Origin of the sequence: Geobacillus sp. 47C-IIb (genome assembly GCF_014679705.1) — a bacterium.
GTDB lineage: Bacteria > Bacillota > Bacilli > Bacillales > Anoxybacillaceae > Geobacillus > Geobacillus thermodenitrificans.
Window position 1 is genome coordinate 2,426,327 of sequence record NZ_CP061473.1, and the last position, 57,671, is coordinate 2,483,997.

Annotated in this window: 59 protein-coding genes and 5 pseudogenes (2 of these 64 running past the window's edge); 56 read left to right on the forward strand and 8 right to left on the reverse strand. The window is 44.4% G+C overall.

What is annotated here, in order from left to right; translation table 11 throughout:
* Nucleotides 1-190 (reverse strand): IS3 family transposase gene (locus IC804_RS12195; RefSeq protein WP_099233002.1) (it extends 1,039 nt beyond the left edge of the window). Within the gene, nt 1-190 belong to an annotated coding region that runs on past the window's edge; the region does not span the whole gene.
* Between the two features lie 290 nt (nt 191-480).
* On the opposite strand from IC804_RS12195, the gene IC804_RS12200 reads away from it, so the two are divergent.
* Both IC804_RS12200 and IC804_RS12205 read left to right on the forward strand, forming a co-directional pair.
* Nucleotides 481-1,206: a flavodoxin family protein gene (locus IC804_RS12200; RefSeq protein WP_087959860.1), complete on the forward strand. Its 726-nt coding sequence runs from the start codon at nt 481-483 to the stop codon at nt 1,204-1,206.
* A 1,123-nt stretch (nt 1,207-2,329) separates the two neighbouring features.
* Nucleotides 2,330-3,400 (forward strand): M50 family metallopeptidase, encoded by a 1,071-nt coding sequence (locus tag IC804_RS12205; RefSeq protein ID WP_087959863.1) that lies wholly within the window; start codon nt 2,330-2,332, stop codon nt 3,398-3,400.
* Between the two features lie 87 nt (nt 3,401-3,487).
* Here IC804_RS12205 and IC804_RS18890 read toward each other — a convergent pair whose 3' ends face one another.
* From IC804_RS18890 to IC804_RS19060, 3 genes and pseudogenes are all read right to left on the reverse strand, one after another.
* Nucleotides 3,488-4,015 carry an IS630 family transposase gene (locus IC804_RS18890; protein ID WP_060476368.1) on the reverse strand — a complete coding sequence of 176 codons (528 nt, stop codon included), beginning with the start codon at nt 4,013-4,015 and terminating at the stop codon, nt 3,488-3,490.
* On the reverse strand, nt 4,015-4,545 hold the full coding sequence (locus IC804_RS18895; RefSeq protein ID WP_014195313.1) for an IS630 family transposase: 531 nt from the start codon (nt 4,543-4,545) through the stop codon (nt 4,015-4,017). Before IC804_RS18895 ends, IC804_RS18890 begins: the two co-directional genes overlap by 1 nt.
* A gap of 203 nt (nt 4,546-4,748) precedes the next feature.
* Nucleotides 4,749-5,234 (reverse strand): annotated as a pseudogene (locus IC804_RS19060) (AAA family ATPase); the annotation flags it as partial.
* Between the two features lie 257 nt (nt 5,235-5,491).
* Here IC804_RS19060 and IC804_RS12220 point away from each other — a divergent pair.
* Nucleotides 5,492-6,004, forward strand: coding sequence for a replication initiation protein (locus IC804_RS12220; protein WP_370543790.1), 513 nt, complete (start codon nt 5,492-5,494; stop codon nt 6,002-6,004).
* A gap of 226 nt (nt 6,005-6,230) precedes the next feature.
* On the opposite strand, the gene IC804_RS12225 is transcribed toward IC804_RS12220, so the two are convergent.
* The gene (locus IC804_RS12225) at nt 6,231-6,536 is read right to left on the reverse strand and encodes a hypothetical protein (RefSeq protein WP_081157653.1); all 306 of its coding nucleotides are present in this window, start codon (nt 6,534-6,536) and stop codon (nt 6,231-6,233) included.
* A gap of 130 nt (nt 6,537-6,666) precedes the next feature.
* Nucleotides 6,667-6,855: a hypothetical protein gene (locus tag IC804_RS12230; RefSeq protein ID WP_190300608.1), complete on the reverse strand. Its 189-nt coding sequence runs from the start codon at nt 6,853-6,855 to the stop codon at nt 6,667-6,669.
* Between the two features lie 571 nt (nt 6,856-7,426).
* Here IC804_RS12230 and IC804_RS12235 point away from each other — a divergent pair.
* The 27 genes and pseudogenes from IC804_RS12235 to IC804_RS12355 all read left to right on the forward strand — a co-directional run bounded on the left by IC804_RS12235 (nt 7,427) and on the right by IC804_RS12355 (nt 32,080).
* A pseudogene (locus IC804_RS12235) lies at nt 7,427-9,093 on the forward strand (IS1634 family transposase).
* Nucleotides 9,094-9,252: 159 nt separating this feature from the next.
* Nucleotides 9,253-9,832 (forward strand): annotated as a pseudogene (locus tag IC804_RS19065) (transposase).
* Between the two features lie 447 nt (nt 9,833-10,279).
* Nucleotides 10,280-10,414, forward strand: coding sequence for a hypothetical protein (locus IC804_RS18900; RefSeq protein ID WP_255350164.1), 135 nt, complete (start codon nt 10,280-10,282; stop codon nt 10,412-10,414).
* A complete protein-coding gene (locus tag IC804_RS19070) occupies nt 10,410-10,625 on the forward strand; it encodes a DUF6792 domain-containing protein (protein ID WP_370543791.1) in 216 nt (71 codons plus the stop codon). The genes IC804_RS18900 and IC804_RS19070 overlap by 5 nt, the downstream gene beginning before the upstream one ends.
* Nucleotides 10,626-10,915: 290 nt before the next feature.
* Entirely contained in the window at nt 10,916-11,515 is a 600-nt protein-coding gene (locus tag IC804_RS12250; RefSeq protein ID WP_099233569.1) for a hypothetical protein, read from the forward strand.
* Nucleotides 11,516-11,526: 11 nt separating this feature from the next.
* Nucleotides 11,527-11,739 (forward strand): DUF6792 domain-containing protein, encoded by a 213-nt coding sequence (locus IC804_RS18655; RefSeq protein ID WP_223812813.1) that lies wholly within the window; start codon nt 11,527-11,529, stop codon nt 11,737-11,739.
* A gap of 327 nt (nt 11,740-12,066) precedes the next feature.
* Nucleotides 12,067-12,765, forward strand: coding sequence for a hypothetical protein (locus tag IC804_RS12260; protein ID WP_223812814.1), 699 nt, complete (start codon nt 12,067-12,069; stop codon nt 12,763-12,765).
* Nucleotides 12,766-12,779: 14 nt separating this feature from the next.
* Nucleotides 12,780-14,708: a DUF6792 domain-containing protein gene (locus IC804_RS12265; RefSeq protein ID WP_081157539.1), complete on the forward strand. Its 1,929-nt coding sequence runs from the start codon at nt 12,780-12,782 to the stop codon at nt 14,706-14,708.
* A gap of 15 nt (nt 14,709-14,723) precedes the next feature.
* Entirely contained in the window at nt 14,724-15,056 is a 333-nt protein-coding gene (locus IC804_RS12270; RefSeq protein ID WP_008881178.1) for a hypothetical protein, read from the forward strand.
* Nucleotides 15,057-15,332: 276 nt separating this feature from the next.
* Nucleotides 15,333-15,626 (forward strand): WXG100 family type VII secretion target, encoded by a 294-nt coding sequence (locus tag IC804_RS12275; protein ID WP_008881177.1) that lies wholly within the window; start codon nt 15,333-15,335, stop codon nt 15,624-15,626.
* Nucleotides 15,627-15,856: 230 nt separating this feature from the next.
* The gene (locus IC804_RS12280; protein ID WP_008881176.1) at nt 15,857-16,096 is read left to right on the forward strand and encodes an ESX secretion system protein YukD; all 240 of its coding nucleotides are present in this window, start codon (nt 15,857-15,859) and stop codon (nt 16,094-16,096) included.
* Between the two features lie 34 nt (nt 16,097-16,130).
* Nucleotides 16,131-17,417, forward strand: a complete 1,287-nt coding sequence (essB, locus tag IC804_RS12285; protein WP_081157540.1) for a type VII secretion protein EssB — start codon at nt 16,131-16,133, stop codon at nt 17,415-17,417.
* A gap of 36 nt (nt 17,418-17,453) precedes the next feature.
* On the forward strand, nt 17,454-21,893 hold the full coding sequence (gene essC / locus IC804_RS12290) for a type VII secretion protein EssC (protein WP_081157541.1): 4,440 nt from the start codon (nt 17,454-17,456) through the stop codon (nt 21,891-21,893).
* A gap of 23 nt (nt 21,894-21,916) precedes the next feature.
* On the forward strand, nt 21,917-24,697 hold the full coding sequence (gene esaA / locus IC804_RS12295; RefSeq protein ID WP_008881173.1) for a type VII secretion protein EsaA: 2,781 nt from the start codon (nt 21,917-21,919) through the stop codon (nt 24,695-24,697).
* Nucleotides 24,687-25,169: a type VII secretion protein EssA gene (essA, locus tag IC804_RS12300; RefSeq protein WP_081157542.1), complete on the forward strand. Its 483-nt coding sequence runs from the start codon at nt 24,687-24,689 to the stop codon at nt 25,167-25,169. The genes esaA and essA overlap by 11 nt, the downstream gene beginning before the upstream one ends.
* An 82-nt stretch (nt 25,170-25,251) precedes the next feature.
* Nucleotides 25,252-25,563, forward strand: coding sequence for a DUF5082 domain-containing protein (locus IC804_RS12305; protein WP_029761876.1), 312 nt, complete (start codon nt 25,252-25,254; stop codon nt 25,561-25,563).
* 6 nt (nt 25,564-25,569) lie between these two features.
* Nucleotides 25,570-26,676 (forward strand): pre-toxin TG domain-containing protein, encoded by a 1,107-nt coding sequence (locus tag IC804_RS18660; protein ID WP_011886774.1) that lies wholly within the window; start codon nt 25,570-25,572, stop codon nt 26,674-26,676.
* A 5-nt stretch (nt 26,677-26,681) separates the two neighbouring features.
* Nucleotides 26,682-27,032 (forward strand): hypothetical protein, encoded by a 351-nt coding sequence (locus IC804_RS12320; protein ID WP_029761977.1) that lies wholly within the window; start codon nt 26,682-26,684, stop codon nt 27,030-27,032.
* A gap of 236 nt (nt 27,033-27,268) precedes the next feature.
* Nucleotides 27,269-27,475, forward strand: a complete 207-nt coding sequence (locus IC804_RS19075) for a pre-toxin TG domain-containing protein (protein ID WP_370543773.1) — start codon at nt 27,269-27,271, stop codon at nt 27,473-27,475.
* Nucleotides 27,453-28,190, forward strand: coding sequence for a hypothetical protein (locus IC804_RS19080; protein WP_370543774.1), 738 nt, complete (start codon nt 27,453-27,455; stop codon nt 28,188-28,190). The genes IC804_RS19075 and IC804_RS19080 overlap by 23 nt, the downstream gene beginning before the upstream one ends.
* 9 nt (nt 28,191-28,199) lie before the next feature.
* Nucleotides 28,200-28,481, forward strand: a complete 282-nt coding sequence (locus tag IC804_RS12335) for a hypothetical protein (RefSeq protein WP_008881167.1) — start codon at nt 28,200-28,202, stop codon at nt 28,479-28,481.
* Between the two features lie 323 nt (nt 28,482-28,804).
* Nucleotides 28,805-29,416, forward strand: coding sequence for a helix-turn-helix domain-containing protein (locus IC804_RS19085; protein WP_223812843.1), 612 nt, complete (start codon nt 28,805-28,807; stop codon nt 29,414-29,416).
* Nucleotides 29,308-30,393, forward strand: a complete 1,086-nt coding sequence (locus IC804_RS12340) for a hypothetical protein (protein ID WP_370543775.1) — start codon at nt 29,308-29,310, stop codon at nt 30,391-30,393. Before IC804_RS19085 ends, IC804_RS12340 begins: the two co-directional genes overlap by 109 nt.
* Nucleotides 30,390-31,155, forward strand: a pseudogene (gene istB, locus IC804_RS12345) (IS21-like element helper ATPase IstB). Before IC804_RS12340 ends, istB begins: the two are co-directional and overlap by 4 nt.
* Before the next feature lie 49 nt (nt 31,156-31,204).
* Nucleotides 31,205-31,378: an AHH domain-containing protein gene (locus IC804_RS19090; RefSeq protein WP_223812951.1), complete on the forward strand. Its 174-nt coding sequence runs from the start codon at nt 31,205-31,207 to the stop codon at nt 31,376-31,378.
* 4 nt (nt 31,379-31,382) lie between these two features.
* On the forward strand, nt 31,383-31,520 hold the full coding sequence (locus tag IC804_RS19095; RefSeq protein WP_370543776.1) for a hypothetical protein: 138 nt from the start codon (nt 31,383-31,385) through the stop codon (nt 31,518-31,520).
* Nucleotides 31,520-32,080, forward strand: a complete 561-nt coding sequence (locus tag IC804_RS12355; protein WP_011886777.1) for an imm11 family protein — start codon at nt 31,520-31,522, stop codon at nt 32,078-32,080. Before IC804_RS19095 ends, IC804_RS12355 begins: the two co-directional genes overlap by 1 nt.
* 75 nt (nt 32,081-32,155) lie before the next feature.
* Here the strand turns inward: IC804_RS12355 and IC804_RS12360 are convergent, their stop codons facing one another.
* A complete protein-coding gene (locus IC804_RS12360) occupies nt 32,156-33,289 on the reverse strand; it encodes an IS4-like element IS5377 family transposase (protein ID WP_015374614.1) in 1,134 nt (377 codons plus the stop codon).
* 445 nt (nt 33,290-33,734) lie between these two features.
* Here IC804_RS12360 and IC804_RS19100 point away from each other — a divergent pair.
* The 8 genes and pseudogenes from IC804_RS19100 to IC804_RS12390 all read left to right on the forward strand — a co-directional run.
* Nucleotides 33,735-33,782, forward strand: a pseudogene (locus tag IC804_RS19100) (hypothetical protein); the annotation flags it as partial.
* Between the two features lie 25 nt (nt 33,783-33,807).
* Entirely contained in the window at nt 33,808-34,215 is a 408-nt protein-coding gene (locus IC804_RS19105) for a hypothetical protein (RefSeq protein ID WP_369802856.1), read from the forward strand.
* Nucleotides 34,216-34,266: 51 nt separating this feature from the next.
* Nucleotides 34,267-34,674 carry an HNH/ENDO VII family nuclease gene (locus tag IC804_RS18675; protein WP_171355695.1) on the forward strand — a complete coding sequence of 136 codons (408 nt, stop codon included), beginning with the start codon at nt 34,267-34,269 and terminating at the stop codon, nt 34,672-34,674.
* Nucleotides 34,675-34,691: 17 nt separating this feature from the next.
* Entirely contained in the window at nt 34,692-35,117 is a 426-nt protein-coding gene (locus tag IC804_RS12370; RefSeq protein WP_011886780.1) for an SMI1/KNR4 family protein, read from the forward strand.
* Nucleotides 35,118-35,432: 315 nt separating this feature from the next.
* Nucleotides 35,433-35,954 carry a hypothetical protein gene (locus tag IC804_RS12375; RefSeq protein WP_370543792.1) on the forward strand — a complete coding sequence of 174 codons (522 nt, stop codon included), beginning with the start codon at nt 35,433-35,435 and terminating at the stop codon, nt 35,952-35,954.
* 10 nt (nt 35,955-35,964) lie between these two features.
* Nucleotides 35,965-36,210: a hypothetical protein gene (locus tag IC804_RS12380; protein WP_011886782.1), complete on the forward strand. Its 246-nt coding sequence runs from the start codon at nt 35,965-35,967 to the stop codon at nt 36,208-36,210.
* A 23-nt stretch (nt 36,211-36,233) separates the two neighbouring features.
* Nucleotides 36,234-36,695 (forward strand): Imm30 family immunity protein, encoded by a 462-nt coding sequence (locus IC804_RS12385; RefSeq protein WP_011886783.1) that lies wholly within the window; start codon nt 36,234-36,236, stop codon nt 36,693-36,695.
* Between the two features lie 410 nt (nt 36,696-37,105).
* Entirely contained in the window at nt 37,106-37,894 is a 789-nt protein-coding gene (locus tag IC804_RS12390) for a recombinase family protein (RefSeq protein WP_011886784.1), read from the forward strand.
* A 192-nt stretch (nt 37,895-38,086) separates the two neighbouring features.
* On the opposite strand, the gene IC804_RS12395 is transcribed toward IC804_RS12390, so the two are convergent.
* A protein-coding gene (locus IC804_RS12395; protein WP_099233567.1) for an IS3 family transposase occupies nt 38,087-39,315 on the reverse strand; the annotation gives its coding sequence in 2 pieces (ribosomal slippage) (nt 38,087-39,027 and nt 39,027-39,315; 1,230 coding nt in all).
* Nucleotides 39,316-39,699: 384 nt separating this feature from the next.
* Between IC804_RS12395 and IC804_RS12400 the strand changes: the two genes are divergently transcribed.
* The 18 genes from IC804_RS12400 to IC804_RS12485 form a co-directional block, all read left to right on the forward strand.
* Nucleotides 39,700-40,107, forward strand: a complete 408-nt coding sequence (locus tag IC804_RS12400; RefSeq protein ID WP_190300609.1) for a VanZ family protein — start codon at nt 39,700-39,702, stop codon at nt 40,105-40,107.
* A gap of 91 nt (nt 40,108-40,198) precedes the next feature.
* The gene (locus tag IC804_RS12405) at nt 40,199-41,332 is read left to right on the forward strand and encodes an IS4-like element IS5377 family transposase (RefSeq protein ID WP_015374614.1); all 1,134 of its coding nucleotides are present in this window, start codon (nt 40,199-40,201) and stop codon (nt 41,330-41,332) included.
* Between the two features lie 771 nt (nt 41,333-42,103).
* Nucleotides 42,104-42,460, forward strand: coding sequence for a lmo0954 family membrane protein (locus IC804_RS12410; RefSeq protein WP_011886788.1), 357 nt, complete (start codon nt 42,104-42,106; stop codon nt 42,458-42,460).
* Nucleotides 42,461-42,490: 30 nt separating this feature from the next.
* Nucleotides 42,491-43,114 carry a PspA/IM30 family protein gene (locus IC804_RS12415; protein ID WP_171355534.1) on the forward strand — a complete coding sequence of 208 codons (624 nt, stop codon included), beginning with the start codon at nt 42,491-42,493 and terminating at the stop codon, nt 43,112-43,114.
* A gap of 64 nt (nt 43,115-43,178) precedes the next feature.
* Nucleotides 43,179-43,910, forward strand: coding sequence for a cell wall-active antibiotics response protein LiaF (gene liaF / locus IC804_RS12420; RefSeq protein WP_008881586.1), 732 nt, complete (start codon nt 43,179-43,181; stop codon nt 43,908-43,910).
* A complete protein-coding gene (locus IC804_RS12425; protein WP_008881585.1) occupies nt 43,907-44,932 on the forward strand; it encodes a sensor histidine kinase in 1,026 nt (341 codons plus the stop codon). The genes liaF and IC804_RS12425 overlap by 4 nt, the downstream gene beginning before the upstream one ends.
* Before the next feature lie 2 nt (nt 44,933-44,934).
* Entirely contained in the window at nt 44,935-45,567 is a 633-nt protein-coding gene (locus tag IC804_RS12430) for a response regulator transcription factor (RefSeq protein ID WP_008881584.1), read from the forward strand.
* 374 nt (nt 45,568-45,941) lie between these two features.
* Nucleotides 45,942-47,399, forward strand: a complete 1,458-nt coding sequence (locus IC804_RS12435) for a protein adenylyltransferase SelO (RefSeq protein ID WP_029761739.1) — start codon at nt 45,942-45,944, stop codon at nt 47,397-47,399.
* 186 nt (nt 47,400-47,585) lie between these two features.
* On the forward strand, nt 47,586-48,371 hold the full coding sequence (locus IC804_RS12440) for a MerR family transcriptional regulator (protein ID WP_008881581.1): 786 nt from the start codon (nt 47,586-47,588) through the stop codon (nt 48,369-48,371).
* Between the two features lie 274 nt (nt 48,372-48,645).
* Entirely contained in the window at nt 48,646-48,768 is a 123-nt protein-coding gene (locus tag IC804_RS19110; RefSeq protein ID WP_190300610.1) for a PAS domain-containing protein, read from the forward strand.
* Between the two features lie 196 nt (nt 48,769-48,964).
* Nucleotides 48,965-49,087 carry a diguanylate cyclase domain-containing protein gene (locus IC804_RS12450; RefSeq protein ID WP_078172604.1) on the forward strand — a complete coding sequence of 41 codons (123 nt, stop codon included), beginning with the start codon at nt 48,965-48,967 and terminating at the stop codon, nt 49,085-49,087.
* A 4-nt stretch (nt 49,088-49,091) separates the two neighbouring features.
* The gene (locus IC804_RS12455; RefSeq protein ID WP_029761740.1) at nt 49,092-49,313 is read left to right on the forward strand and encodes an EAL domain-containing protein; all 222 of its coding nucleotides are present in this window, start codon (nt 49,092-49,094) and stop codon (nt 49,311-49,313) included.
* 30 nt (nt 49,314-49,343) lie between these two features.
* Nucleotides 49,344-51,047: an ABC-ATPase domain-containing protein gene (locus IC804_RS12460; RefSeq protein WP_029761741.1), complete on the forward strand. Its 1,704-nt coding sequence runs from the start codon at nt 49,344-49,346 to the stop codon at nt 51,045-51,047.
* 370 nt (nt 51,048-51,417) lie between these two features.
* Nucleotides 51,418-51,786, forward strand: coding sequence for a Na-translocating system protein MpsC family protein (locus IC804_RS12465; protein ID WP_011886792.1), 369 nt, complete (start codon nt 51,418-51,420; stop codon nt 51,784-51,786).
* Between the two features lie 456 nt (nt 51,787-52,242).
* Nucleotides 52,243-53,745, forward strand: a complete 1,503-nt coding sequence (locus IC804_RS12470) for an NADH dehydrogenase subunit 5 (protein WP_008881578.1) — start codon at nt 52,243-52,245, stop codon at nt 53,743-53,745.
* A complete protein-coding gene (locus IC804_RS12475) occupies nt 53,738-56,380 on the forward strand; it encodes a DUF2309 domain-containing protein (RefSeq protein WP_081157353.1) in 2,643 nt (880 codons plus the stop codon). The genes IC804_RS12470 and IC804_RS12475 overlap by 8 nt, the downstream gene beginning before the upstream one ends.
* A gap of 108 nt (nt 56,381-56,488) precedes the next feature.
* Nucleotides 56,489-57,031, forward strand: coding sequence for an RNA polymerase sigma factor (locus IC804_RS12480; RefSeq protein WP_008881576.1), 543 nt, complete (start codon nt 56,489-56,491; stop codon nt 57,029-57,031).
* Nucleotides 57,024-57,671, forward strand: the 5' portion of a protein-coding gene (locus IC804_RS12485) for a hypothetical protein (protein ID WP_011886795.1). It continues 96 nt past the right edge of the window; the window shows 648 of its 744 coding nt (coding positions 1-648); its start codon is at nt 57,024-57,026; the stop codon falls past the right edge of the window. The genes IC804_RS12480 and IC804_RS12485 overlap by 8 nt, the downstream gene beginning before the upstream one ends.

Here is a 57,671-nt window from a genome sequence, read left to right on the forward strand (position 1 = left end):
TGATTTCAGCTGAAGAGGGAGAGGAAACCATTTCTTGTCCTAGTTTTCCTTCTTCATATGCCTTCACCCATCTTTGTACAAGATTCGGGCTAAGCTCGTATCTTCTAGCTACCAATGCTTTATTTCCGACTTCTAATGCTTCTTTCACCACTTGTAGCTTAAATTCCTTCGAATGTTTTCTTCGTTTCATGTAATATCAAAAGCCCCCTTCATTTGGTCACTTCGATTATAAAAAACACCTTATCGAGTGTCCAAATTCATTAGGGGGCTAATGAGCAATGACCTGCTTCGCATCAAGTGTAATACTGTGCTGGATAGAAAGTGTTGTGCTAAAAGGCAAATCGGATTGCCATCTATGACAAAGGTGGATCTCTTTCATCTTCAATAGGACTTCATTGATCACGCGGATAGAAGGTACCCGTATCACAATTTGGAGAAACAAGGTAAGACAAAACAATCTTCATATGAGAGGGTTTTTATATGAAAAAGAAAATTTTTGCATATGTAGGGACAAGGAATGAAAACTCTCAACTTATCCATTATATTAATAATCTAAAAAAAGACGTACTAAAATATAAAAATGATGATATTGAAATAGAGTTTAATATTTTTACAGCTTATAATACAAACATATATAATTCCCTAGGATGTAAAAACTGTTTCAATAAAGGATTTTGTAATCAGGATAAAATAGAAAACGATGATATGGCTTTATTAAAAGCTAAGATGCTGGAAGCTGATTTTCTAATATTATCAAGTCCTGTATACTCTCATAATGTTTCAGGAGATACAAAAACATTCATTGATAGAATAAGTTATTGGTGTCATCTTCTTAGACTAGCTGGTAAACCAGGTTTAGTTATTGCTTCAGCATCTAGCAATGGAGCACATTTCGTTATTGACTATTTGGAAAAGATTTTTAGATATTTAGGGGTATTAGTAGTTGGAAGAATAAGTATCTTTAGTGTTAAAGAACCTGATATTTATGAACGTGAGAAATGCGCTAAAATTATAAATGAATATCTCACTGGTAATCTTAAAGTAAAAAGTAACGAAGATTTGGAAGCTGTTTTTCAGACAATGAAATATATTATTAGTAACCAATCAGAAAACCATGCAGAATTTTTATATTGGAAAAATAGCGGAATGTATAACTGCAACACTTTCCAAGAATACCTAGATAAATTGGAGTATAATCTTGTATGAGATTTTATAATTGTACTTTAATAATTTTATTTATCCACTAGGAGATTGAATATTCAGTCTCCTAGTGGAAAACACGAACATTTTTTAATAGAGTGATTGAAAAGCTACGCAACTTTCTATAAGAACATCTTTTATTAAAGTTTTGGTTTATCGCTCTTTATATTTAATTACAAAATTTACATAGGCCCCCATAACAGAAAAATTCGTTACCATCGAAAGGATGAAAACGAATCCAGTCGAAGTATCTCCTTGCAACTGTAATCTGTTGGAAAATAAATCTATCGAGATGTTGGTGTCAATACTCAACATATTAAAATGTTTCCAGGACGAAAGACCGGTGTCAAAGATGCGGAATGGATCGTGGACTTATTACGTCAATGGATATTAAGAGGAAGTTGCATTCCCAACCATGCGCATGGGAGTGGCAGGAATGGATCCGCTATCGTCGCAGTTCCATCGAGGAACGGACACGACAACTCCATCGCATTCAAAAAGTACTCGAAGGAGCGAAAATCAAGTTATCCTCAGTGGTGTCAGAAATCAGTGGGGTTTCCGCACAGAAGATGATTCGGGCACTGATTCAAGGCACCGATGATCCAAAAGTGTTGGCTCAATTGGTTAAAAGGCGGCTGAAAAAAAGCGAAGAGCTCCAGAGCGTGTGGAAAGGACTCCTCTCTTCCCATCAGCGAATGATGTTAGCTGAACAACTGCGACAGTGGAATATTTGGATGAAGCGATTGCCTGATTCGATCAAAAGATTGAGGAGTGAATGCGCCCTTTTGATAAAGATCTGGAGCTCATCGATAAGATTCCAGGAGTAAACCGGCAGAGTGCGGGACAAATTCTTGCGGAAATCGACACCGATATGAGTCGTTCTTTTCCGCGGACGATCTCGTTTTATGGGCTGGGCTGGCTTCGGGAAACCATGAAAGTGCAGGAAAATGAATATCGACACGAACGAAAAAGTTGAGGGCTTGTTTGGTTGATTGTGCTCGAGCCATGCACTACAAAAGGACATGTATTTGTCTGCCAAGTATTCATCGCATTGCCGCCTGGAGTGGGAAAAAACGAGCCGCCTTTTCATGAATAACTTGTTAATCAGAATATGTTAGGGAGGATTTCAATGCAAAATATAATTTATAGACCTAGTATTTTACTTCTAATTATATTCTTTATTTCCTTGATAGTTACTAAATTATTTCCATCATTAGCATCGACTATTTTCGATATATGGATTTTGGGCATTTGTTTGATTATTGCTATTTTTTTGCACGAATTAGGACATGTGATATTTGCGTTATTGTGTAGATTTAATTTCCATTTTTTTACTTTTGGTCCCTTTTTAATTGAAAAAGTGCAAGGAAAATTAAGAATACGTGAAAATAAACATTGGATTTATTTCGGTGGAGTTTCTTTTGTAACCCCTACCGTTGCAATTTTTTCTACAATAAAAGCAAAATGGGGATTATTTTTGCTGGGAGGCCCTTTGTTTAGTTTGATAGCATTTCTTGTATTTTTTATGATTGGGAAGATTTATCAGAACGATTTTATGCTATGGTGTTCCATTTTAAACATTATGATATTTATAGCCACCTCATTTCCGATTACAAAAGGGGAAGTAAACGACGGAGGAAATATATTTTTATTATTTAAAGACAGGGAACAAGCGGGTTTACAGATTTTAAAATTTCAAATACTTAGTGAAATGTTTAGTTCAAAAAGACCTATGGAATGGGATAAAGATCTGATTGAAAAGTGTAAGGAAATCATTAAAGAAAAAAATCCGCTAGAAAATCATATGATCTATACATTTCTTTTTTATTATTATTTTGACATTGGTCATGTGGAACAGGTTTTTTCAAGTATACAGCCAATCATAAATGAACCACTTACAAAGGAAAATAAATTTATCAAAGGTAATTTTAACAGTTTATACATACTCTATAAATTTTTATATGAAAACAATGAAAAAAACTTAGAAGAAATAGATAAATTATTTAAAGGAGTATCAAAATTAGATTCATATGCTTATAATCGTTCCCTTGCCATCATTAAGTATTTAAAGGGGGATGTGAAAGGAGCAAAAAGTTTGATAAACAAATTAGAACATGAATTAAGCTATACTAATGGTCAAGGTGTGTATCATGTTGAAAAAGATATCTTACAAAAATTAAGATTAAAAATGATGATATAATTAGCACATTATTTTGGACTACCTTTTTCAAATTATTATTTCAGTTCAAAATCTATATACATGCAACATGAAGAGTTAACTTCTCAGTCATCCTGCACACCCTAAGCGCTGCAGCACTTCCTCCGGACGTTCGTGGATGTAGTTGACAAACCGAGTAATGGCTTGAATGATATCGTTGCGATCCTTGTGAAATACATTGGCAATCACCGTATCTTTCAGCCATTTCCATAAGCGTTCGATCGGGTTCAGCTGTGGCGAATAGGGAGGAAGGTAAATAAAGTGAAAACACTGCCCTTCTTCCCGCAAAAACTCCTTGACCATTTTGGCATGGTGAATGCGGGCGTTATCCAACACCAAGACCATGAGACGGTCCGGATAGCGCTCTTTGAGCATTCTCAAGAAATCCAAGAACGTCGCGGCATTGGCAGCGGTCGTTTGATGAAGCACCGTTTCGCCATCGTGGATGTTGACCGCGCCAAACAGCGATACGTGGGCATGATGGCCGAACGTCGGCACTTGTTTTTGGCGGCCGACTGCCGACCATGTGGACCGCAAGACATGGTAAGAGCGGATATGTGTTTCATCAAGGTACAACAAGACCGAATCAGGATCCATTAAGTTTTTTTTATGAAGTCGATCTGTTTCTCAAAATTCTTTTGTCGATCCGGATCGCCTTTGGCCAATGTGTAGGTCGGCCGTGTCCACGACAGCCCTTTGCGGTGCAGGAGTTTTCGCAACGCTTCGCGGGAAATGCAAACACCGAAGTGCTTTTCGACATAGGATTGCAGGAGTTTGGTGTTCCACGCCGAAGCGACGTCCCAGCCCAGTTCTACGGGAGTGGTGGTCAACACAAGCTGTTTGATCTCTTCCTGCTGTTCTTCGGTGAGAAACGGCTCCCGCCCGGGGGCGAAATCCCGATGAAGCAAGAGCTCCAGACCGCCTTCGTTGAACAGCGACACATAATGGGAAACGGTTTGTCGGCACACGTTGACCATGGAGGCCACCTCTTTGCCCAAATAGCCTTCCATGACCAGGCGAACCGCCATCACCCGTTGGCGAAGAAGGGTGTTTTTGATTTTCCGTTCCTGTTTGCGAAGTGTCCGAGGTGTCCATCCGTGATCGTTGGTGATTTTGAGACGTTTCATGCAGAATTCCGCTCCTTTTCCATGCTTTTCCTTAGGAGCAGTATAACCGGAGTGGGAACCACTTATACGAAGGTTAACTTTTCAATGAGCATATATATAAAAATAGCGCGCAATCTTTGCGAGTTATTTTAGATTTTGCACAGTATCTCGTATGATTTGCACATTCTTTTGAAACGAAAGGAAGCTACTATTCGCCCACTTCCTTAGTAAAAATGTTCTTCTGTTGCTATACGGACAATTTCCTCGTCGATCTGCTGGCAGCTGTACAAAAACATTTTCCGTTCGATATACGCTCCGACTTCCTTTTTGGTTAGTAGCTTCATGTAATACTGTATGATGATTCGCTGGCTCAATGGCCGATGGTGGTTCAGCCCAAGTCTCGTTTGTAAATGGGGGAGTCTGGATAAAATCCAATAACATAGGGATTCGTCGAATCCATTTGAAAATTGAACAAAATCGTGATACCCTACAGGAACAGGAACGCATCTTTGGCCAGATGCATTTCATACAAAATGAAGACGGGAGCAATCCTTCTTTCGCTGTACATGAGCTTAATACCTTATTGAATTTGATAAAATAGGCCGATCTTTCGGTATTTTGGTTCTTTTTCCTAATCCAAGGGCAAGTCCACGATAAAAATCCGTGACTCCCTTAGTGGGTAAAGGAAAATAGAAGACGTGATACATTGAGCGTAAGTTTCTACGTTCACCTCAAAGTCATGAATGTGAATCATGGTCATGTCTCTCCACCGTAACTAAAAAATTTAGAATATTTTTTTGGGTAAGGGGAGAGAGGGATTCCGAAGGAATTTGCAAAAATAAAGTATTTTAATGCAGAAATACAATGATAATTTACATTACATCTGAAAACTTGTCTTGACCCGCGGCTGAAGCCGTATTTGCTTCAGCTGAAAAAAGAATTCACGACATATCGCTTGAAAATTGTGATGGAATTGAAAAGCGGCTATTCGATCCGCATCTATGAAATTTTGAAAAGATGGCAATTTATAAACGACGTGGAAATTCCGCTCGATGATCTGCGGAAAATGGTAGGCGCGACCGACAAGTATCTCGAATACCATAATTTCAAAAAAAGAGTCCTTGCTCCGGCGCAAAAGGAAATCTCGGCGAAGACGGACCTGGCGTTTGCGTATAAAGAAGTGAAAAGCGGCAGGAAAGTCGTGGCGATCCGCTTTTTCATCCGCGAGCGGCGGGTGGGCGGAAAAGGTGTTGTTCCGGAAATTCCGCATGAAACAGGCGGCGTCGATGCGCTATATTCCCAATGTCTTGCCCGCTTTGCGGAGCGCGGCCAGCCGCTGCCGCCAAAGGCATTCGCAAGGATAGCGCTGCTGTCGCAAAAAGTGTTCGGCGAGGACTGGATTGATGAATTAACGAAAATGATCGATGACGTTGTAGAGCGAACCGATATTCGCGAGCCGTTGTTTTTATTATACGAATAAAGGAATCAACGTTTATTTCTTCTTTTCTTCCTAACCATATTCCTCTTCCATTAGCCAAGGAGACTTGGGATTGTCCATGCGAAGCGCGTCCAAGAGACCGTTAGCTGCACTAAAAAACATTTTGTGAAACGCAAAAAGAAAAAAACGGCACTTACAGGCGTTTTTTCTTTTTGGAGAAATTCATGCCCGATCGGTTCAAACGCGTTGACGGGCGAATTTTGAACGCTTATAAACGCTTTTTTATCCGTTGGCTTGGCGTAGAGAAAAAAGTTGGCATATTGATGGAATCATCTTGTATTTGCCACCGCATCCGCTTCTTTTGCTTCGAATCGTGCCCTTCTCTCCGTCTGGAAAATAAATCCGCTTTTTGCTGTTTTTTATGCGATTTCGGCGACTCATCGTTTAACTTTATCGTTAACTCCATTTTTGTCAAAACAGAATTTTCAAGGCTCAAATTTTCGAAAAAAATCATTTTCGACAGCCTAGCCTGATAGGAAAATATTCTCTCTGACAGTTTGATTTCTTCCCGCATGATCATTTTCCTTCACAAACTGACGAATGACACTTTCCAGTTGATTTGCCCAGTCGATATTCGATACACTTTTAGACATAGGTAGGGTTCTCCTTTCTCTGGAATGTTTTTCGTCCAATCAGAGAATACCCTACCTTTTTTCTTTTGTTCTAGGCAAAATGCTTTTACACAAATCCATTTTTTCCAAAGTAACACCTGAAATACGGGGTTTTTTACTATTATCGCCACTGTTGACATACGTATCATGGATCTCCACAAGAGGATACTCTTCCCAACCATTTTTAACAGCATGAAAAGTGCTGTTCTTTTGCACTTTCACATAATAACAGCCAATATTCCTTCATAAAAAAGAATTTCTGCTGCATTGGCATATCCTCATAAGAAAACTCTTCAAATCTGTAAATCGGAGTAGTTAGAGTATAATCTTCGACTGATACAGAGAAAGCCATAAAATTCCTCCTAACAGTCACAGACACTATTAACAATGCAAAGACATCCAATCCAATCATAGCGGTTTAAAGTGACACACCATTTCACAAAAACGTATGTTACTATCATTCCCTTTTTTACTGTTGAACGCGCTTGATTAAAACATCAAGCGAAACGGAAACATATTTCCCTGCAAAGGGGATAAATGGTCACTCATTTTGTTAACGATGGCCTTATGACCGATATTTTTTGGTTCATCACCAAATTTTGTGATTTAGTGACAAAAAAGAGAACCCGAGTTCGACAGTTTTGAGGCCATTTTAGGCAAATGAAAATGGCCAAAATGCTGTTATATCAAAGATTTCGCGATGCGGATCCTAGAAAAAAACACTGAATTTCATAGGCACACGACTTGTTTATTTTAACTTTTAAAACAGCTGAATATCGGTTATAATATAGGCATGTACATGCGGCGAGTAACACGCAAAAACAAAGATGGAACGACCGTGGCGTATCTCCAGCTTGCTCACAACGAATGGGATCCGAAGGCCAAATATGCGAAAGCGAAGGTGATTTATTCGTTTGGGCGCGAAGACGAGGTGGATCGCGCTGTCTTGGAGCGTCTGGCCAAAAGCATTTCGCGATTCCTTTCTCCTGAGCAGGCTTGGGAAATCGAGACGTTGACAGGAGAAGTGTCGGATGACTTTCAGTTTCAATCAAGCAAACGCCTTGGTGGCGCTTGGCTTTTGGATCAGCTCTGGAGACAACTGGGATTGGGAGAGATTCTCCACTCCTTGTTTGCCTCCCGACATCATCAGATTCCGTTGGAACGGCTGATTTTTGCCATGGTGGCGAATCGTGCCCTTCATCCGTCAAGCAAGTTGGCGATGGAGGAGTGGGTGGAGAAAGACGTGCATATCCCTCATCTTCCCCAAGTCGCCAGCCACCAGTTGTACCGGGCGATGGATGAGCTGCTGGCTGTGCAGCCGGAATTGGAACGCCAAGTGTTCCATGCCGTGGCCGATTTATTGAACCTGGAAGTCGATTTGATTTACTTTGATACGACTTCGTCGTACTTCGAAGTGGATCCATCCGAAACACCAGAAGGAGAATCGCTTCGAAAGCAGGGGTTTTCCAAAGATAAGCGTCCCGATTTGGTCCAAATCGTCATTGGACTGGCCGTTACCCGGGAAGGAGTCCCCATTCGCGCTTGGGTATGGCCTGGCAATACGATGGATATGACGGTCATCAAACAGGTGAAACAAGACTTGATTGGCTGGAAGCTTGGGCGTGTGATCAGCGTGATGGACCGCGGATTTTCGTCTGAAGAGAATTTGCGAATCTTGCAACAGGCCGGGGGACACTACATTGTCGGCGAAAAAATGCGGTCCGGCAAAGCCGCCGTCGAAGAGGCCCTAAACCGTCGCGGGCGCTACCAACAAGTTCGCGAGAACTTGCATATCAAAGAAATCATCGTGGGCGACGGAGAAGCGCGTCAGCGCTATGTTCTCGTGTACAATCCCAGCGAAGCCGAACGCCAACGCAAGGAACGGGAAACGCTGCTCGAATCGCTGAAAGAGGAGTTGGAGGGCTTCGCCAACTCCCCAATGAAGCTCATCATAAGGCCACCTGCCGGCTGCGTTCCCATCCGTCCTACGGAAAATACTTGCGTCAATTGAAGGATGGAACGCTTCGCATCGACAAGCAAGCGGTTCGTGAAGCGGAAACGTACGATGGCAAATATCTCATCCGAACCTCCGATGACACCTTGTCTGCCGAGGATGTCGCGCTCGGGTATAAGCAACTGGTGGATATCGAGCAGGCCTTTCGGACGTTGAAATCAACACTCGAGCTGCGCCCCATGTATCATCGCTTGGAAGACCGTATCCGGGCGCATGTGCTGCTCAGTTGGCTGGCTCTCTTGCTGGTTCGGATCGTGGAGATCCGAACTCATGAATCGTGGCCGAAAGTAAGAGACGAATGCGAGCGTCTCATGCTTGGACATTTTTCTTCAAAAAACGGCGACCTTTATCAACGAACCGAACTGACGGCCAAACAAGCGCTATTCCTTGCGGCTCTAGGGCTGGAACCTCCTCCAAAGATTCTAGGCATCCACCCTCGCACCTAGATACACGCCCGAAGTGTGCCCAAATGCCTCCGATCCCTTTTGTATCAAGGGGCGAGAGGCATTTTGTTTGCCTAGTGACTGTCGAACTCGGGGAGAAAGCACTAACGAGATCCTGGCAATAATGTTAGTGGTGAAATAAACATTAAGGAGGTCTCGTAAGTGCTTTCTATATCACTAGGATTGCCAGAATTTAAAGTGATTAAACAAGAACTTCTTTCCTATGGTTATGCGATTCATGTAGAGAAAACAGAGACACAGGAACGTTGCCCTCATTGTGGGTTTGCCACTTCCTCTGTCCACGACAGACGGACAAGAAAAGTACGGGATTTGGCGATTTTCCATCAACCGGTGAACTTGTTCGTAAAGGTAAAGCGCTATCGGTGCTGGAATGGTTCCCAAGTGTTTTCCGCCTCTTTGGAATCGATTTCACCCAATCAACACTACACCAATCGATTTTGTGAGTACTTGTATGAACTTTGCGAAGGTTCCACCATTCAAGAGGTTAGCCGAACAGAGCCCTTTTGCTTCTTTTCAGGAAGCAGCCAACACGCTTGAAAGGTGGAAGGAGCCTATTCTTTCCTACTTTTTGTGCCCATATACGAATGCCCGAATTGAGGGGACGAATCACAAGATCAAAAACATCAAACGCCGGGCATATGGCTATCGAAATCTAGAACGGTTTCGTTTGCGTGTATTTCTGGAGTGTACAGGGAACACTACAGGCAGTCAGGCTGCTTAAGCGCTCCCTTCTTCCGCTATCGGTATGATAGTTGATAGAATGGAACCCGTCAAGGAAAGCACTTGACTGTTTCCATTCTACCAACTTCGTGGTCTGTATGCGGAAGAAGGATCCTGACTGATGAACCTATTTCATCCAGCTAACATGTCTCTAGGATTGAGTAGAAATCACAGAAAATGGTGAAGACCCAAAAAATGAAAGGAGATAAGGTGACGATTTATTTCGCTAAAAACGAACAGCATACATCGATCGATGGGAAACAGGACGTTGTCTACAAGTTTTTTGCCTCTATTAAATCGAATCATAGTCATCAAGCAGTGCAATTTATATATTCGATTACTTGTGAGGATATAAATAAGAAATGTCACATCGACGTGGCCAAAGAAGAAGAACGAGCGAAAATGTTAATGCACTCTATTAAATTTCAAGATTGAGGGAGAGAGCATCATGCCGCAAAACTTAGTGTTGGATACCGATCTGTTACGCGCGAGAATCATGGCGTTAGAATATGATCATTTGACGGAAGCGGAAATTCGCCGTATTTATATGGAAGAAGCGGGAAAGGCCCCTCGCCTACATTAAAGTCTATCATTCAGACGATTTTAAAGAGGGGCAGGATTTTGGCTTTGACGACACGATTATTCATTTTTACGATGAGAAACAAGGGATTAATCAAAAATATACAATCACTCGTGGAAGTGAAATGTCGGAACATGATACGTGGAAGTCACTTGATCGGGGGCAACAAAGTGATGATAGAGAGCTTTTAGAGTTTGGTGCTAAAGCCATATAAACAATAAATGGGGACTTGCATACCAAGTCGGGTTTTCTTTTTTCTCCCTCGCTTATTCTCGCTTTTTATTCGTCAGCAACGATTGAATTCCCCTGCTGTCCTCAAAAAACGGACAAAATTCCTCGTTCTTTTTATCTAAAAATGGATAAAATAGCACTTTTTATTAAAAAGGGCATTGTTATATGATACGTATGGATAGAATGGAACAGAGTGGAAAGGAATGGGTGGCCTTGAAAAGATATTGGCAAGCGTTATGGTTATCGGCACTTGTATTGATGGGAGGATGTCACATGGAGGAACAGAAAGAACAGCCGAAGGAATGGCCGGACACGGTCGCGTTTCAGGATGAGTATACCCGAAAGTTTCTCGTGTCGCCGAAGGAAGTAAAGGACGGATATTATTTGTTCCGTTCACAAACAGGTGGTTTTACAATGTTGTTTCCAGAAGAAGCGAGAATGGACGAAGGGTTGTATGAAAAGCATGAAAAAGAGTACGAACGTTCATTTATAAGGGGAAGTCGACAAAAGGAAAATGTCGCATATACTATCCATGTCATTTATGAAAATGACGAAATAACGGAAGATATAGATACGAATCTATTTCTATTATCGTCAAGAGCTTATGCGAATTATGATGGAGAATATAAAAAAATGAAAGGAGATAAGGTGACGATTTATTTCGCCAAAAAAGAACGGCATACATCGAACAATGGAAAACAGAACGTTGTCTACAAGTTTTTTGCCTCTATTAAATCGAATCATAGTCATCAAGCAGTGCAATTTATATATACAATTGGTTGTGATGATATAAATAAGAAATGTCACATCGACGTGGCCAAAGAAGAAGAACGAGCGAAAATGTTAATGCACTCTATTAAATTTCAAGATTGAAAGGAGGGGGGATGATGCCGCAAAAATTAGTGTTGGATACCGATCTGTTACGCGCGAGAATCATGGCGTTAGAATATGATCATTTGACGGAAGCGGAAATTCGCCGTATTTATATGGAAGAAACGGGAAAGGAACCTCCCGCCTATATTAAAGTCTATCATTCAGACGATTTTAAAAGGGGAGGGATTTCGGCTTTGATGGAACGATTATTCATTTTACGATGAGAAACAAGGGATTAATCAAAAATATACAATCACTCGTGGAAGTGAAATGTCGGAACATGATACGTGGAAGTCACTTGATCGGGGGCAACAAAGTGATGATAGAGAGCTTTTAGAGTTTGGTGCTAAAGCCATATAAACAATAAATGGGGACTTGCATACCAAGTCGGGTTTTCTTTTTTCTCCCTCGCTTATTCTCGCTTTTTATTCGTCAGCAGCGATTGAATTCCCCTGCTGTCCTCAAAAAACGGACAAAATTCCTCGTTATTTCTATCTAAAAATGGATAAAATAGCACTTTTTATTAAAAAGACCATTGTCATATGATACGTATGGATAGAATGGAACAGAGTGGAAAGGAATGGATGCCGTTGAAAAAATATTGGCAAGCGTTATGGTTATCAGCACTTGTATTGATGGGAGGATGTCACATGGATGAACAGAAAGAACAGCCGAAGAAATGGCCGGACACGGTAGCGTTTCAGGATGAATTTACTCGTGAGTTTATGGCATCAACGAAAGAAGTCAAAGAAGGGTACTATTTGTTTCAATCGAAAACAGATGGGTATACGATGTTATTTCCTAAAGACGCTGTAGTGGCAAAATGGCTGTATGAAAGAGATGGAAAGGATTTCGAATCATTAGCTATCGGATGGGACAATGAGGAGGAAAATTTAGACTATTCTATAGATCTTCAATATGAACAAGGTGAGCACATGGAGGATATTGAAACCAATTTATATTTATTATCCTCTCGGGCTTATGCGGATTATAACGGTTCATATATGAAACAAGAATATAATGACAAAACTATTTATTTTGCCAAAAGCCAAAAAGACATTTCGGTGGATGATAAACATGATACGGAATATTTGTTTTTTAGTTATATTAAATCAAACAATAGCCATCAAGGAGTTTTATTTATATATTCAGTAAATTGCAATGATGCTAGGAAAAGTTGCCAAGTAAAGGTGGAGGAAGAAGAAAAAACAGCCAAAATGTTGATGAGGTCTATTACGTTTTATGATTAAGGAAGGGATACGCTGTGTCGCAAAAACTTGTGTTAGATACGGATCTGTTGCGTGCGAGAATCATGGCGTTAGAATATGATCGTTTGACGGAAGCGGAAATTCGCCGTATTTATATAGAAGAAACGGGAAAGGAACCTCCCGCCTACATTAAAGTCTATCGTTCAGACGATTTTAAAAAGGGGAAGGATTTCGGATTTGACGGCACGATTATTCATTTTTACGATGAGAAACAAGGTATTAATCAAAAATATACAATCACTCGTGGAAGTGAAATGTCGGAACATGATACGTGGAAGCCACTTGATTGGGCCTATAATCTCTTTGGGATCTTTGTGGGGAAAAGTCACAAACAATATAGCCACGCATTTCGTTTCGATAAAATAGTGACCGAAAAAATTAACGAGGAATTAAATCAGAGAGGAGCGACTATAAAACTCCAGGCAATAGGGCTTGGTCATTCGTTAGGTGGCAATCATGCACAAATGTTCCAGCTCATTGAGAAAGTGTTTGATCAAGTCTATGTGATCAATGATGCACCACCAAGTGTTTATCATTTGGCGTATATAGATCGTGGTTTTCGAAAAGAAATAGAGAAAAAATTTGATATTGAGTCTATACAAAATGACAACGCCATCTACTCTCTCCCCCCTGCGGAGTTGAAGGCGTTTGCGGAGGAATATTATAAGAAGCGCGTAGATGAACATTCGATCCATCATTTGACTGCTCAGGAGGATCTGCTGTATGCGGTGAGCGGGGTGCGGGGATTTATTGATATAGGCAGCCGTGACTGGATCGATACGAACAACCAATTTACGAGCCTCAAGGGCTTGATTGAGAAGATCCCTGATCAAGATGTAAAGGCGATTCAACTGTATTTCTCGCAATATGCGGATGTATACAATGAAAAGGGCTTGGACGGGGTCGTCCAAGCGATGACAGGGGTCGATCTCGAGTGGATCGAATCGCTTACACAATATGATGTGGGCGATTATGTATGGAACATGCCTGACATCGTGGAAAAAGTAAGCGATATGTTCAAGGACATGAGAGAGAAAATCCCGGAATTGTTAAAACATATAAAAATATTGCAGCGACATAAAGAGGCGATTCTGCAGGCATTCGTCGACTCCGGTTTTCTCACCATGGAACAAAAAGAAGCGATTTCGCAGGAAGTGAAGCATATTGAGCAAGATGTCAAGAAGCTGGATCAGATATTGAGCGATGTGCGGAACAACGCGGTTTGGTTCATGGCGCTCGGGGGGCTTTCATCGGGGATCGCACTATTTGTCGTGTTCAAACAGATCAAACATTATGTGACGGATATCCTCGCCCGGCTTCAGACGATTAACCGACATATGGCTGATGTGAGAGAAGCTGCGGTTACGAGTGTCGACGCGCATTCGCTGCATAAGGTGATCAACACCCTCGCACGCGCAAAAGGAAGAGAGTATGACAAGCAAGGGAATATGATCTTAGTAGGGTGGATCGAGACGGAAAAGGGGACGAAAAAGATTCGCCTGAACATATCGTCAGCGGTACGTCTATATCAGAAGGGGCTGCGCATTACGGAGGAGAAAGAAGCGGTGTTGCGTCAGATAAAGCGGCTTTATATCCAAGAGTATGTCGAAGATTTTGAGGGGAGAAAGCGACAGCTCATAAGAAAGATCGAAGACATGGAACAAAACCCAAGCGCCTACCAGCACTTGTTGGGCTCGTTTTCGTATGACGCGCAACAAGTGTATGTATTGCGTCGAATTGATGTGCATGAGTCGATTCCTACGATGGATCCGTCCATTCCTGATGCGTTTGAAGGAATGTTTGCGTCCTACGAACAAGAGATTGCCAAAGGGAGGGAGCTCATCGCCAACATCAAACAGGCGTTTGAGCAGTTTTTTGAGAAAGACAAGCAGTTAGCCAATCTTTTTGATTTGCGCTATGAGTAAAGAGGGATGTTACGTATGAGACAATTGAATATGCTTTACCATTTTGATGTGGAGCAAGATTTGATGGACAAGGCAACGGGATTTATTCAACTGTTGCATCGAATGCAGGAATGCGACAGGGATTTAGTGCAAGTGGTCCGTGACGCCATGAAGGACATGCAGGGAAAAATAGCTGATAAAACCAATGAAGCGATCGAGCAATATCAAAAGAGGAACGAATGGCAGTGTGAAATGTATCAAAACAGCATGAAGACAGCTGCCCTGCGCTATACGAATATGATCAACGATATGAGGGGACAGAACATCACTTTGTATTACGATGTAATCGTACGAGAGATGAAGGGATAAAAATTCTCATCGGAGATAAACAGGGGGACAGCCGGAAGAGAACAAGATAAAAAGTGCCTTCGAATGGTCGGAGCCTAGTGACATAGGTCTATATTCACCATTTTTTTTATTTTCAGTCGTTTTTATTAAGGTGGATATGAAAAAAGTAGATACTGAGATTAATAAAATATGGTATAAAATACTTATTTTTATATAAATGTATTTATATTGTTGCTTGATGGTAATTTTCTTGTTTAAAATTGTAGGGGAAAAATCTGGTTAAAGGGGGACTGGAAAATGGCAGGCGTGATTCGTCTCACACCGGAAGAACTGCGTGGTGTTGCCAGACAATATAACGTTGAGAGTTCTAATGTCACCGAACTCATTGCAAGGCTCGATCAAATGAGTCATACGCTTCAAGGGATTTGGGAAGGTGCTTCGAGCGAAGCGTTTATCCAACAGTATCAAGAGTTGCGCCCATCATTTGAAAAAATGGCTGTTCTATTGAACGAAGTGGGGCAACAATTGCACAATTCCGCTACCATTTTGGAAGACACGGATCAACAAATTGCCAGCCAAATTCGCGGATAAAGGGAGACATTCGGAAAAAAGCGCTACAAATCTTACAAAAGATTATGGCGCTTTTTTCTGTATGCATGTTAGATAAAGAGTTCAATGCTGTTCCTCTTGAACACCGTGAGTGTTGCGACCATTCCTTCCAAGCCCATGTAGGTGCCGCCTATCGGATGGGGAGGTCGCCGCAGGCAACAATGAAGCTTCATTTTTCAATGAGCATGTATATAATCGGAGGATTCCCAACCATGTATATTCAGGTCACGATTGACCTTCGCCATTATACGCACGATGTACTAGATCTTCGTTTATCCGATCTGTATTCGATTAAGAAGATGGTGGAGATTGTTTGGCAGTTAAAAAACATATCGACGCCACCGAGGGAAGGCTGCTGGGTGCGGGTTGAAAATAAACAAGCGGTCTTCCCTGGTTGTGCGACATTACAGGCGAGCGGTATTACCAATGGGGACCGCATTGTGATTTTGTAACCATCGAGAATGGGATAAGGAGCATTATTTTATTATGAGTGAAAAAAAGACGTATTTGGAAACGCAACTAGATGCTGTCATGATCAATGATCAGCCATATACGGTCATCTTTCAGCGCGCCAAATTGAAAATGCAGGATCCGTTGGAATTAGAGGTGCTAAAGGAAGTTGACCCTTGCATCGTGCGGGACATCGATGTATCCGAAGATGAGGTAAAAGTGGTGATCAAACCGCCTTCATCGTTTTTGACGTTTGCGGCGATAAGAAAGACCACATTACTTTCTCGCATCAGAGCCGCTCTCCATCTTGTTTCCAAGGTGAAGCATCATTCCGCTCGCCGATTGATTTTCATCGTCTGTCCGGAAAACCTGATGTTTAACCGGGCATTGGAGCCGTTTTTTCTACATGTGGGCGTGAAAGAAAGTTTGCCCCCTGATGAGTGGGATGACGAGCGCCTTCTTCGTGAAGTGAAAGCGACGGTGCTTGCTTTGACGGAAGGCGAATATCGCTTTGACGAATACTTGAAGTTTCATGAAACGTTGAAATGTTCCCCGATTGCGAAGGAATTATGGCAAGCGGATCATTTGGATGCGGTGTTAGCAGTTTTAGAGAAATGGGTGGATGAAGAAGAGGCAAAAGAACGGGCTAAAGTGCACATTCCCAAAAAAAGATGGAACATGCAAAGGTACATATTTTTTTCGGTCATCGGATTGTTAATCCCTGCAATCATCTATGTATTTTATTCTTTCTTTTTTGCGCAGCCGAAGCAAGAGGCCTATATCCAAAGTACAGAGTTGTTTTTGCAAAATAAATATAGCGATGTCATTACCACGTTGGAAGATTATGCGCCCGAAGACATGCCATATGTCATTCAGTACGAGCTTGCTTCTTCTTATGTCATGACGGAATCTCTCACAGAAGAGCAGCGTCAAACGGTATCGAACAATATTACGCTCAAAACAGATGAGCAATATATGTTGTATTGGATTTACATCGGCCGTGGTCAAAGTGAAGAGGCGCTTGAATTGGCGCGGACGATAGAGGATCGGGATTTAATTGTGTACGCGCTTTTAAAATATCGAGAACAAATAAAGGGCGATGCAGATTTGTCAGGGGACGAAAAACAGAAAAAATTGGATGAAATTGATCAGGAAATAAAGGAATACGAGAGGGAACGAAAAGAGAGCGAAGCTCAATTAGAGGAAGAACAACAAAGCGAACAACAGCCGCCGGCCTCCACGCCAGCCGCTGATTCATCTAGTGAGACAACGCAATCGTCGCATGAACCGTCTGCTACTAACAATCAAAAGTCCCAAAAGTAAAAAAGCGCAGCTGTGGGCATCTTAGGAGAGGATTGTATGAGCCAACTATGGGTTTTGTATGAAACGTATTGCCAACTGTTTTCGCTGACAAACGAAGAGAAGGTCATTGTCATTGGCAATCAGTTAGAACACCACGTGACCGTTTCATCTTTTTCATTTCGCAACGGATATATCCAAATCGAAAAGAAATCGGACGGCTCGACGCTTGCGGTATTGCAAGGAGGCCGACAGATCGGCGAGCTAAAGCCCGGATGTTCCATTACGGTTGACGTTGATGGGCAACAAATGACGATCGCATGGAGCGGTGAAGAACAGAGAAAATATGTTTATTATGTCGGGCAACAAAGCGAGGTGCTTGTCTCCAATGATCCTCAAGCAGATATTGAGACAACGAATGCCCGCTTTTCGTTGCGAAAGCATCGGGGACAATGGGTCGTCATCCCAGACGATGATGCTCCATTGTTTTTAAATGGGGTGCAGCTATCCGATGCTGTGTCGCTGCGAAACGGCGATGTTCTTTTATGTCCATATATGCAGTTTGTGTTTATCGAAGAAGATTTGCTTGCGGTGACCAGTAGCGAAGAGGTGGTTTCATCGCTGACCGAAACGATGCCGCCTCTTTCCGAGATGAAGAAAAAATATCCGATGTACCGTCGGACGCCGCGTATGATTTATGAGTTGCCGAGCGACAAAGTGAGCATTTCATTCCCGAGTCAGGAAGGGGACGGTGACCCGCGTGGTTTATGGTTGATGGTGTTGCCGCCGGTTATGATGTTGCTAGTGATTGGCGCGGTGGCTCTCATACAGCCTCGGGGCGTTTTCATTATGATTTCGATTGCCATGTTTGCAACGACGATCGTAACATCGACAGCGCAATATATGCGGGAAAAAAAGGCACGCCAAATGAGAAAAGAAAAACGTCGGCGCATTTATACAAATTACTTGGAGCAAAAGAGGGAAGAGCTTCAAGCGTTATCCGAAAAACAAAGAAACGTATTATACTATCATTTTCCGTCCTTTGAGCAGATGAAATCATTCGTCATGCAAGTGAACAGCCGCATTTGGGAAAGAACGGCGGAGAGCGCCGATTTTCTTCATGTGCGAATCGGAACGGCGGACGTGCCGGCCACTTATGAGGTGTCAGTGAGCATGGGCGATTTGGCCAACCGGGAAATCGATGATTTGTTGGAGCAGGCACAACATATAGCCAAGGTGTATCAAACCGTAAAACATGTGCCGCTTCCAATTGATGTGTCACACGGAGCGATCGGAATGGTTGGGAAACGATCCATTGTGAACGGTGAAATTGAGCAGTTGGTGGGTCAAATCGCGTTTTTCCACAGCTATCATGATGTGCGGTTTGTGGCGATTTTCTCAGAGGATGATTATAAGCATTGGGAATGGATGAAATGGCTCCCGCATTTTCAATTGCCGAATTCATTCGCCAAAGGGCTCATTTATAACGAGCAGACGCGTGATCAATTGCTGTCATCGATATACGAGATGTTGCGGGAGCGTGCCTTGGACGAAGAGAAAGACAAAAAACGGTTCTCCCCACATTTTGTGTTTATTGTAGCCGACCGTTCGTTAATTGCGGAACATGTGATTTTAGAGTATTTGGAAGAAAAAAATGAAGACATTGGCATTTCCGTTATTTTTGCTTCAGAGACGAAGGAGAGCTTAACGGAAAACGTTCATACGCTCGTGCAATACATTAACGAGCGGGAAGGTGAGATTGTCATTCAGCATCGGAAGGCGGCACATATTCCGTTTCAGCTGGATGAGCATTCAACAGAAGGAAATGAATCATTTGCCCGAATGCTACGCTCATTGAATCATCAAAAAGGAATGAGCAATTCAATACCAGAAAAAGTAACTTTCTTAGAAATGATGCAAACACGCCGGGCAAATGAGCTGCAGATCGTCCAAAACTGGTTGTCATGTCAAACGTCCCGTTCGTTGGCCGTCCCAATTGGATTGAAGGGGCGAAACGACGTTGTCGAATTAAATTTGCATGAAAAAGCGCACGGGCCGCACGGGTTAGTCGCTGGAACGACGGGATCGGGGAAAAGTGAACTGCTGCAAACGTACATTTTGTCATTAGCAGTACATTTCCATCCGCATGAAGTCGCCTTTTTAATTATTGACTACAAAGGGGGCGGCATGGCGCAACCGTTTAAGAACATGCCGCATTTACTCGGCACGATCACAAACATTCATGGCAGCAAAAACTTCAGCGCTCGGGCGCTCGCGTCCATCAACAGCGAATTGAAAAAACGGCAGCGCCTTTTTGATCGTTATGAAGTCAACCATATTAATGACTACATGGAATTGTACAAACAAGGCAAAGCAGAACAGCCTTTACCACACTTATTTTTAATCGCCGATGAATTTGCGGAATTGAAAAGCGAAGAGCCGGACTTTATTCGTGAATTAGTAAGCGCCGCTCGCATCGGCCGGAGCTTGGGCGTCCATCTCATTTTGGCAACGCAAAAGCCACGGGGTGTCATTGACGAACAAATTTGGAGCAATGCTCGCTTTCGGATCAGCTTAAAAATGCAAGATGTAAATGACAGCAAAGAGATTTTGAGAAATGGTGACGCCGCAGCGATCACAGTGCCGGGAAGAGCTTATCTGCAAGTTGGGAATAATGAAGTATACGAACTGTTTCAATCCGCATGGAGCGGTGCACCATATGTGGAGGAAGGAGTCGAGGCGGAGGATGAAATTCATATCGTGACCGATTTAGGTCTTGTGCCGGTGTCGAATGTGGCGACGGATCGGAAGCGAAGCCGCCAAAAGCCAAAAACGGAAATTGAAATGGTAGTCGAGCAAATCATTGAGACACAAAAACAATTAAACATCGAAAAATTACCAAGCCCATGGCTTCCGCCGCTTCCTCCACGTTTAGCGCGCCCAGCCTCAGTGACAGCGGAGGCCAATGCCTTTCCGATCGGCTTAAAAGACGAGCCAGAACTGCAAAGTCAGTCTGATTATTTCTATCAATGGCTTGAAGATGGGAATATTGGTATTTTTGGTTCGGCAGGATACGGAAAATCAACGACGATGATGACGCTACTTCTAAGTTTTGCGGGTGCCTACAACCCGGCGCAGCTTCATTATTACATCTTTGATTTTGGAAACAGCGCGTTATTGCCGTTGCGCCAGTTGCCGCATACAGCTGACTACTTTCGGTTAGACGATGAAAAGAAAATAGAAAAGTTCATCAAGTTCATGAAAGAGGAAATGGAGCAGCGCAAACAACGGTTTATGGAAAAAGAAGTGAGCACGATTAAATTATATAATGCGCTGTCAGAAGAGAAGCTTCCCATTATTATAGTGGCACTTGACAATTTTGATGTTGTAAAAGAGGAAATGCCTGACTTTGAAACGCAGTTGATTCAATATGCCCGCGACGGGCAATCCCTTGGAATCTTTTTCATCATGACAGCGACAAGAGTGAGTGGAATTCGCCCGCCGCTTATGAACAATTTAAAAACAAAAATTGTTCATTACTTCATTGACAGTTCGGAAAAGTTTTCGCTGATTGGGCGAACGCCGTACGATGTTGATCCGATTCCGGGCAGGGCGCTGGTAAAAAAAGATAATGCAGCTTTAACGCAAATCTATCTTCCGGCTGACGGGGAAGACGATATCGAAGTGCTCGAGAATGTCAAACGAGAAATGGAACGATTAAAAGAAGTATATCAACACATACCGAAGCCAAAACCGATTCCAATGCTTCCACCGCGGCTGTCAATGTCCGTCTTTACAAACACGTATGTTCAACACCGAGCTTCAGGATTCATTCCTGTTGGGCTCGATGAGCAAACGGTTCGCCCAGTGGCGATCAACATGCGGACGGATCCGCACTGCTTGATTGTCGGGCAATCAAGAAAAGGAAAAACAAACGTGGTCAAGGTCATTTTAGAGTCCTTACTTGTGCAAGAACCGGAAAGCATCGGCTTATTGGATGGAATCGACCGGGGACTCGCCGGCTACGCGAATCGGGACGACATTACTTATATAGAAGCAAAAGAGAGACTAGCGCAGTGGTTGAACGAAGCGGATGCTGTGTTGCAACAACGAGAGAGGGAGTATATTCAAGCAGTCAACGAAAATCGTGCGACAACGTTGGCGTGGCCGCCGGTTGTATTCGTCGTTGACAGCCTCTTGCGCCTTCAGCAAGAAACCGACAGCATCATGCAAGGCCGGATTGCCAACATGATGAAGCAGTACAGCCATCTTGGATTCCATGTGTTTGTTGCTGGAAATGCCAATGAATTTGTGAAAGGGTTTGACGCATTGACAGCGGAGTTGAAACAAATTCGTCAGGCCATTCTCGTAACGAAAAAATCTGAGCAAAGCTTGTTTGCATTGCCTTTTACAAGAAACGAACAAGAAATTGAACCGGGATTTGGCTATTTTGTCGTTGGTGGAAAAGACCAAAAAATCCAAATTCCAAAAGTCGAATAAATCAAAGGATCGGGAGAACGGATATGAATGGAAAATGGAAAATCGCGAAATTGATTGGATTGATCATCTTCATTGTCAGCCTTCCCGTACTGTTTTTTGCTTTCATTGGCCAAAACCCAATGAAACAAACAAACAAGGCGACCAATCATATTGCCGTTGTCAATGAAGATATGGGGGCGAAATACGATCAGAAAACCTATTTCTTTGGCAAGGAGATCGTCCCCGCCCTTGCCGACCGTTCAAGTTACCATTGGTCGGTAGTGAACCGCAGTCAGGCGGAGAACGGGTTGAAAAACAATGAATACGATGCAGTCGTGTATTTGCCTTCTGATTTTTCTCGAAACATTTTATCGTTTAATGACAAGCAACCATTAAAAGCCACAGTGCAATATAAAATCCAGCCGAATTTGGATGCGAAGCATAGGGAACGGGTGCAAAGAGAACTTGAAGCATCCAAAAACATGATCAATCAAAAAATGTCCACCCTCTATTGGAGTTACGTGGCGCAAGAGATAGCGGCGATTCGGAAGAAATTTAACGACATCTTAGAAAAAGAAATCGCGTTCCAGAAGGCGATGTACGCTTTTTATACCCCTAGCTCAGCCAAACTCGCCGAAGAGATTAAAAGGCAAAAAGATATGCTGCAGGAGCTGCTTGAGGCATCGAACAATGCGAAAGATTCTTCCGCTGGCACTTTGCAAGGAATCGAAGAGGCGGAAGCAGAAATCACCGCTTTTGTTGACAGCCTGAGCCAATACAGGGAATATCAACAACGGCAAAACGAACTTCTGCAAGAGGGGATTCATGAATACAAAAAGAGATTTAACGAACGAATGGATTTGATGCTCGGGAAGCCATGGGAGGTGAAGCCGGACGTTCGCCATCAAGAGCAAAATTTACTTGAATCAATCACCACTTTGCGAAACACGGTGGCAGAAAGCCACACATCACTAATGACCTTCAATGAGCAGCTGAAACAATCAACGGTTCAGGAACAATTTGAACAGTTGCTCACATGGAAGAAAGAGTTTGTTCGTCAGTATCAGATAGAAGTCAACAATCAAACGCTCGATCGTTTGCAGCAGTCGCTCATTGAGTTTCGACAAAAACTGCAATCTCCTTCCCCGGGCCAAACAGACGAAGAGCAACCGGCACCAATTGAAGCGCCACCGCAACCTGCCGATGAGAATTTGTTGGATGCATTGCAGCAACAACTTGCCAATTTGAAAGCACAATGGCAAGCGTTCAAACCGCAGAGTCCGCAGGAAAGCTGGGAGCATATTGAAGGTTCGATAAGCCAACTTGAGACGGAAATGGAAAAGACGAAACAAGCGTGGCAACAACAACTCGCTTTGCAACAGCAATGGCAGCAAAAATATGCACAACTCGTCGAACAGCTGAACAAACAATTAACTGAAGGAAAAGCCGATTCGATCGACGATATTGTGCAGCAAATCAAGGAAAAGGAACAGGCGGTTCTCGCGTCGCCGGCGCTGCCAGAAAGCCGCAAACAAGTGTTGTCATCTCATTTTGAAGCGGTGATTCAAAATCGAAATACAGCCGATCTTCTAGACTATTTTGCATGGTTATCGATTTTCGACGAGGCAGTGCAGCAAACAACTCGTTTTGATGAAGAGTTAGTTGATCAGCTCTTGATGAATTGGAATCAAAGAGATGCTATTTTCCAGATGCTATCGGATGTGCGAGGGTATTTTGAGGAGCTGGAGCAACACTCAGCGTCTTCGCTGAAAGAAGTGGAAGCGGCTGAAGAAAGTACAGAATCATTTATAGAGACAACGCTTGGGTATATACAGGAATACGATGAAAACGTGCAAAAAATGCAAGAGACGATCACAGGCCAGTTGCAGGAGCTCAGCGATGCGGTGAGCGAAGTGACGATGCAACTGCAAGAGGCGGTAAATGAAGGACAACAAACAGAAGAGATTTGGAGAGGAAACGATGGGGAATTTGTCATAACGATCCAACAAAACACGATGCAAGATGTACAACAAATTTCCGATCTCATCGCCTCGATTGCCGAAGATCAAGATCACATTGTTGATTATACAAATGAACTGCATGAAAAAATAGATTCAGTTCAAACGAAAGCAGACGAATTGAATGATAAATGGGCGGCCAATGTGAATACGACAAAGCAAATTCGCAATGACGTATATCGCCTTTTAAACAACACGATGATCGATCAACAGGCCAATGGCTATGTGTACGATTATTTAACAAACCCTGTGCAAGTAAGGGGCGATTTACCAGAGGAACAAACGACGTATACGCCGCCGGTTGTAGTGTTGATCATTGTTTTGCTGTGCGGCATGCTCATCGGTTTCTTCCTTCATTATTATTCTAATAGCCCATTCATGTTGCAGCTTGCTCTATTGCTCCTGATGAATGTGGTGGTTGGGTTAATCATCAATATCTATAGCTTGAAAATTTATCCGATGCAAGATGTGCGAGCCATCAAGTGGAGCGTGTTGACGATCGTTTTGTTATTCTTCTGTTCTTCGATGGTTCGATTGGCATTTTTGATCGGACCGTTTACCGGTTGGATTCTTGGAGTCGGGCTTGTACTTTTCTTCATCACTCCATTGCTCGATTTAGTGTTGCCTAACTTCCATTTTGAGCATCCGATTGCAGAAACGTATATATCGATTCAATACGGAGATCAACAAATCTTTTATTCGACCGTCGTAATGATGGGGGTTCTGTCATTATTGATGGCGGCTGTCCCGTTTTTGAAACATCGCCTTGCCGACCAACAAGAGGAGGGGGAAATGTATGAAGGATAAGGGGCGTTTTTCGTTCCTTTTCCTTCTTGTCCTGTTGTTGTTAATGACAGTGGCGAAGGAGGTAAAGGCGGATGAAGGGCCATCAGTGGAACCAAACCAATATGAGAGGAACCCCGTTGAATTGCGCACAGACTATATTCGGGAGCAGTCACTTTTAAACGGGAAAAAAGAGCTTCCAAAAGAACAGTTGACATTGACATTTCAGCGATCGACTCCTTCTGTTTTGGAGCGGACAAAAGCGCAATTGTTTTTATCTTCAGAGCGAAACACCAATACGATCACCACGAAAGCCGAAAAGTTAAAGCTGTTTTCATCAGCGAAGGAAATAACCACCTCGTCTCGTCCCGCATCGAATGAGGAGGAAGCAACGAATTCGTCCCATTTGCTTTGGGTGTTTGGGATTCTCATTTTCGCACTGCTTGCAGCGATGTTTGCGATCGTCGTCCCCCGAATGAAACAGTTTGTCCGTTAAGGAGTTTAACGGGGGATGCAAGGGGGCATTGCGGACAGGTGAGACGATGAGTGAGGAACATGAAATTGGGGAGGGAATCCAAGTGTCATCGACGTTAGAGTCAATTGAAAAGGAAATAAAGAGGAGAGCATACGAAACAGCGATCTCCATTTTACGGTCTTACCAAGGGCAAGTGCATGAAGCAATGGGAGAATTCCGAGATGGCATTCGCAGCTTTCATCGCGCCAACGATGAATATATTCCGCACTGGCAAGGAGAGGCGCGGGAAGCGTATGAGTGGATTTATGCTGATTTAAAGCAACTCGAGACACGAATTGGGACGACGGCGGATGAATTGGTTGACGAAATCAGCAGGGAAATCGCCCGTCTTCGTCGAAAGATAGAGGAGTTGTAATCCACTATGATTCGATTGAAGCCTGATGAGTTGGAAACGGTCGCCGGACATATTCCCGAAGCGGAAGATGCGTGCCAACGGGCACGGACGACGTTATCGTGGGAGCTCTCCTCCCTTGTGATGAATCTCCCGGGCGTCAGCACACCCGCGATCGAAGAGCTGAGGGATGAACTCGTTCATTGGCTGAAGCGTTATGAAGACAAACTGAACGAAGCCGAAGAACTTCTGTATCGCACCGCCGCCGCGATGCGCCAAGCGGACCAAACGCTCGCCGACAATATGAAGGAATTGGGGTTGGAGTTTCTCGGATGGTACGACGTGCAACGACTATTCGGCGAGTACGATCCGGTCACTGGGGAGCGCCTGTCAGCGGGAGATCGGCTGCTGGCAGGCGGGATGTTGCTATTGTCGGTTGTTCCACCGGCCAAAGGCGCCGGCATAGCCGGAAAAGCAGCGATCAAGGGAGCGAAGGCGCTCGACACCGCTTCCACCTTGTCGAAAGTGAAACATGTCGTGCACGGTGATAAAATAAAAGGGTTCTTCCAAACAATCTACCATCAAGTCGTCAAAGCGCCGTTGACGGAAACCGCCCGCCTGTTTAAGAAGCAGTGGGATGAATTCGTCGAAAGCATTGCCTCCGTTTCCTGGCAGCCGGCATATGCCGGCGATGTGGGCTTAGCATTTCAGGGAGGGATGAATGAAGCGAAAGATGTATCCCTCAACATGATAAAGAACGTTGAGGGGGGAGCGATTGGGAAGAGTGCTAAGGGTACGGGTAAATTTAGTAAGTATGATGTAGGATTATATAAAGAAATAAAAGGTGTACCGGGGTTAGATGCACATCATGTTGGACAAAAAGTAATTATGAAAAAATTCATTCGAAATTATGATCCAAATAATGCACCAGCAATATTAGTACCAAAAGCTGGACATACAAGAAAAGGTCCTAGGGGAATAGTTTCGAGAAGTTCAAAAGGAATTGAGAGTGCAAGACAATTATTAGCAAGAGATATAATGGAGTTAAGAAGAGTATATCCAGACATTCCTAATTCTCAACTTCGAAAATTAATTGAATTAAATAAACAATTGTATCCAGAGATGAGAAGGAGATGAGATATATGAATAAAGAAGAGTTTGTTAAACTTTTACATCAGTCAATTATAAAAGAAAATCGTAATTTTTATCGAGATATATTCAATAATACTGATATTAATGAAGTTACAGACCCCTATTGGAAAGAAGCATTGATGTTTTATTCGGAACTATCAGATAAAAATAAAGAAATATTATTTAAAATAATCGAACAAGTAGAAGTGGATGCTGTATCTAATATTTTAGGGGTGTTAGATGGGGTAGTATCAATAGGAGAAGAGGATATTGAGTTTAAAGTGACAATTAACAACAATAATGAACCAATTAATGGAGATTTACAAGACCTATTTTTGGAGTATGATGAAGAGAATAGATAACAAGTTTAGGAATACATTTTATATTTACTGATATACCATTTATAACTTTCTTTTAAAGCAATTTTTGAATTTTGAGATCTAAGTGTTATCAATAGAAATCAAAAGCTTCTATACTAACCTTCAGTGACTATAGCTTCTCAAGGTTTTTTCATTTTATAACAGAGCTAAGTAGCGATGCATCAAACAGACCAAACGCTCGCCGACAATATGAAGGAATTGGGGTTGGAGTTTCTTGGATGGTGCGCCTATTCGGCGAGTACGATCCGGTCACTGGGGAGCGCCTGTCGTTTGGGGATCGGCTGCTGGCAGTTGGGATGTTGGTTATTATCGGTTGTTCTACCGGCCAAAGGCGCCGGCATAGCCGGAAAAGCAGCGATCAAGGGAGCGAAGGCGCTCGACACCGCTTCCACCTTGTCGAAAGTGAAACATGTCGTGCACGGTGATAAAATAAAAGGGTTCTTCCAAACAATCTACCATCAAGTCGTCAAAGCGCCGTTGACGGAAACCGCCCGCCTGTTTAAGAAGCAGTGGGATGAATTCGTCGAAAGCATTGCCTCCGTTTCCTGGCAGCCGGCGTATGCCGGAGTAGGCCCGGCGTCTCGGGTGTGGATGAGTGGGTCCAAGAATGAAGTTAAAGATGCCACTTTCCACATGATAAAGAAAGCTGAAGGAGAGGCGGTTGGACGGGGGACGAATAAACTTTATAGAGGAGATAGTTTGTTGCACTCATCTAAAAGACCTAATGGAATTGGTAAACCGTTTATATCAGATTCAGGTAATTTAGTTCCTGCAAATAGTAAAGGCATATATAAAAATCGGCAAGTTACTGTTATAGAGCATATTCTCGGAGGTTACAGAAGGAAAGCAAAATCAAATAGTCCCTATATTAGTTTTACCGGTAACAAACTCGTTGTTGGAAATTACGGAGATTATTTAATAGAGTTAGATATTTCTTCTTTGAGAAAAGCCATTAGGTCAGGAGAAGTTAAGAATGTAGCTATTTTATCTCCGAAACAGATTCGAAAATTAATCGAACGAGATAGATCTTTTTCTGATTTTTGGAAGAAAAGGGCATTAAATTGGACTGAGAGAGATAATGAGTATTTGATAAGAGGTGAAGTACCTAGCAAATTCATAAAAATTTATCCTAGGGAGTGAGTATTAAATATGTTTCTATATTTTCAAAATGAATGTCTAGGTGAAATACAGGATATTAACACTGAAGGTATGTGGGTATACGGTAAACTTATAGCGAATCAAAATATGGTGAAGTTTAGGAAGTTTTTTGAGGATCTAACGAATGAGGAAAATCATTTTAAAGAAAGTGAATATAATGAGGAATGGTTGAATGATGATAATTGGTTTGTTGTAGATAGTCATGGAGATAAAAAGGGAATTTATTTACCTGCTGTGTATGAGGATGGAGAAATAAATTGGAGATGGAGATAAAGCTTAGGGTTAAGAAAAAACCTTGAAAGGTAACATGCCTTTCAAGGTTTTTTTCTATTGTACCTGCCATCGTGACTGTATTACAAGCATTGCCTCTGTTTCGTGGCAGTCGGTGTATGGGGTGTTCAGTGTCTCTGGTGTGGATGAGTGAGGCAAGAGACGCGTCCCTCAACATGATAAAGAACGTTGAGAGGGAGTAGTTGTAACTGCTAAACTAAAATGGACAGAATCCGACAAATAAAATTGAACACTCATTTACCAATTTTACTCCGAACAGCTATGATAGATGTTGAATGCTATCTAGCTGTTGGAGGGATGGAAAGGTGGATAAGTGGGAAGTGTACATGGAAATTTATCAGCTCTTAAAGCAAGGATTTAGTAAAGCCACTATCGCTAAAAAATTAAACATATCCAGAACGACATTATATAACTATTTAAAACGTTCACCAGAGGAAATGACGATATGGCTGGCTTCTACGAAGCAGCGAAGAAAAAAGTTAGACCCTTACCGAGAGATTATTTTACATTGGATTCAGAAGCATCCAGATCTATCAGCGTCTCAAGTACAAGATTGGCTGGAGGAACAATATCCCGATCTCCGTGTGGGAGAAAGTACGGTCCGCAGCTATGTGAGGAATTTACGAGAGGAGTGGAACATCCCAAAAGAAACTTCTGTCCGCCAATATCAAGCAGTGCCAGATCCACCAATGGGTCACCAAGCGCAAGTCGATTTTGGAAAAGTCAAAGTAAAAAATCAACAAGGAAAGGATATCGTGTTATATTTTATCGCCTTTGTTCTTTCGCACTCCCGTTATAAATACATGGAGTGGCTGAATCGTCCTTTACGACGAGAGATGTCATCCAAGCGCACGAGAATGCGTTCCAATGGTTTGGGGGAATCCCAAACGAACTGGTTTACGATCAGGACAACCTGATTGTGGTCAGCGAAAATGCCGGGGATCTCATTCTCACGGCCGAATTTGAAGCCTATCGGAGACAACGAAACTTGACTCTTCATGTATGTCGAAAGGCAGATCCGGAAAGTAAGGGGAAAATCGAAAACGTCGTAGGATTTATCAAACATAACTTTGCCAAACATCGGATCTTTACTACTATCGATGCATGGAATGAACAAGGATGGAATTGGCTGCGCCGAACAGGAAACGGCAGAGTTCATAATACGACAAAAAAGAGACCGGCCGATGTGTTCGAACTCGAAAAAGCACACTTACGACCGATCTCTCCATCATTGGACGTGACTGGTGTCCCCAAAACAAACCTTACCAACAGTATAACAAGGACGGTGAGAAAGGACAATACCATTCTGTACAAATCCAATCGATACACGGTTCCGTGCGGAACCTATACATCGTTTGGGAAAACGGTGCAAATCGTCATTCAAGAGGCAGAACAAGAACTCCTGATCTATGATTTGGAAACCGGGGAATACTTAGGGAAACACCCGATCACTCACGGCAAAGGGAAACTCATTCAAAACCGGAATCATCTGCGTGATCGAGCGAAAGGGATCGATGTGTATCTCGAGAGGATTGCCCATGAATTTGAAAATCCGGATGCGGCCAAGGAGTATCTCGAACGTATACGAAAAAACTATCCACGATATATACGGGATCAATTACAGCTCATTCAAAAGCAGCTGGCTCAATCTCCACTCTCTCTGTGCAGCCAAGCGCTGCAAAAATGTATGGAATTACAGTTGTATAGCGCCTCTGCATTTACAGATATGGTCGGTTACTTACAACGACAACATAGATGGAACACTTCCGACAAAGTCGTTTCAGTGAACCGAATTCAACCATTACGTGAGGGGAACCTTTCGGTTTTGGAAGCTCAACCAGCTGTCAGAAGCATCGAAGAATATATTGAGATTTTGGAGGGAAGAACGAAATGAGCCAGCTGGCGAAAGTACAAGAGTTATTGCGAACGTTGCGTTTGACAGAAACGGCTTTTCACCTGCCTGTACTAGTGAAACAAGCAGAAACAAACGAGATGACCTATCTTCGTTTTTTTGTCCATAGTATTACAGTATGAACAAGATTGTCGGGAGAAAAAAGCACGGGAAAGGCGTCTAAAATGGGCAGCTTTCCCGTATTACAAGACATTGGACGAGTTTCAGCTGGATGAACAGCCATCACTGACAAAACGGCAATTTCATCAATTGCGGGAACTCGCATGGTTAGACCAACTTTTTAACTTAATTTTATTAGGACCGCCAGGTGTAGGGAAAACCCATTTAGCGATTGGACTTGGGATGGAGGCGATTGATCAAGGGTATAAAGTGACGTTTATTACCATGGGAGAGTTGATTCAAGCGTTAAAAACAGAAGAAATCACTCGCAAATCTCGAATTCGTCTTCAGCGTCTAAGAGAATCCAACCTCGTGATTATCGATGATCTCATGTTTATGGCGATGGATCAACGAGAAGCCAATTTGTTTTTCCATTTGATCAATGACTTGTACAATCAATCATCCATTATTTTAACGTCCAACAAGGGACCAAGTGAATGGGGAGAACTACTGGGGGATCCAGCGATCACTACAGCCGTATTAGATAGAATTATTCATCGGGCAGAGGTGATTCATTTAAACGGAGACAGCTATCGCATGAAGCATAGAATTTCCATTTTCAGCGATGAAACTGTTCAAAATTAATGAGCAAAAAGTGTTCAATTTTACTTGACGGTTACAGTAGTTGAGAAGAGTGCTATGGGGTACGGGTAAACCTTTACAAAAACATCATTATGCTACTAATAAAAGTAAAAAATATACTTCACAAATAGAGGCTATAACCAAAAAATATGGACTAGATTTGGATGGCGTTTGGAATATAGAAATTACTACCTCATCAGGGAAGACATCCAAATGCTTATCATGAGTATGTGTTAAGTAATATTAGGAATTTTGATAAAATAGCTAAGGGGGATAAAAGGAAATTTTTAATATTATTTGAACAACTAAAAGAGGAAATTAGAAAGAACCCAGAGATGCTTTATAAAGATTATTGGAGGAAGAAATAATGAGGTTTTATAAGTTGCTAATGGATGATAGTGACGATAGAGATGTAGTAGCACACTGTATAGATACAAAGGGATTTGAACAATATGAATTATCGGAAGGTAAGTACATTCATAATTGGAATAGCGAAATCACCTTTTACTTTGACCCTAAAGAAGCAGAAAAGTTAACAGATTATTTAGCAAATAATTTAGGATGGTTTATAGTTTCTGAAAGATTTAAAGCGATTTTAGAAGAAGTAGATAGTGGTATACAATATCTTCCTGTAAATGTAGTAAATAAAGGTGAAAATAAAATTTTAAAAGGTTTTTCTGTAGCTAACATTTTGAATGTTGTTGATGCATTAAACTTAGAACATTCAGATTACAGTGTGTTTGAGCTTGATGGTGAAAGAATATATAGTATTAAAAAATATGCTTTATGTAAAGAGGCAATACAATCAAAGCATATTATTAAACTCAAGGGTGATGAAATTCCAATATTCATATCAGAAGAACTTAGAGAATTAATAGAGAAAAATAATATAACAGGATTTGACTTCTTAGAGGTTAAAGTAATCTGATTTTATACAGTAATATGGCTCTGAATCATAAGGATCTGACTTCCTTAAAAGAACCAAAAATATCACGAGTGTTGATTATCCAAAATTAGACATACGCCTTCCATAAATTTGGGCATACTCAAACAAAGCAGCGGCCATCCCGGATTTCCAATCGAGAGGAAGCTGCCCAGAGAAAAAACGGCGAACGAACGAAATGAAGGAAAGAGAGACGTTCGTCTGTTTTTTGGTTTGATCATACAGCCATCGCAGCAACACATACGCGATGAACGCCGCAAACAGTTGGTTGTATACCGCATTTTCCGTCGTGCCAAACAAGGTCGGGACATTCAGATATTGCTTCACCCAACGGAAAAAGACCTCAACAGTCCAACGTTGTTGGTACATGTCGGCAATGGTTTCCGCAGACGCATGGAAGAGGTTCGTCACGACCCGAATGTCGCGGCCATTCGCATCTCGAAAGATCACCACCCGGTGACGCTTGGTGGAGCGGCATTGTTTCGTCCCCAACTGGCACGTGAAGTCGGCTTGAACCGATGAGGATGTGCTGGAAAGGCGTTTCAAGCTTTTTTTCTGATGAAGTTCGATGTTGTCCTTCATCCGAATGACAAAGAGCTGATGCTGCTCCACAAATCGATCGAGGCGTTCGATTTTGAAATACGCCCGGTCTTCCACCAGCACTTGTTGAGCGTTCGTCAACTGTTCTCCCACCGGGCCATCATGACGCAGTCCGATGGTTTCCACCACGTCTGCCGGCAACGAGGATTCCGGCGAATACGCGACGTGCAGCTTCACTCCGGCGCGTTCGCCGTGATACGGCGCCCATGGCAGGCGGTTTTTCCCGACCGTGACGGTCGTCGAATCCACCACCCGAAGCGGTTTGGGAAACCGAAGCGAACGGCGGGTTTGGCGGTTGCACTTGGAAATGATCAACGCCAACAAGCGTTTCATGATGTCATAGGGAACTTCTTTCGCTTTCTTGGATACAGTTGAATAATGGAATCGCGGCAATCCATACAGAGGCCCCACATCGGCTCCGTGGCGAAAGCTTTTCCATTGATGCATGGCGGCCAGCAGGAAGAAGTGAATCAACTCGCGCAACGTAAAGGTTCGAGACGAATCACGATACCCAACCGCTTCGGCAATCAGTTGAATCTCTTCATCCGAAACAAGTTTTTGCATCAAATTCGGGAGTGTGGTATGCTTGTTCATAGAGAGCACCTCCTGGGTTTGTTTGTGTCGCTACTCACATTCTACAGGAAAGGTGCTCTTTTTTCTATACCCTTTGGATTTTATTGGATAATCAACACGCCTGCAAAAATATCATATAAAAATTTTTCACTTTCTACTTTGGAATTGCTTAATTGAAATTAAAAAGGACAGCACCAAAATTATTGGTCACTATAGTGTGAGTAATGTTTAAGAGCAACACTTAAAGCTAAAATCGCAGAACTTATAGATAAGAAATATGAAAAATGATACCTTGATTGGCCACAAGCTTTTCAAGGTTTTTGTTTTAAAAACGAAGTTCACTGCTCGTGTGTCCTCGAAAATCTCATAAAAACAAAGAACTGATCTAGCGTACTACCGCCGCGATGCGCCAAGCGGACCAAATGCTCGCTGGAAATATAGAGGAATTGGGTTTGGAGTTTCTTGGATGGTGCGCCTATTCGGCGAGTACGATCCGGTCACTGGGGAGCGCCTGTCGTTTGGGGATCGGCTGCTGGCAGTTGGGATGTTGGTTATTATCGGTTGTTCTACCGGCCAAAGGCGCCGGCATAGCCGGAAAAGCGGCGATCAAGGGAGCAAAGGCGCTCGACACCGCCTCTACCCTATTATCGAAAGTGAAACATGTCGTGCGCAGCGATCAAATCAAAGGGTTCTTCCAAACGATCTACCATCAAGTCGTCAGAGCGCCGTTGTTGGAAACCGCCCGCCTGTTTAAGAAGCAGTGGGATGAATTCGTCGAAAGTGTCGCCTCCGTTTCCTGGCAGCCGGCGTATGCCGGAGTAGGCCCGGCGTCTCGGGGATGGATGAGTGGGTTCAAGAATGAAGTTAAAGATGCTACTTTCCACATGATAAAGAGAGTTGAAGGGGAAACGGTTGGAAAAGGGATAATTAGTAGTACAACGAAGTAGAAAGTAACTATAAGACTAAAAGCTACTAAGCTATCTTCAGAAAAAATCCAATTGGATTGGTTACCTGATAAATATTCTGTTGTAGAAGTAAAAGGAACAGTTAAGGTTGCGGGCAAGGAAGTAGATGTGTCAAGAAGAGTTTACCAAATAGAGATTGAGAAAAATTATGTGCCGAAAGATCCTGCAGCAGCCGGGGTGACTAATAAAGAACTGATGTTGAAAGGAAAATCCCCTTATGTTGTTAAAGACAGGAAAGAAAGTAAAGTCGAACTTCACAAGCTGATTCAAAAAGAGCCTAGGGGAATGGTTGAGATTGCTGAATCTATACATAATAAGTTCAGCAGAGAATTACATGGCTTGGTAGAGGACGGAAATAGTTTTAGAAATGATTCGTTGCTTGAAAAACAATGTAATAATTTTAGGAGCAACTATTGGAAAATGCGTGCAAATGAAGATTAGAAGGGAGGAAAAATGTGATGAATGAGAAAATAAAAAAAATGATCGAAGAGTATGGAGAGGAAAGGGATTTTTTCGGAGGCGCATCAGAGCAGGAGATCCGAAAAGCTGAAGAAATACTCGGTTTACAGTTCCCTGAAAGTTATCGTGCTTTTCTAAAGGAATATGGCTCAGGCGGTATATGCGGGGTTGAAATCTTAGGTATTGAAGGAAATCTTGGGGCTTCTGTAGTAAAAGCAACAGAAAGATGGCGAAAGTTAGGGCTAGATAAGAAACTAATTGTTATCGAAGATTCAGGAGAATTTGTTCGATGTATGTATTCGGCGGATGTTCGTGACGAAAAAGTGTATAGTTGGGTTAGAGGAGGGAAAGAACTTTCCGTTCGCTATGATACATTTGATGATTATATAATGGATATGTTTCAAGAAGGAATTGATAACTTGTAGGTATATGAGAAAATGAATGGATAAAATTCTGGGTTGAATTGGAAAACGCAAATAAAAATAAATCTTGATTGGCGACAAGCCTTTCAAGGTTTTTGTTTTAAAAAACGAAGTTCACTGCTCGTGTGCCCTCGAAAATCTCATAAAAACAAAGAACTGATCTAGCGTACTACCGTTGCGATGCGCCAAGCGGATCAAATGTTCGCTGACAATATGAAGGAATTGGGGTTGGAGTTTCTCAAGTGGTACGACGTGTAGCGCCTATTTGGCGAGTACGATCCGATCACTGGGGAGCGCCTGTCAGCGGGAGATCGGCTGCTGGCAGGCGGGATGTTGCTATTGTCGGTTGTTCCACCGGCCAAAGGCGCTGGCATAGCCGGAAAAGCAGCGATCAAGGGAGCGAAGGCGCTCGACACCGCTTCCACCTTGTCGAAAGTGAAACATGTCGTGCACGGTGATAAAATAAAAGGGTTCTTCCAAACAATCTACCATCAAGTCGTCAAAGCGCCGTTGACGGAAACCGCCCGCCTGTTTAAGAAGCAGTGGGATGAATTCGTCAAAAGTGTCGCCTCCGTTTCCTGGCAGCCGGCATATGCCGGCGATGTGGGCTTAGCACTTCAGGGAGGGATGAATGAAGCGAAAGATGTATCCCTCAACATGATAAAGAACGTTGAGGGGGGAGCGATTGGGAAGAGTGCTAAGGGTACAGGAAAAGGTTTATTGCCGGGCGAAGGGAAAGTAGGAACTTACAAACAATTAATAAAACAAGGCAAAGCGTTTGATAACCTTACTCCACACCATATGCCATCTGCTGAAAAAAGCCGGTATAAAGCGAAATGATGGTGTTAGCATGAATATGGAACAACCACATCCTGGTACTGGGGGAAGACACCGTAGGACTTATACTTATGGACTTTCTGGAGAAAAATTAAACGATTATTTAAATCTTAGCTACCGAGATGCACTAGCACATGATATTTGGGATGCTCGAAGAATTTATATGAAGGATGGGCTATACACTCCGAAAATAAGAAAAAGTTTAAGAGATGTAATTCAATTGAATAAGGAATTGTACCCAGAATTATTTAAGAAGTAATTATTTATAAGGAGGGAATATTTTTGGATATTAAGTCGGAAATAAAAAAGGTATACGATAACCGTCTGCTTAAGACAGAAAAACAAGTGGAAGAATTTGAGCAAGCTTTAAAAAATATATATGAATATGGTGAGGTTTCAATTATTAAAGATTTAATTTTAGCTTTTGATGATAATACTGAACACCATGAGGTAATGTTTAACTTGGTGCATACTATTGAGCATTTATATAAGAATAAAATAGAGGAAGGGTTAAAACTAATTGCTACTTCTGTGCCAACGGTTATAAGTTATGGGAGGGAATGGATAGAAATTTTACATTACAGAATATTAAATCACCCCCATGTGCGTACAATTTATGCAAAAGTTTTGGAGAATATCGACATCAAAACAAGAAATATTATTAAAGATTTGTTAGGAGATATAAAGAAAGAAGATCCAGAATTGTTTGGTGAGTCAGTAGATGAGGTATTAGATAATATTTAAGAACTAATTATGAAAACCTTGATTGGCAATATGCTTTTCAAGGGTTTTCTATTTTCAATCTAACAGCTATATCAAATAATAAAGTGTGTTTACGAGAGAATTTAAGTATGTTTTTTACCAACATTTTAATTCAGAGCTCATAATGGTTCACCTACAACGAGCTTGGCTGCAATGCATGGTAAAGCGACTAACGCCACGAATACCCTTCGAGTACACTTTAAAACACGAGAGAACGCTTTCTCGTGGCGAGAAATAGGGTATAAACTTTTAACTTTTAACCGACTATGACAATAATAATAAACTGGCAAATTATTTTTGTATTGTATTTTCACTAGAGACGGTCGTATAATACTCGTCATTATTAAAAAGCGTTACATAAATTGTAATTTTTGTAACGGGAGGGCGACACATTGAACGTTGTCGGGTATATACGAGTCTCAACGCAAGGACAAGCAAGAGATGGTTACAGCTTGAAATATCAAGAAGAGGAAATCAAAGCATATTGTGAGAAAAACGGCTGGAACTTGATCCATATTTTTAGAGATGAAGGCATTAGCGGGGCAAAAATGAATGAAGAAGCGTTCGAAGTAGACAGGGTGGGTTTACAGGAGATGTTGGCCCACCTTTCTTCTCTCCAAATTAAGTATGGCGTGGTGTTAAACACAAGCCGGTTGTGGCGCTCTGACATGGTGAGAGTGTTGATTCATCGAGAGTTACAGAAGTATGGGGTGGATATTAAAAGTATTGAACAGCCATCCTACAGTATCTACAAAAAAGACCCAAGCGATGTATTGGTCAATGGACTAATGGAGTTATTAGACCAATATCAGCGATTGGAAATTGCTTTAAAACTAAAGAAAGGTCAGCATAAAAAAGCAAAAGAAGGAGGATATGCCGGAGGAAGGGTGATCTTTGGCTATACGAAACCAAAAGGGGAAAAGGAACTCAAGGTACATCATGAACAAGCTAAAGTGGTCAAACGGGTCTTTGAACTAAAACGAAAACATCCTCAAGGGTCTTTAGCTCACATTGCCAGGGTGTTAAATGATGAAGGGTACAAAACCGCTCAAGGAAAACCATTTACAAAAGTACAAGTAAAGCGAATTTTAGACCGAAAGAGCTTTTATCAAGGGATGTATACCTACGGCCCCATACAAGCCCATGGCAAACACGAAGCCATTCTTTCAAACGTCACTTAAAAAATTCATGAGTTTTCTTATATATCGATATAGATGATGCCTCCATGGACAGGCTGATGTACCAATGCGCACCGGAAGGTGAACGCTCGAACTAACGGATTGACCCCCTAAATTTGGACACATCCTATCTTATTTTAGGTTATTCTCAAAATTTCTCGTTTTTTCTTGGCAAGAAGACAAAATCCTCTTGCCTTATACGCGAACTTCTTTGATGATTAACGATTCCGTTTGCGCTTTTTTGTGAAATTCATGCGGTGGAAGATCAAGAATACTCGAATGAATCCTTCGCTCGTTATAAAATTTCATGTACTCCATCACGGCTTGATAAGCTTCTTCATAGCTGTCAAACGCCATTCTTCCTAGACATTCCTCCTCCAGTAAACGATGAAACGCTTCCATATGCGCATTCATATTCGGCGTCCGTGGTGGAATCCGTTCATGTTCGATTCCAAATCGCTCACAGGCAGCTTCAAAGGCATGAGAAATAAATTGCGGGCCGTTGTCTGTCCGAATCACAGGTTTATTTGCCTGTTCAAATTGCTGACGCTTGAATAACGCTCTTTGAAGCGTCTTTACGGCATCGCTTCCTGAACAACTCAACCCAATATGGTAATCAATTACCGAACGGTCATACACATCGATGAGCGACAAAACAAGGAAAAAGCGTTCTTCTCCTTCGATATATCCATATTTCACATCCATTTCCCATAACTGATTCGAGCCTGTAATAATGCGATTTCGAGCGTGTTTCTTCGGATATGGAATCCGTTTCTCTCGCTGCGGACGTAGCAAGTCCATCGCTTTACACAATCGATATACTTTTTTCTTACTGATCACAAGCTGATGGTCTCTTCTTAACTGAATGGTCAGCTTGTGATATCCGTAGGCAAATCCTTCTCCCATCACAAGCTCAGAGAGCCATTCTTGGATTTGTTCGTCTGGCACTTTTTCGCCAGTTGCCGTTAGAGAGCAGCCGGGTGTTGGACGTCCCCCATCTACTGTTTTCTTCTCGACTTTTCCGTTCTGCTGATAATAGTAGGTTGAGCGATTGATTTCTAGAATCTCCAATACTTTTGTAATCGGATATCCTTTCTTGATCCACTGCTCGGCTACTTCCAATTTTTCAGTAAGTGAGGGTTCTTCTTTTTTATCAAATCACGCAAAATCGCGATTTCTAAATCTTTTTCCCCTAATAGCTTCTTGAGCTGCTCGTTTTCTTCCTCCAGCCGTTTGATTTCAGCTGAAGAGGGAGAGGAAACCATTTCTTGTCCTAGTTTTCCTTCTTCATATGCCTTCACCCATCTTTGCACAAGATTCGGGCTAAGCTCGTATCTTCTAGCTACCAATGCTTTATTTCCGACTTCTAATGCTTCTTTCACTACTTGTAGCTTAAATTCCTTCGAATGTTTTCTTCGTTTCATGTACATCAAAAGCCCCCTTCATTTGGTCACTTCGATTATAAAAAACACCTTATCGAGTGTCCAAATTCATTAGGGGGCTAATGAGATCTTATATTGGATAAACAGTTTGAATAAATGAAGATTTTTACTTTGAAGATAAATCACGATAATCAATAGTTGAACTGATACAAAACGTAAAGTCGATACATACTGTTTTTGAAGTTTGGATTGACCTATTGTAAAATGAGAGTGCTCTTACAATTTAGAGAGATTCTCATACAAGGGCTATTTTATGCTCATCTAATTTTATCTAGCATCACGGGGATTATATCTTATTTAATGAATGTAGCGGGATTGTTTAAAAGCTAACAGTAAAATTACGAAGGAAAACAGGATGAGTGGTAAATGAAAAAAGTGATAAACATAATTTGGAATATTAGTTTTATATTTTATTTATTAGCACTGGTCATGCTGTTGTTTGTAGGAGTTATGTTTGTGGGAGCTAGAGGGCATGTATGGACAGACTTATCGTTAATCGAATATTTAAGGCGTTCTTCAAATTTCGTTCCATTTAAAACGATTAGTATATATATTAAGGCGATGTTTAACGGAAGTTTGAATATAAGTATACCGATAAAAAACCTCTTGGGTAACTTAATTATGTTTTTACCAATGGGAATTTATCTGCCTTACTATATTAAAAAGATAAACAAGGTAGGTAGGTTTACATTCTCGATGATTATATTGTTATTTGTGATTGAAGTAACACAATTAGTGACAAGAAGAGGAAGTTTTGATATTCAGGCGTGTTGATTATCCAATAAAATCCAAAGGGTATAGAAAAAAGAGCACCTTTCCTGTAGAATGTGAGTAGCGACACAAACAAACCCAGGAGGTGCTCTCTATGAACAAGCATACCACACTCCCGAATTTGATGCAAAAACTTGTTTCGGATGAAGAGATTCAACTGATTGCCGAAGCGGTTGGGTATCGTGATTCGTCTCGAACCTTTACGTTGCGCGAGTTGATTCACTTCTTCCTGCTGGCCGCCATGCATCAATGGAAAAGCTTTCGCCACGGAGCCGATGTGGGGCCTCTGTATGGATTGCCGCGATTCCATTATTCAACTGTATCCAAGAAAGCGAAAGAAGTTCCCTATGACATCATGAAACGCTTGTTGGCGTTGATCATTTCCAAGTGCAACCGCCAAACCCGCCGTTCGCTTCGGTTTCCCAAACCGCTTCGGGTGGTGGATTCGACGACCGTCACGGTCGGGAAAAACCGCCTGCCATGGGCGCCGTATCACGGCGAACGCGCCGGAGTGAAGCTGCACGTCGCGTATTCGCCGGAATCCTCGTTGCCGGCAGACGTGGTGGAAACCATCGGACTGCGTCATGATGGCCCGGTGGGAGAACAGTTGACGAACGCTCAACAAGTGCTGGTGGAAGACCGGGCGTATTTCAAAATCGAACGCCTCGATCGATTTGTGGAGCAGCATCAGCTCTTTGTCATTCGGATGAAGGACAACATCGAACTTCATCAGAAAAAAAGCTTGAAACGCCTTTCCAGCACATCCTCATCGGTTCAAGCCGACTTCACGTGCCAGTTGGGGACGAAACAATGCCGCTCCACCAAGCGTCACCGGGTGGTGATCTTTCGAGATGCGAATGGCCGCGACATTCGGGTCGTGACGAACCTCTTCCATGCGTCTGCGGAAACCATTGCCGACATGTACCAACAACGTTGGACTGTTGAGGTCTTTTTCCGTTGGGTGAAGCAATATCTGAATGTCCCGACCTTGTTTGGCACGACGGAAAATGCGGTATACAACCAACTGTTTGCGGCGTTCATCGCGTATGTGTTGCTGCGATGGCTGTATGATCAAACCAAAAAACAGACGAACGTCTCTCTTTCCTTCATTTCGTTCGTTCGCCGTTTTTTCTCTGGGCAGCTTCCTCTCGATTGGAAATCCGGGATGGCCGCTGCTTTGTTTGAGTATGCCCAAATTTATGGAAGGCGTATGTCTAATTTTGGATAATCAACACTCGTGTTTGATATTGATGATTTTATACTTAATATCGTAGGTGCTTGGATAGGTTTTATTATTTGGAAAACAAAAACCGTTCAGAGGTTACTTAAATTAGATGTTTCTTACTCTTCAGCTAAAGAGGGCTTTAGATGAATAAGACTAAACTCAGATACAGAACTTCCGGTTGATTGGAAGTTCTGCTTTTTTATATAAAATCAGCAATAAACTTTAACAGAGCCTATTCTAAAATAAAACAGCGCTTATTCCCTACACTGCTTAAACATCTAACAAGGCCGAAGAATTGGTTTATCGAATCGTCGAAAAAACGCTACTCACCAGAGTTAGGGAGATGGATGATGTATCTGCTCTTGTTCACTCGATCCTGCTTTTGTTCCACCATGATGAGATGGAATCAGTTGATTCAATGCGGTGGGGAAACTGTGTATGAGACATGAACCTCCTTTCAGGTAGTTAACAGCACGTTGATGTTAACTAAGGAGTTTGGTTCATGTCTTTTTATTTGTCTGATTGTAAGTTTGCTTATCTGGGGAGTGTGGCCTTCGATATGTGCATATGACAGGTTTACGGCATTTTTATTTGGACAGTAGTTTAGCCACAGGCTGGGCTGTGTGGGTGATGGCGCATCTACCAATGCTCACATTCTTTTTTCTGCTCCATCAAACGAAAAATACGCCTCGAGTCGTAGTCAAAATATATCTTCGGAACATGATGGGAGGCAGGGAGTGTGCGGTACGATAGAAAGCGAAGGGAGGCGAAAGGATGGCAAAAAAGATCGGGTTGTTCATTGCCGGCGCGGCCGCGTTGATGGTGCTCTTGTTTCACCTCGGGCCGCTTGTCGGATTGGCGATCACGCTGGCGATCTTGTACTATGCGTTCAAAAAGTATTTGAAAGCTCCATCGACGTTTGGAAAAATCGCATGGGCGTTGATTGGCTGTGCGGCGTTAGTTATCAGCGTTTCGAATGTGCCGGCGCTGATTGCGCTTGTCGCGGCATATGTCTTGTATGTCGTGTATAAAAAATGGAACAGTGCGAAAGGTGAGCGTACCGTTCCAGGAACCGATGACCCGTTTGTCAATTTTGAAAAACAATGGGCTGAGCTGCAAAAGCATCATTAATCATATGGATGGAAAAGGAGTGGATCAATGATGGGATTGTTCTCACGTTTGAAAACGATCATTGAGGCTGATCTTCATGAATGGCTCGATGAAAAAGAAAAGAAAAATCCAATTGCGTTACTCAATCATTATTTGCGCCAATGTGAGCAGGAAGTTGAGCGGGTACGGCAGTTGCTTGAGCGCCAATATGTGTTGAAAGAGAAGTTTGCCCGCGAACATCACGAGGCAGAACAGATGGCGGAAAAGCGGGCCAAGCAGGCGGAGGTAGCCGAACGAGCTGGAGAAGAGGGATTGGCCGAGTTTGCGCGGCGTGAGCAGGCGCAATATACCGAACGGGCGGCCCGCTTAAAGCAACTGCTCGAACAAGCAAGCCACGAGCTGTTTGAGTTGGAAGCGAAATATGAGGACATGAAGCATAAGCTGAAGGATATGCAGATGCGGCGTATGGAGTTGATGGGGCGCGAAAATGCGGCGCGGGCACATTACCGGATTCATCGGGTGATCAATGGGGACACCGGTCCTGCTCAGGCAGCGTTTGCGGATGCTGAAGTTTATCTTGATCGCCTTGAACGGCAAGTCCAGTCCGATTATTATCGGAACACGATCGATGCGCGCATCGCTCAGTTAGAAAAGCAGTTGCAAGAAGGGAAATAACCGGATATGCTAAAGGCGTACATAGTTACGCCTTTTTCATTTTGGACAACAGGGGGCTCCCCACATGCTTGATCAGCAGAAGAAAACCGATTATGTCAGCTGGGCTGTCTTGCTCATCTTTTTGCTTTTTGTTGTCGAAATTGCATTTTTCCATCCTGGGTTGCTGTTTTCCATCGGATTAGCGATCGCTTTGCTTTATATCGGAAAACAGTCATGGCCACGCAAACGGGGGAAAGTGCTTTTTTGGATCGGTGGCATTAGCCTTGTGTTTCATGTGTTTACGATGGTGACGGCCCGGTTGGTCATTGTTGCTGGCTTATTTTATGTTCTGTGGAAATTCTTTCAATCCAAGCAGCAACCGACTGTCATTCGGCCAGTCATCATTGAAGCGAAGGACAGTCAAGGGGAAGTCATCGACCGAAAGCCGCTGTTTCATAATGTGCTGTTTGGACGGCAAACGACTCCCGAACATGTGTATGAATGGGATGATGTGAATATTCAAACCGGCATTGGCGATACGGTGATCGATGTCAGTAACACCGTCTTGCCAAAGGGAGAAGCAGTCATTGTTGTGCGCGGCTTGATCGGTCATGTGCGCGTGCTTGTCCCGTATGAAGTAGAGACAAAGGTCGTCCATTCAGCTATCTTTGGTGGGGGAACAGTGTTTGGGCAAGAAGCAAGGCATTTGCTTAACCAAACGCTCATTTATCAAACCCCTTCATATCAAGCGGCCGAGAGAAAACTGAAAATTGTCACCTCACTGATGATTGGTCACCTTGAGGTGAAGCGGTTATGAGCCGACCGTTGATGGTTTCTGTTTTGTCAGCGCTGATTCTTTTCATTTTGTTATCCCTTTCCTTTGTTTACGTGTTTCCGCCGGAGACGTGGGCGGAGTTGTGGGACAAAACGGTGATGGGCGTACCGTTTTTGCTGTTTGTGTCGGTTGTCAGCTTATTGATCGGGATCGCGAGCGGACTTGTGTTAGATTTCGTTTGGCGTAAGCAGCGGCAAGTTGTTATGCAGGCGCTCGAGCAAATTGAACACGGTGAAATGGGGGAACTTTGGCGGGAAGAGCCGTCACCGGAACTTCAGGACCTTTGGCGGCAAATCGAGAAGCTGCAAACGCAATGGCTCGAGCAAACGAAACGCGTTCAAAAATTAGCGGCAGAAAAGGTCGAACAGGAAGAACGGCTCGTTGAACGCATTCTTTCCGAAGAACGCACGCGGTTGGCGCGGGAGCTGCATGACTCTGTCAGCCAACAATTGTTTGCCGCTTCCATGATGATGTCAGCGATTACAGAAACAATGCCACCCGATGATGAACGACAACGCAAACAATTGAAAATGGTTGAGCAAATGATTCACCAGTCCCAATTGGAAATGCGGGCGCTGCTTTTGCATTTGCGGCCGGTTCAGCTAAAAGGAAAGTCACTGCAAGAAGGGATGGAAGAACTGCTGACAGAATTGACGGGCAAAGTGCCGCTCGAGATGAAATGGAAAATCGAAGATGTTCCCTTGGATAAAGGGGTGGAAGATCATCTGTTCCGCATTTTGCAAGAGTCGCTTTCCAACACGTTGCGCCATGCAAAAGCGAAAACGGTTGAAGTGTTGCTGATTGAACGGGACGGGTTTGCAATTTTGCGCGTCACAGACGATGGTGTTGGCTTTGATGTGGAACGTTCGAAAAGCGGTTCGTACGGGTTGCAGCATATGTATGAACGGGCGGCGGAAATCGGTGGAACATTGAAAGTAGTCAGCTTAAAAGGCCAAGGAACAAGGTTGGAAGTGAAGGTGCCGCTTGTGTATAAGGGGGGATGACCGTGATAAAGGTGTTGCTTGTCGATGATCATGAAATGGTGCGGCTTGGCGTATCCGCGTATTTATCCGCTCAACCGGACATGGAGGTGATCGGCGAGGCGGAGGACGGGCAAAAGGGAGTTGAGCTTGCTCTCACATTGCGCCCTGATGTCATTTTGATGGACCTTGTGATGGAACCGATAGACGGCATTGCGGCAACGCAGGAAATCATGAGTGCATGGCCGGAGGCGAAAATTATTGTTGTGACGAGTTTTTTGGATGATGAAAAGGTGTTCGCAGCGCTCGAAGCAGGGGCGACGAGCTATTTGTTGAAAACATCGAAAGCAAGTGAAATTGCCGACGCCATTCGGGCCACGTTCCATGGACAATCGGTGCTCGAGCCGGAAGTAGCGGGAAAAGTCATGCAAAACCGGAGAAGACAGAGGGCGCGTCTGCCACACGAACAGCTTACGAGCCGAGAGATGGAAGTACTTTTATTAATGGCGCAAGGAAAAACGAACCAAGAAATGGCCGATGAATTGTTCATTTCACTCAAAACGGTGAAGGTGCATGTGAGCAACATTCTCGCCAAACTTGGTGTCCAAGATCGGACGCAAGCGGTCATTTATGCTTTTCGTCATGGGTTGGTGAAATGATGCGTGCATCATTTAGTTGACATGTGTAAGAATATCGCCATGTTCATACGAAAACCGCTCCACTTCATCAAGACGAACAAGAAGATGAAACGGGAGCGGTTTTGTTGTTTGCGGTGGATCAGAACGGTTGATCTGCTGAGAGAAATCTCGTTTGTTTGACCAATTTGCGAAGATTTCGGTCACGGTGAAGCACTTCCGTTTGTGAACACTTCGACAGAGGATGGGATGTCTGCGAGTTTTTCTTCAAGATGATCGATTCATTCAGTTGTTTGTTCATCCTTACCTTTCCTCACGAAGCGGTTTATAATGCCGCCAACTTTGCCGTACAATAAACTCATACAATAAAGAGCATTGGGTAGAAAAAGAAGGTGACCATGTTGGAAGCAAGGTGGAAGTTCGATAATAGTTATGCAAGGCTGCCAGAACGCTTGTTTAGCAACGTTCTCCCTACGCCAGTGCGTGCGCCGAAATTGGTGGTGCTCAACCGTTCGCTCACAGCCGAGCTTGGACTGAATGAGGAAGCTTTACGAAGCGAAGAAGGGGTGGAAGTGTTAGCGGGAAATCGGATTCCGGACGGGGCTAGGCCGTTAGCGCAGGCGTATGCTGGTCATCAGTTCGGTTATTTCACCATGCTTGGGGACGGACGGGCAGTGTTGCTTGGCGAGCACATCACTCCAAGCGGCAAGCGGGTCGACATTCAACTAAAAGGATCTGGGCGGACGCCGTACTCTCGTGGCGGAGATGGGCGTGCGGCGCTCGGGCCGATGCTGAGGGAGTATATCGTGAGCGAGGCAATGCATGCCCTCGGCATTCCGACGACCCGAAGCTTGGCGGTCGTGACAACAGGAGAGACCATTATACGCGAAACTGAACTGCCTGGGGCGATTTTAACCCGCGTTGCGTCGAGCCATTTGCGTGTCGGCACATTTCAATATGCAGCGCAGTGGGGGACGAGAGAAGAGCTGTGCGCGTTAGCTGATTATGCGCTTGAGCGGCATTTCCCTGAGTTTGAGGCGGTTGCGAACCGCTATTTGTTTTTACTTGAACAAGTCATCAAGCGCCAAGCGGAATTGATCGCAAAATGGCAGCTTGTTGGCTTTGTCCATGGGGTGATGAACACCGACAATATGACGATCAGCGGGGAAACAATCGATTACGGGCCGTGCGCGTTTATGGACACGTATGACTTGAAGACAGTGTTTAGCTCAATCGATACGGAAGGACGGTACACGTACGGTCATCAGCCGTATATCGGAGGCTGGAACTTGGCTCGTTTTGCGGAGAGCTTGTTGCCGCTGTTGGATGATAAGAAGGAAAAAGCGGTGGAGTTGGCTGAAGAAGCGCTTGGCCAATATTCAAAATGGTATGAGTACTATTGGCTTGGCGGGATGAGAGCAAAATTGGGACTTGCCGAGGAACAGGAACACGATGCAGAGTTGATCACCGAGTTGTTGCGGTTGATGGAAGAATACCGTGCAGACTATACGAACACATTCCGAGCATTGACATTAGGTGAGTACACTGGAATGGAGCTGTTTGACACTTCTGAGTTTCGTGAGTGGCACGAGCGGTGGCAAACGAGGCTTAGCAAGGAATCAGTCTCGCGAGAAGAAGCGTATGAACGGATGCGCCGTCACAATCCAGCGGTCATTCCGCGCAATCATCGGGTTGAAGAGGCGTTGGCTGCTGCAGTCAATTGTGGAGACTATCAGGTCATGGCTCGACTCCTTAAAGCGTTGGCCGATCCGTACGCTTACTCGCCGGAACAAGCGGAATACGCCGAACTGCCGCCGCCATCTGACCAGCCGTATCGGACGTTTTGCGGGACGTAATAAAAGGGACTTAGCAGCTCTTTTTTACTGTCAGTCCGGTGATGCTTTAATTCAATCATAAAGGTGAAACGAAACAATACGAAAACAAGAAAAGGAACTTTCCTATATCCAGAAAAAGGGACGAATGTTAGGAGCCCTTTTTTCTTTTTTCCTCTTTACTTTTACGTTACGTCAAGGTGTATCGTCATGAATAGGGAGGTGAGGAACATCGAATACACCGTGCATGAACTGGCCAAATTGGCAGGAGTGACAAGCCGGACGCTTCGGTATTACGATGAGATTGGTTTGCTCAAGCCGGCACGGTTGAGCGATGCCGGGTATCGGCTATACGGACCGCGTGAAGTCGATCTTTTGCAGCAAATTCTCTTTTACCGTGAACTTGGCGTGGATTTGGAAACGATCAAACAAATCGTTCATTCCCCGGAATTTGACGAACTTGAAGCGTTGCGGCAGCATCGCCAACAGCTATTGGAAAAAAGACGCCATCTTGATGCATTGATTGCGAGCGTTGAAAAAACGATTATTGCCAAAGAAGGAGGAATCACGATGAGTGACAAAGAAAAGTTTGCCGCGTTCAAGGAGCGGTTGATTGAAGAAAACGAGCGGAAATATGGAGAAGAAATTCGCCAGAAGTATGGCGACGAACAGGTCGATCGTTCCAACAATAGACTGCGGAATATGACAAAGGAACAGTTTGATGAGGCGGAACGGCTCGGCAAGGAAGTGCTAGAGGTGTTGAAAGAAGCGATGCAAGATGGTGACCCGGCCGGAGAGAAGGCGCAACGGGCGGCTGATTTGCACCGTCAATGGCTTTGCTTCTGGTGGGATCATTATTCCAAAGAAGCTCATGCCGGGTTGGCGCACATGTATGTTGAGGATGAACGGTTCAAAGCGCACTATGACCAAGTGCATCCGGGAGCGGCTGAATTTCTTAAAGAAGCGATTTTGATTTATACGGGAATGAAGAAGTAAGCCGGGCGCAGCCTGTTTCCTATCGGGAAGCAGGCTGCATTTTTTGTGGGGAGGAGTGGATGATGGCCAGCGCGCACAAAAAGTACATAGATAATCTAATTGCAATCGCTGTTTGTTATCATTAAAATGGAGGCACAAAGAGAGTCGTAGTAAGATGGGGGATGCAGTGTCGTTTGTTTCTGAAGAAAACAGAAAAGATTTGCATTCCCGTCTATAGCACACGCTGAACGAATTGTACTTTATTCAACGAGCGCTGGATGAATCGACGATTGTCGTGATTACTGACAAAACAGGAAAAATTACTTATGTGAATGAGGCGTTTTGCTGCATCTCCCAATATAGTCGGGAAGAATTGAGCAGCAATCCCCATCGTTTAGTTGAATTCAGGGCACCATAGCCCTGAGTTTTTTGGGAATATATGGAGGAAAATTGAGAAAGGGAAAATACGGAGGGGAGAGATGAAGAATAAGGAGGAAGATGGAAGTTATTATTGGGTTCAGTCGACGATTGTTCTTTTTTAGATGAACAAGGAAAGTCATATAAAATATGTTTCCATTCGTACAGATATTACCCGTTTATAACAAATTGAATATATGGCGAAACACGATGATTTAACGGGCCTTCCCAATCGACGGTTGTTAAAAGAACAGTTTCCACAAATGGTCGAGGAGACGAAAGCGAAGGGACATCTATTGGCTGTCTATTTTATTTATTAAAAACTTGCCACATTCAGCGGATGACCAAGCGATTATTGCTGCAGACATCAAGATGGCTCGCCAATTAGGCATTGACACCCTTGCGGAAGGAATTGAAAATAAAGAGCAAATTCAACAGTTAAAAGAAATGGGGGCAACAGCGGGCAAGAATATTTTTGGAGTCCGCCTGTACCGGAAACGGACTCGTTTTTGGACCGCACGAAGTGAGCAGTTTCAATATACATAACGAGAAAAACGAATGAAAGGAGTGGATGACATGGAAACGCTCAGAAAGCAACTGAGAGCCATTGACCAAAAGGGATATAAAGCGTACAAAGCGATTGAAGGGACCTATTCTTTTCCGGCGTTTACCCTTGCCATTGACCATGTGCAAGGAGACCCGTTCGCTGAACCATCGAAAATTCGAGTGATCGTGCCGCGGGCAAAGACAGTGTTAGCGGCAGAATGGACCAATACGACGCCGCGCCGCATCCGCTGCGAAGATGTGGTTGCGCGCCGTGTTCACTACGAATTACGGCAATGGCCATCGCGGGCGCGTGGGTCAGGAAAAAGCGGGCTTGTGTTGATCGACGCTCCAGGGCAAAAAGTGCTGGAGCGTACGGCGGTGCTAATTGGTGATGAGACGATTACTGTTTGTTTATCGGTTGGCTTGCCGGCCAATGGGCGGCGCATTTTAGCGAAAGAAGCGGAGAGTATTTTTTTCGAACAGATTCCGGCCGTGATCGAGCGGGCGGTGTATGGCCTGCGCGAAGGTGACATTCGACCCGCAGTCGAGTTGGCCGATCAGCAGCACACTATTCGGCGTTATTTGCATGAGCACGGATTGGTGGCGTTTATCGCTAACGGCTCCATATTGCCTCGTGAAAGCGGAGTGAGCGATAAGCCGCTGCGGCAAGGGGCGGTACCGTTTCAAAGCCCGCCGGAGCTCGAGGTGGCGATCCCTGTGCCTCACCGCACTGAGCCTGTGAAAGGCATGGGCATCCCGAAAGGAATTACACTCATTGTCGGCGGCGGTTACCATGGAAAATCAACACTGCTTCAGGCGTTAGAGCATGGTGTGTATGACCATATCTCCGGTGATGGACGGGAGTTTGTCATCACGGACAGCAGGGCAGTGAAAATTCGCGCCGAGGATGGACGCAGCGTTGCGCATGTTGATATTTCCCCATTTATCGGCATGCTGCCATATGGAAAGGAAACGACGCGTTTTTCGACGGAAAACGCGAGTGGCAGCACCTCGCAAGCCGCGAGCATGATCGAAATGATCGAAGCTGGGGCATCGGCGTTTTTGATTGATGAAGATACAAGCGCCACCAATTTGTTCATGCGCGATGCACGCATGCAGGCACTCATTGCGAAAGAGGCCGAACCGATCACTCCTTATATCGACAAAGCTCGCCAACTGTTTCATGACTATGGCATTTCGACGGTGCTTGTCGTCGGTGGTTTAGGAGACTATTTCGAGATTGCTGATGTTGTGATTAAAATGGAACAATATGTTCCGTCTGATGTGACCGTTGAAGCGAAACGGATCGCCGCAAACATGCCATCGGGGAGGAAGGCGGAAGGCGGGGAGTCGTTCGGCCACATTCGTGAGCGTATCCCGCGCCCGGAAAGTTTAAACAGCCAAAAAGGAAAAAAAGCAAAGGTCACAGCGAGAGGGCGGCATGTGATTCAATACGGGCAGACAGATGTGCTTCTTTATGCGCTTGAACAGCTCGTTGACGACAGCCAAACAAGGGCGATAGCTGCCGCGTTGTTCCATATCGAGCGGAAAGGATGGCTGGATGGAAAGAAGACAGTTCGTCAATTGCTTGATGCCATCGAGGAACAGTGGGACCGGCATGGGCTTGGCTCTGTTTCTTTCCGAAACGGTCATCCTGGTGAACTCGCTCGCCCGCGTCGTTTCGAATTGGCGGCGGCACTCAATCGGCTTCGGACGCTTCGGTGCAGCCAATAATAGCAGGCTGGCAGGAGAAAGGGGGCTCGTTTTCTCCTGTCAGCCAAACGAAATAGAGAACTAGGGACTTGTTTGTCTTATCAATCAAAACAGAAGCAACAGTTTCGAGAATGGTAACAGCTTGTGGGCACAAACAAGACAGCCCTTCGATCATTTCGTTTCGACTTCATAAAAAACAAGATAATCCTCATGCTGATAGTGATGCAACCAAAAAATAGCTGACAAAATGTGCTTGAATCCGTCTTTCTGACGGCGTTCCTATGATTTTGCTCTAGCGCTATCTGTCGATTATCGTTATAATTATGTTTATCAGTTCAACGCGGTGGAGGGCGGCAACGAAGTCGCCGGTTGGTGAGAGAGGGATCGGGGCATGAACAAATCCAAAGGCTGGATCGAATCTGAAATCAGCAAAGCCTTAACAAAGTGGGAGAAGGATTTTCTCGGCCGCGGTTCGTTGTCTGTCAAAACCGACATTTTGCGCGATATGATTATCGTTTCCTTGCATGGTATTTTGACGCCTGCCGAATACGCCCTTTGTGAGTCAAAGGAAGGAATGCTGGCAGTGAAGCGATCGCGGACGAGTTTGGTTGAATCCGGAGTCAATGACTTAAAAGAGATGATTTTCGAAATTACCGGTGAACAGGTGAAAAGCTTTCATACCGATTTAAGCACCCAGACAGGTGAGCGAATTATCGTCTTTAAACTGTTCAACAATTTGGAAAAACAACTGGTCAAATAAATGTTTTAGATGACAGGTTAACAAAATTGTTTTATAATTAAAATAATTTTTATCATCCTTAACTGAGAAACCTCTACGCGTGAGCGTAAGTGGGGGTGAATTGGTATCCTTCACCAACTGTGGAACGCATGCAGTTGGGGGGCTAAGAATCACCTACGTTTAAGTGTAAACGTAGGTGGGGGAGCGTTCAAATGAATAAAGAGGACGTTATGGTCAGGAGTCCTTCAAAAAACCTACATCTGCTTAGGTTCGTTGAAGGAAAACTGACCGGCGTCTGTTGCACAACCGACGACGGGAGATCTTCAAACAATCAATGAGTGATTGGCTGAAGGTAAACCGGCTATGGGCAATCTATGGGCAATGGAAAGGCCTTTTTTGGCCTCCTTTGCTTGATTGACATAGCCGGTTTTTTCTTTTTCTCCCGAACAACAGGAAGAGAACGGGGAGGAGATGTGAATGGGGATGGAATGGTTCGTATGGGGCTGGTTAGTAGCGGTGGGGATCGTTTTTGCCAGTGCGATTATATGGCTATTTCCACGCATGCCGGAGCAGTATGTGCGTATACACGTCTGGTTATTGCTTTTGCCGGGAGCGGCAGCGCTGGCTGGATGGATCAGCGCTGGAACCGTGGAAGTCGGGATGTGGCGGTTCGATACAGTCAGCTGGTTGGTCGGTATCTATATCTCGCTCCTTAGCTGGGTCATTCAACGGTTTGCCCTCCGTTATTTATATGGTGACCGTGCTTACCGGTTTTATTTTTCATTGTTGACTTGGACGGCATTTGCCGCCTCACTCACATGGGCGGGCGGTGATTTGCGGTTGATGGCCATATGCTGGGGGATGCCATTGATCGGTCTTGTGGCATTAACCGCGTTGAAAAAAGAGTGGGGGCCAGCTCGGTTTGTCGCCCGGCAGATGGCATTGGTATTTGGCATCAGTTGGCTTGCTGTTACCGTCGTAGCCGTTTGGCTCGGAACAGCGACTGGCGAATGGCAGCTTGCTTCTGCGTTGTCGGTGGAACCCCTTGCTCGTCTAGACGCTTGGGAGAAAGCGGTGATGAACGGGTTGCTTATTTTGGCGGCTATCATTCCGGCTGGGCAATGGCCATTTCACCGCTGGCTGATGGAATCGGCAGTGACACCGACACCGGTATCGGCGATCATGCATGCCGGGATCGTGAATGCCGGTGGGTTATTGCTTTGGTGCTTTTCTCCCCTCTTTAGCGGGACAGGGGCGCATGCGGCGCTGTTTCTCATCGCCTTTTTCTCGATTTTGATCGGGACAGGGATTAGTCTTGTGCATGTTGATTATAAGCGCCAGCTTGTCGCGTCAACGATGGCGCAAATGGGCGTCATGTTTGTGCAATGTGCCCTTGGTTCTTACGGAGGAGCGGTGGCGCATTTAATGCTGCACGGGTTGTTTAAAGCGACGCTTTTTCTGCAGTCCGGTTCTGTCGTTCCACAAGTGGGCCGGGCGGGATATCGAAAGGCGGGCGGTTCATGGCGAAGCGGCATGATCGTTGGAGCACTGCTTGGGACGGCTTTTTGGCTTTTTGCTTCCGGTGAACCAGCTCGATTGTTAAGTGCGCTTCTGTTTGGCGCTTCGGCATCAGTTGCTTGGGGACGGCTCGCTGACTTTCGCGAAGGCCGCTGGTTTGGCTTCGCTGTGGTCGCCACTTTGGCATTTGTCTCGGAAACGGTGCGTCATCAGTTTATGGTGCTCTTCAATGAAGAGAGGGTGTTCTCGTTTGTTCCGTCTGCTTCATTTGAATGGATGGTAGGCATGTTATTCGCCGCCGCAGCGCTCGCTGCCGTATGGATTGCAAACCGGCGCACGTCGATGCTTGCCGTTCGTCTGTATATGCGGTTTGTGCACTTTGGAGAACCGCGTCCAGCGGCGATGGAGACGCATCCACATTATTTGACAACCTATATGAAGGAGGGAATGGCCCGTGAGTAAAAGTGCAATGTCGCTTGAGCGAACGGTTGTAATGTTGAATGAAGATGACACGCAAGGCCGCCCGCTTGCTGACCTTGTCAAGGAAGCGGCAAAGGCGATTGCTCCGCTTTGGCCAATTTCGTCATTTATCGCCCGCCATCCATGGATGGGATTAGAAGGGGAGCTGTTTGCCGATGCAGCCGACCGATGGCAACAAGTTTATGGGATTGACTTGTATCCGCCGATGACCGTGTTCTATACAGCATTGGAAAAAGGGGAGATTGATCCTGTGTTCATTGAGCGGCGGCTGCAGAGCTGGCTTGACAAACAGTCACTCCCGGTGCCACGTCACGAAGCGGAACGGCTTTGCCGCTCCCTCCTTTGGAACGACACCGTGCCGGAAGAAGCGTTCAGTCTCCCAGAGATGGCTCAGTTAGCGGAAGGAACGCAACTGCGTCCGATGGCTGTCCAGCCGATTAGCAAGCGGTTGGATCAAATTGCTAAACGGCTCGATCAACAAATGATCAAGTGGTGCAAGTTATTTTACGATGAAAGTGGAGGAACATGGACGCTTCCTCAACGTGAACAAGGTTTTTATCAGGCATGGCGCCAGCTTGTAGTCACGGACCCGTCGCTTTCAAAAGATGAGCGGAAACGTTTTTCCGGTTGGCCGCATGATAAACATGAAGCACTGAACTACGCGCTCGAAAAGCTAGGGATACGGGACGAAGACGTGGTTGCGTATTTGGAAGCTCATTTGTTGGCATTGCCCGGATGGGCCGGTATGGCAGTATGGAGATCGCATCGAGCAGGCGATGAGGTGGGCGGATTGATCGATTATTTAGCTGTCCGGCTCTCGCTCGAGTGGGTACTTACGGCCCCGCATTTGCCGTTACACGGGGAAGAAAATGGAGAGCGCCGCGATGTTCTTCCACTGTTGGCAGCCTGGTTTTATTGGACCGGAATGACGCCGGAAGACTGGCGGCGCTTGCGGACGAACGAACAACAAGCCCGCCTGGCTTTTGCGGATCGCTTTTGGCGGATTGACCGCCATCACCTTTGGCTTGAGGCGTGGGAAGATACAGATGAAGCAAAGCTAAAAGAGGCGGTGTCCACACGTCATCGGATGAGCGAACCGGAGCAGGTCGCGGCTCAGTTATTGTTTTGTATTGACGTTCGTTCCGAGCCGTTTCGCCGTCATTTGGAAGCAGCTGGGCCGTTTGAAACATACGGATGTGCGGGATTTTTCGGCTTGCCGATTCAAACACGCGTGCTTGACAGCGAAGACGTCCATCCGTCATGTCCGGCAATTGTCGATCCCCGGCATGAAATTCGCGAAGTGGCGCCCCCTGAAGAAGTGGAGCCATATCGCTTCCGGCGTGATATGTTTCGCTTTGTCAGCAAGACGTTTAAAAAAATGAAGCAGCATGTGTTGGCTGGATTATTGCTTCCGGAAATGAGCGGGCCATGGCTTGGCTTACATACGCTCGCCCGGAGTGCGGCTCCGGCTTGGGCTGGGCAGGTCATTCGCTATACTAAAAAGTCGGTGGAACAAAAACCAAAGACGACGTTGTCGCTTCACTACCATGAAGGGGATGAAACGACCGGCCTGCCGATCGGTTTGACAAATGAAGAGCAAGTCGAATATGTGAAGCAGCTGCTTGTCACCATCGGTCTAACGTCCTCGTTTGCCCCGCTTGTTGTCGTTTGCGGTCATGGAAGCGAAACGACAAACAATCCGTACGCCTCGGCGCTTGACTGCGGGGCGTGCGGCGGTGTTGCAGGAGCGTTTAATGCTCGAGTGTTTGCCGCACTGGCGAATTTACCTAGTGTGCGAGCTGAGCTAGCAAAAGAGGGAATCGTCATTCCGGATGAGACCGTGTTTGTCGCTGCTGAACATATCACGACGGTTGATGAATTGCGCTGGTTGGAGGTGCCGCCGTTATCGGAAGCAGCCCAACAGTCGTTTGATCGGCTCAAGCAAGCACTTCACGATGTGAGCCGCCAGGCAAATGCTGAACGGATGATGAAGTTGCCGCATGTTGGCGGCAAGCCGCGCGATCCGGTAGCAGAAGCACAGCGCCGCGCGGTTGACTGGAGCGAAATCCGTCCGGAATGGGGATTGGCAGGAAATACTGCTTTTTTCATCGGACGTCGGGCATTAACGAAGGGTGTTCATTTGGATGGAAGAGTGTTTTTGCATAGCTACGATTGGCGCGACGACCCGACCGGTGAAGCGTTAGCCCGCATTATTGCCGGACCGGCGACTGTCGGGCAGTGGATTAATTTGCAATACTATGCGTCAACAGTCGCTCCACACTATTATGGAAGTGGCGATAAAACGACCCAGACGGTCACAGGCGGCATCGGTGTCATGCAAGGGAATGGAAGCGATCTGCTGGCCGGCTTGCCGTGGCAGTCAGTCGTGTCCTCCGACCGCGAGCTGTTCCATTTCCCGCTCCGGCTGCTCGTCATTATTGAAGCGCCGTCCTATTATATCGAGCGATTGCTCAATGAAAACAGCGAATTTCGGCGCAAAGTCGAGAATGGTTGGCTCCGTCTGTCCTCCATTGATCCAAATAGCGGGGCATGGATGAAATGGGGGGACACCCATTCCTTATCAGTGTGGTCACGTGAAATGGGAATAGGAAAATAATTGCCGCTTGCTCGGTTTACGTAGCAAGCGATTTTTTTATTAAAAATAAAAACGATTTGCTGTTATCGCGGGTATATAAAGTGAAAACTCCTTTCAGGAGGTGGAGAGATGGAAAGGGAGCTAATTGAGCGAATCCAGCACGGCGATGAAGCGGCGTTCGCTGAATTGTATGAGCTTTATGGAGAATATGCTCTGCGCGTAGCGGCAGCGGTGACTGGCAGCAGTGCGAACGCGGCGGATGCTGTACAAGAAACGTTTATCCGCGTGTATGACCATATCGGGCGCTTTGACCCTGCGAAGCCGTTTCGACCATGGTTTTATCGCATTTTAATCAATGAATGCCGGCGGTTAATGAAAAAGCAGCGAGCCGTGACGATCTTGAGCGAGGAGATGGGGGCTGCCGATCTGCTGACGTATGAAGACCGTTACACGTTTGCACAGTATGAAGAGTTATATAAGGCGATCGGGCGATTGAAGGAAAAGCAGCGCATTCCTGTCGTGTTGAAATATTTGCAAGGATTTACCACTGAGGAAATTGCTGATATTCTCGATTTAAACGTCAATACAGTAAAATCACGTCTGTTTAAAGCACGAAACCAACTAATGAAATGGATGGAAATGGAGGGAGAAAGGGGTGCGACAAATGGATGAACGGAAATGGGATGAAATGATTCAAGAGGCGTTGTTGTACGGAACTGATAAGGCAGCTGAGCAGAAAGAAGAGGTCTGGATGCATATTCGCTCTCGGATGGTAAAGCAGCAACGGAAACGTCGCCGAGGAGGCAAGTGGATATGGACGATGGCTTCGGCGGCCGCAGCAGTCATGCTGGCGTTTTTATTCACTCCTCCTGGCCAAGCAGCGATCGACCAAGTGAAGCAATGGTTTGTCCCGAAAAAAGTGGTCACAGAAGAAATTGAAGGACAAAAAGAACAAAAAGAAGTGACATTAAAAGAAGGGAAAGCCGGTTATGTCATTTACATTGATGAAAGCATGTACCGGCTGGAAAAAGGGGATGGATATGATCGGATTGTGCCGCTTCATCAAGGGAACGCCAACATTCCACCGGTATATATGGAAATTCGTCAAGTGACAGACCAATCCCCAGAAACAGTTGCCGCTGAGCTAGAACAGGAAGTGAAGGGAAAATATCCGATCATTATTCAAAATGGCAAGGTAAACGAACCAGTGGCTGGCTATGTGATTCAGGGAGAAGCTGGGTATCAGTGGAATGACGAAGTCGTTAGATATTATGTCGTTCCGAACGGCAAAGGCGGCGCGTTCATTATCGAA

Coding starts and splice junctions, on each gene's coding strand:
- IC804_RS12370 (WP_011886780.1), top strand. CDS start 34,692: ATGAATGAGAAAATAAAAAAAATGATCGAAGAGTATGGAGAGGAAAGG.
- IC804_RS12465 (WP_011886792.1), top strand. CDS start 51,418: ATGAACAAATCCAAAGGCTGGATCGAATCTGAAATCAGCAAAGCCTTA.
- essC (WP_081157541.1), top strand. CDS start 17,454: ATGAGCCAACTATGGGTTTTGTATGAAACGTATTGCCAACTGTTTTCG.
- IC804_RS12435 (WP_029761739.1), top strand. CDS start 45,942: ATGTTGGAAGCAAGGTGGAAGTTCGATAATAGTTATGCAAGGCTGCCA.
- IC804_RS12460 (WP_029761741.1), top strand. CDS start 49,344: ATGGAAACGCTCAGAAAGCAACTGAGAGCCATTGACCAAAAGGGATAT.
- IC804_RS12405 (WP_015374614.1), top strand. CDS start 40,199: ATGAACAAGCATACCACACTCCCGAATTTGATGCAAAAACTTGTTTCG.
- IC804_RS12380 (WP_011886782.1), top strand. CDS start 35,965: ATGAATATGGAACAACCACATCCTGGTACTGGGGGAAGACACCGTAGG.
- IC804_RS19075 (WP_370543773.1), top strand. CDS start 27,269: ATGGTGCGCCTATTCGGCGAGTACGATCCGGTCACTGGGGAGCGCCTG.
- IC804_RS18890 (WP_060476368.1), bottom strand. CDS start 4,015: ATGGATCCTGATTCGGTCTTGTTGTACCTTGATGAAACACATATCCGC.
- IC804_RS12360 (WP_015374614.1), bottom strand. CDS start 33,289: ATGAACAAGCATACCACACTCCCGAATTTGATGCAAAAACTTGTTTCG.
- IC804_RS18660 (WP_011886774.1), top strand. CDS start 25,570: ATGATTCGATTGAAGCCTGATGAGTTGGAAACGGTCGCCGGACATATT.
- IC804_RS12440 (WP_008881581.1), top strand. CDS start 47,586: ATGAATAGGGAGGTGAGGAACATCGAATACACCGTGCATGAACTGGCC.
- IC804_RS12410 (WP_011886788.1), top strand. CDS start 42,104: ATGGCAAAAAAGATCGGGTTGTTCATTGCCGGCGCGGCCGCGTTGATG.
- IC804_RS12260 (WP_223812814.1), top strand. CDS start 12,067: ATGGATAGAATGGAACAGAGTGGAAAGGAATGGATGCCGTTGAAAAAA.
- IC804_RS12205 (WP_087959863.1), top strand. CDS start 2,330: ATGCAAAATATAATTTATAGACCTAGTATTTTACTTCTAATTATATTC.
- esaA (WP_008881173.1), top strand. CDS start 21,917: ATGAATGGAAAATGGAAAATCGCGAAATTGATTGGATTGATCATCTTC.
- IC804_RS12280 (WP_008881176.1), top strand. CDS start 15,857: ATGTATATTCAGGTCACGATTGACCTTCGCCATTATACGCACGATGTA.
- IC804_RS12225 (WP_081157653.1), bottom strand. CDS start 6,536: ATGCGGGAAGAAATCAAACTGTCAGAGAGAATATTTTCCTATCAGGCT.
- IC804_RS18900 (WP_255350164.1), top strand. CDS start 10,280: ATGCCGCAAAACTTAGTGTTGGATACCGATCTGTTACGCGCGAGAATC.
- IC804_RS12220 (WP_370543790.1), top strand. CDS start 5,492: ATGGAATTGAAAAGCGGCTATTCGATCCGCATCTATGAAATTTTGAAA.
- IC804_RS12320 (WP_029761977.1), top strand. CDS start 26,682: ATGAATAAAGAAGAGTTTGTTAAACTTTTACATCAGTCAATTATAAAA.
- IC804_RS12335 (WP_008881167.1), top strand. CDS start 28,200: ATGTTTCTATATTTTCAAAATGAATGTCTAGGTGAAATACAGGATATT.
- IC804_RS12450 (WP_078172604.1), top strand. CDS start 48,965: ATGGCGAAACACGATGATTTAACGGGCCTTCCCAATCGACGGTTGTTA.
- liaF (WP_008881586.1), top strand. CDS start 43,179: ATGCTTGATCAGCAGAAGAAAACCGATTATGTCAGCTGGGCTGTCTTG.
- IC804_RS18895 (WP_014195313.1), bottom strand. CDS start 4,545: ATGAAACGTCTCAAAATCACCAACGATCACGGATGGACACCTCGGACA.
- essA (WP_081157542.1), top strand. CDS start 24,687: ATGAAGGATAAGGGGCGTTTTTCGTTCCTTTTCCTTCTTGTCCTGTTG.
- IC804_RS12270 (WP_008881178.1), top strand. CDS start 14,724: ATGAGACAATTGAATATGCTTTACCATTTTGATGTGGAGCAAGATTTG.
- IC804_RS12480 (WP_008881576.1), top strand. CDS start 56,489: ATGGAAAGGGAGCTAATTGAGCGAATCCAGCACGGCGATGAAGCGGCG.
- IC804_RS12470 (WP_008881578.1), top strand. CDS start 52,243: ATGGGGATGGAATGGTTCGTATGGGGCTGGTTAGTAGCGGTGGGGATC.
- IC804_RS12415 (WP_171355534.1), top strand. CDS start 42,491: ATGGGATTGTTCTCACGTTTGAAAACGATCATTGAGGCTGATCTTCAT.
- essB (WP_081157540.1), top strand. CDS start 16,131: ATGAGTGAAAAAAAGACGTATTTGGAAACGCAACTAGATGCTGTCATG.
- IC804_RS12250 (WP_099233569.1), top strand. CDS start 10,916: ATGGAGGAACAGAAAGAACAGCCGAAGGAATGGCCGGACACGGTCGCG.
- IC804_RS12400 (WP_190300609.1), top strand. CDS start 39,700: ATGAAAAAAGTGATAAACATAATTTGGAATATTAGTTTTATATTTTAT.
- IC804_RS18655 (WP_223812813.1), top strand. CDS start 11,527: ATGATGCCGCAAAAATTAGTGTTGGATACCGATCTGTTACGCGCGAGA.
- IC804_RS12355 (WP_011886777.1), top strand. CDS start 31,520: ATGAGGTTTTATAAGTTGCTAATGGATGATAGTGACGATAGAGATGTA.
- IC804_RS12200 (WP_087959860.1), top strand. CDS start 481: ATGAAAAAGAAAATTTTTGCATATGTAGGGACAAGGAATGAAAACTCT.
- IC804_RS12275 (WP_008881177.1), top strand. CDS start 15,333: ATGGCAGGCGTGATTCGTCTCACACCGGAAGAACTGCGTGGTGTTGCC.
- IC804_RS12425 (WP_008881585.1), top strand. CDS start 43,907: ATGAGCCGACCGTTGATGGTTTCTGTTTTGTCAGCGCTGATTCTTTTC.